Here is a 55,933-nt window from a genome sequence, read left to right as displayed (position 1 = left end):
TCACAATGTCCTGCTTGGCGATATGCGCGGAAACGAGCTCGGCCTGCGCGGCCTTGTACTCGTCGCTCATCTCGGTGGCATAGCCGCCGGTGCCTTCGCCTTCGATCCCCTTCACATTCTCCACGAAGATCGGCTTGGCCCCCAGCGACAGGATCTGCTCGCGGGTGGCGGCGCGCACATCGGTAGCGGAAACCTGCGCGCCCAGCCGCCGCGCGGTGGCGATCGCCTGCAGACCGGCAACGCCCACCCCCATCACGAACAGCTTCGCCGCACTCACCGTGCCGGCCGCCGTCATCATCATCGGAAAGGCACGATCATATTCGGCGGCAGCATCCAGCACCGCCTTATAGCCCGCCAGGTTGGATTGTGACGACAGGATGTCCATCGATTGGGCACGGGTAATACGCGGCATGAACTCCATCGCCAGCGCCTCCAGCCCCAGCGCAGCGTAGCGATCGAGTCGCGCCCGTTCGCCGAACGGATTCAGCCCCGCGACCAGCCACGCGCCGGCATTCACACCAGCAAGACTGTCGGGATCCGGCCCCTGCACCGCCAGCACGATATCGGCCCCGGCCAGCGCCTCGCTGCGGGAAACCAGCGTTGCCCCGGCGTCGCGATAGGCCGCATCTGCAAAGGATGCAGCAAGTCCCGCGCCCACCTCTACTGCTACATTGGCCTGTAAACCGATGAATTTCTTCACCGTTTCCGGCGTAGCCGCAACCCGCCGCTCTGCAAGCGCGGCCTCTTTCAATACGGCGATCTTCACGTCAATGTGCGATCAGGAAGACGACGAAGGCAGCGATTAGCAAAACGATGACCGTCCCCCATTTCATTAACGCAGTGAAGCCGTGGAAAGTATCGAGATGCGCTTGGACCTCGCCGACGTTTTCGCCCGTTTCCGCCATGGATCAGCTTCCTCTCCAAAGGTACGCGATGTCTTATACCGCTGAGTCGCCGACCCTCAACCCCGCGGGCCCAAGAACTGGTTCGCGGACGCTTAAGCCGAACTTTACCGATCGGCCCTAAAGATGCGGTTCGAAACGGGACATTTGGGACGGGAGTCTGCATGACGCGCAACGGACAGCGCCTTCTGTTGCTGATCGATTCGGAACCGGCGCAGCGACGTCTGGTGGCCGCGATCGCTTCGCGCCGCAGCTGGCGTACCTTGTTTGCCGATGACGCCGCCACCGCGTTGTCGACTCTGGCAACGCCGGACGGGCTGGCGGTCGATGCCGTCATCCTCGATCATTCGGGTTCCGATGCGGATGCGTCGGCGCTGATCGCCGATCTGCGGGCGCGCAGGCCCGCCATGCCGATTCTGGTGCTCGCGGCGAACGGTTCGGTCGCTGCGGCCGTGGCGGCGATGCGTGCCGGCGCCAGCGATTTCCTGGTCAAGCCGATCGCTTCCGAGCGCCTGCTCGCCGCGCTGGAAGTCGCACTCGGCGGCGGCAGCGCCGGCGAACTCCGTCCCCTCACCGAAAAGCTCACCGCCAATCTCGGTTTTGCCGGCATCGTCGGCGCCGCACCCCAGTTCCGCGCCGCGCTTGCCATTGCCGCCAAGGCCGCGCGCGCCCGCGTGCCAGTGCTGATCGAAGGCGAAAGCGGCGTTGGCAAACATGTCGTGGCGGAAGCGATCCACGATGCCTCGCCACGCGGCCGCAAGGATCTGATCTGTGTGACCTGCGGCGCGATCCCGGCCAATCTCGTCGAATCCGAACTGTTCGGGCATGAAGAAGGCGCGTTCACCGGCGCGTTCGAACGCAAGATCGGCCGCTTTGTCGATGCAGATGGCAGCACCATCTTCCTCGACGAGGTCAGCGAGATGCCGCTAGAAGCGCAGGTGAAGCTGCTGCGCGTTCTCCAGACCGGCGAGATCCAACCGCTCGGCGCCCGGCATCCCCGCGAGGTGGACGTACGTGTGGTCGCGGCCAGCAATGTGCCGCTCCTCGCCGAAGTGGAAGCGGGACGTTTCCGCGAAGACCTTTATTATCGCCTGAACGTTGTGCAGGTCACCATCCCGCCGTTGCGCGAACGCGCCGGCGACATTCCCGCGCTGGTCCGCCATCTGCTCGGGCGGATTGCCGAACAGCCGGGACTGCGGGCGCTTTCGATCACCGATGATGCGCTGCGCCTGCTCGGCAGCTATGATTGGCCCGGCAACGTCCGCCAGCTGCAGAATGCCCTCTTCCGGGCCGCCGTGCTATGCGACGAAGAAGGGCTGACGCACGAGAATTTCCCGCAGATCGCGCAATTGACGCTGGGCCGCGCCGCCACGCCAGGACCGACGGCCGCGGCGGCCAGCCCCGCCGGCATCAGCCTGTTCCATCCCGACGGCAATCTGCGTCCCCTCGACGAGATCGAAGCCGATGTGATCCGCCTCGCCATCGGCCATTATCGCGGCCGGATGACCGAGGTCGCCCGTCGCCTCGGCATCGGCCGCTCGACGCTGTACCGCAAGCTCGGCGAACTGGGGATCGATCAAAGCGCGGCGTGAGGCGCGGTGCGCGCGGCATCCTCCATGCCGCGCCACACTCGCAGCGCCTGCACGCTTTCGAACGCGTCGTGCACGCGCAGCAATTGCACGCCTAACGCCGCGCCCTTCAGCGCGAGCGCCAGCGATCCGCCCAGCCGCTGCTCGGCCGGCGCCTCGTTCGCCAGCGCGCCGACGATCCGCTTGCGGCTGGCACCCAGCAGGATCGGGCATCCAATCCCATGGAACAGCGCCAGCCCGTTCATCAGCGCCAGATTGTCCGCCAGCGACTTGCCGAAGCCGATGCCGGGGTCAATCACGATCTTCGCCCGGTCAACGCCGGCCGCAACCACGGCCTCTACGCGCGCCTCCAGCCAGTCGTAGACTTCGATCAGCGGATCGGCGTACCCGCCCTTCCCCTGGGCGCCGCGCTTCGGATCGGCGGCGTGCATCAGGACCACCGGACAGTCGGCGCGCGCCACCACCTCCAGCGCGCGATCATCATAGAGCAGCGCCGACACGTCGTTGACGAGATGCGCGCCGGCGGCGAGCGCGGCCTCCATCACCGCGGCCTTGCGGGTGTCGATCGAGATCGCCGCGCTGCTCGCCGCCAGCCGCGCAATCACCGGCACGACGCGGGCGATTTCGTCCCCTTCCCACACGGTTTCCGCACCCGGCCGGGTGGACTCCCCGCCGACATCGAGGATCGCTGCGCCGGCGATGCTCATCTCGACGCCGGACTGCGCGGCCGCCGCGGGATCGCCCATGTGCTTGCCGCCATCTGAGAAGCTGTCCGGCGTCATGTTGAGGATCGCCATCACCTGCGGCTGATCGAACCGCAGCGTGCGGGTGCCGAGGGTCAGCGGCACGCGGGAGGCGGTGATGCGCGCGGCGATGGGCGCAAGGCGGGGATCCGCCTCAGCCTCCGCAATCGAGACGACGCGCTGGCGGATGCGCGTGCAGCCTTCCACGACGATCAGTTCATAGGCGGAGAACCAGAGCAGCCCACCCGCCAGCCGCGCGACCGCGCCGTCGCCGCCGATGGGGGTGTCGACGAACTGGATCGGGCGGAGATAGAGGCGGGCGGCGGCGGGAAGATCGAGCATCCGGGACTGCTACCGGTTGAACGCCGACCAGGGAAGCGCGCACTCGCCGCCAGCGCACCCCTCTCCCCCCCGCAAGGGGGAGGAGAAAACCTCACGGCTGGGTCGCGAGCAGGTACGTCTGGCGCAGCGCGTCGATCGGCTTGAGGCCGCCCTGGTCCTCGTAATGCCAGAAGGTCCAGCCGTTGCAGCTCGGCGCGCCCTGCAGCGTCGCGCCCAGCTTGTGGATCGAGCCCGCCTGCCCGTCGCAGCTGAGCGAGCCGTCCGCGCCCACCGTCGCCCGCCAGCGCGCCTTGTGGTCGCTGAGCACGGTGCCGGGCGCCAGATAGCCATTCTCGACCAGCTGGCCGAACGCCACGCGCGGCGCGGCCTTGGGGGCCTGCATCGTCTGCAGCGCGCTTTCGTCGAGCGGGAGCGCCGCGGCGATGCGCTCCAGCGCCGCTTCCACGTACACGCCCTCGCGGTCGATGCCGATCCAGTGCCGGCCGAGGCGCTTGGCCACCGCACCCGTGGTGCCGGTGCCGAAGAAGGGATCGAGCACCACGTCGCCCGGCTTGGTGCAGGCGAGCAGCACACGATACAGCAGCGCCTCGGGCTTCTGCGTCGGGTGGACCTTGTGGCCGTTCTTCTTCAGCCGCTCCTGCCCGCTGCAGATCGGGAATTCCCAGTCGCTGCGCATCTGCAGTTCGTCGTTGAGCGTCTTCATCGAGCGATAGTTGAAAGTGTAGCGCGACTTCTCGCCCTTCGACGCCCAGATCAGCGTCTCGTGCGCGTTGGTGAACCGCGTGCCCTTGAAGTTGGGCATCGGGTTGGCCTTGCGCCAGATGATGTCGTTGAGGATCCAGAAGCCCAGGTCCTGGATCGCCGAGCCGACCTTGAAGATGTTGTGATAGCTGCCGATCACCCAGATCGTTCCGTCGTCCTTCAGGATGCGGCGCGCCTGCGCCAGCCATTCGCGGGTGAACTTGTCATAGGCCGCGAGGCTGTCGAACTTGTCCCATTCGTCGGTCACCGCGTCGACATGGCTGCCGTCGGGACGGTTGAGGTCCCCGCCCAGCTGCAGATTGTACGGCGGATCGGCGAAGATCATGTCGATCGACTTGTCGGGCAGCCCGCGCATCGCCTCGATGCAATCCTGGCGCAGGATCGTGTCCAGCGGCAGCACGGCCGGCGCCTGCTTCGCGACGCGCGCACCCGCCCGTTTGACCTTCTCCAACACGCCCATGAATCATTGCCCCTTCGCTCAAAAGGCATCCCTATTCGGGGCCGAGCGACTCCTCCGTCAAGAGGGGGGATCGCCGGGCGGTGACCTCCGGCAGGCGGTTGGGCCGGCGGAACATTTCGGCACCCGCCATATCTTGAGTCAAGAAGTTATCCACAGGCCCAAGCGCTGGTGGGTGTGGCCGAAAAGACTCAGTTTCCGCGCGTCGAAAATTTTCCACACCTGTGGATAAGCTGGAACGTTCCGCCAACGTCTCAACCGATTGCAATGGCCTCGCCGCCGCCCGAGACACTCGCTGCAAGTCGGGCACGCGCCTGGGGGAACAGCCCCATTTCGTACAGCGCCTGCGCCTCGCGGCCGAACCATTCGGCCTCGCCGCCGAATCGGACGCGCGCTGCCACGCATAGCGCGACGCGCACCTCGCACGAGCTGCCTATGGCGGTGATCGCGCCACGCATCGCCGTGCGGCTGGGCCGCGCCCCCAACATGTCGGAAGGCAGCCGCACCGCCAGCGCTCGCTCCCGCCACGGCGCGATCTCGCCCAGGTCGGCGAAGTCGCTCGCCAGCACGGGGTCACGGAGCGTTGCAAGGAAGGCCACATGCAGCGGGTGTGCGGGACTGGTCAGCCCCGCTTCGTCGTCGAAGCGGAAGCGGATTGCGCCCAGCCCGCGCGATTCCGCATAGCGGACCATCGCCGCCATTTCGTGGAAGCTCGCCGGCCCCACGATCGCCTCGCGGAACAGTTCGGCCAGCACGGGATCATAGCGTGTCGTCGGTTGGAACCCACCGGCCGAACCTCGCACGATGCTGCCCAGATACGCCATGCCCGCTCCTCCCGCTGCTATCCTTGCATTGTAGGACGGCGGGGGCAGGCAGGGCCGCACTAGGCAAAATTTGCCGGGCACAGCCTCGCTTGCCCACCCCCCGGGCCTTTCCTATGTGAACGCCTGGCGGGAAGGATGCCATCCCCATGCGGACCAACATAAAGATCGCACCTGAGCGCCTTGTCGCGCATGAGGGGCAGGTTTCGACGGTCCACCGTCCAGGAGTGCAATAACAATGTCCGACTTTGACTTCGACCTTTTCGTGATCGGCGCCGGCTCCGGCGGCACGCGCGCCTCGCGCATGTCGGCCGCCTATGGCGCCAAGGTCGCGGTGGCGGAGGAGTATCGCGTCGGTGGCACCTGCGTGATCCGCGGCTGCGTGCCGAAGAAGCTGCTGATCTTCGGCGCGCATTTCGCGGAGGACCTGAAGGACGCGCGCCGCTTCGGCTGGGACGTGCCCGATTGCCGGTTCGACTGGCCGACGCTGCGGGACAACGTGTTGGCGGACGTGGATCGGCTCAACGGCCTCTACACTCAGGGACTGGAGAATAACGGCGTCACCATCCTGCACGAACGCGCCACCGTCACCGGCCCGAACGAGGTTACGCTGGCAAGCGGCCGGGCGGTCACCGCCAAGACGATCCTGATCGCCACCGGCGCGCATCCGCATGTGCCAAGCTTCCCCGGCAGCGACTATGGCATCACCTCCAACGAAGTCTTCCACCTGGCAACGCTGCCCAAGCACGTACTGATCGCCGGCGGTGGCTATATCGCCAACGAGTTCGCCGGGATCTTCAACGAATTCGGGTCGAAGGTGACGCTGGTCAACCGCAGCGACGTGATCCTGCGCGGCTATGACGCACAGGTCCGCGACCGGCTGCTCCAGATCTCGATGACCAAGGGCATCGAATTCCGCTTCTTCGCCGAGTTCGAGAAGATCGAGAAGCAGGAAGACGGCAGCCTGCGCGTATCGATGACCAACCACGAGCCGATCGACGTCGATTGCGTACTGTTCGCCACCGGCCGCGTGCCCAACAGCAAGGGGCTTGGCCTGGAAGCGGTGGGCGTCGAATTGGACGACAAGGGCGCGGTGAAGGTGGATGCCGACAATCGCAGCTCGGTCGCCAGCATCTATGCGGTAGGCGACGTGACCAACCGCGTGCAGTTGACCCCGGTGGCGATCCGAGAGGGCCAGGCCTTTGCCGACACGATGTTCGGCGGCAAGCCGCATCAGGTGGATTACCACTGCATTCCAAGCGCGGTATTCAGCCACCCGCCGATCGCGTCGGTGGGCATGACCGAGGGTGAAGCGCGCAACACGCTCGGTTCGGTGAAGGTCTATACCTCGGACTTCCGGGCGATGAAGAACGTGCTCGCCGGGCGGCACGAGCGGGCGCTCTACAAGATGATCTGCGATGGCGTGACCGGCCGCGTGGTGGGCCTGCACATGATCGGGCCGGACGCGCCGGAGATCCTGCAGGCGGCCGCCGTAGCGGTGAAGGCGGGGCTTACCAAGGACGCGTTCGACGCCACCGTGGCGCTGCACCCGACCATGGCCGAGGAATTGGTACTGCTGAAATAGGCGTTTCGCCGACGGACTGGTTAAAGAGCCGTACATCCATATCCGGTAGGGGGGCGCATATCGCTTGCTGATCCGGAGACGCTGCCGTGAACGACATCCTGGTGCTGGACCATGTGCTGGGCGAAGCGCAGCGGCAGCGTGTCTGGGAATTCCTGGATCAGCCGGGCTGGAAGCATGGCGCCTATTCGTCGGATCGGCCGGATGCGCCGCGCTATTCGTATAAGCATTTCGCCGGCTATCAGCGCAGCGCGCAGGAAGACCGCGATCCCGATGCGATCGGCAACGAGCTGGCGATGATGGCGCCGGTGATCGCCGAGGTATGGCGCGAACTGCTGCGCAAGCCGCTGAAGCACCAGATGCTGTCGCGCTGCTATGCCAATTCGATGCCGGCGGGGGTCGGCGGCGGGGTGCATCAGGATTCCGACTGCCGCGAGCATCTGACCGCCATCTATTATCCGCAGGCGGAATGGTGCGCCGATCAGGGTGGCGAGACGCTGTTCTTCAGCCGTAACGTGGCAGAGGTGATCAAGGCGGTGGTGCCCAAGCCCGATCGGTTGGTGGTGTTCCCCGGCACGATCCCGCATGTTGCCCGGCCGATCTATGGGGCGGGCGACACGGCGCGGATCACGCTGATGTTCAAGACGCTGGGGCGGCGCAGCACCGGGATCGCCGAGCGCCGCCGCTGACGATCAGCTATCATGGGCGATCAGATCGTCGCCTGTGCTGCGTGGCACCTTGCCGGCACCCCGCGACAGCCAGATCGTCGTTGCCAGATCCCAGGTGACATTGCCGACGGTGCGCATGATGTCCGGCAACGTTTCCACTGCGACCAATAGGCCCAGCGGGGTGATCGGCGCGCCGATGGTCGCCGCGACCGGCGAAATCGCGCTGACATAGCTGACCGTGCCGGGCAGGCTGACCGATCCGAGCGAGGTCAGCGTGGCGACGACGGCGCCCAGCAGCAACGTCGCCGGATGCAGCGGCACGCCGAACCATTCGGCGATGTAGATCGCCACCGCGAAGTTCATCGCGGGCCCGGTCGAGCGGAAGATCGCCACGGCGAGCGGCAATGTGACGCCCGAGACCGCGACCGGCACGCCCACCTCTTCGGCACCCTCGATCATCACCGGCAGCGTCGCGAGCGAGGATTGGGTGCTCAGCGCCACCGCCTGGCTGGGCAGCGCCGCCCGGAACATGCGGGAGAAGCCGATTCGCCCGCCGAGCACGGCGGCGGGATAGGCGAGCAGGGTGATCACCAGCCCGACCGCCGAGACGATAAGGATATAGTGAAGCAGCGCGCCGAACGCGCCGGTGCCCGCCTTGGCGCCGACGACCAGCGCCAGCGCGAACACGCCGACGGGGCCGATCCACAGCACCCAGTCGATCACCACCAGCATCACGTCGCGCACCGCGACGAAGAAATTGGTGAGCAGCGCCCGCGATTCCGCCGCCACGCGGGTGATCGCGAAGGCGAAGACCAGCGCGAAGATGATCAGCGACAGGAAGGCGTTCTCCGCTGCCGCCTTGACGATGTTGGCGGGGATGATCGCCGCGAGGAACTCGCCCAGCGGGGGCACGGGGCCGATCTTCTCGGCGCCGGTCAGCGCGGCGCGCAGGCTGGCGGCGGAGTCCTGCGGCAGCGGCGCGATCTGGAGGAACAGCGGCGTCAGCAGCGCGGCGAGCAGCGCCGAGCAGAACAGCAGCGTCACGTAGAGCGCGATGGCCCGGCCGGCGAGCCGCCCCGCGGCAGCGGCCTCGGCGGTTGCGGTGACGCCGGTGATCAGCAGCGCGACGACCAGCGGCACGATCGTCATCTGCAGCGCGTTCAGCCAAGCCTGTCCAACGGGCTGTGCCCAGCCCGCCGCGGTAAGGCCCCATTGCGGCGAAAAGGCCGCCAGCGCTGCGCCGACCGCGAGCCCGGCCAGCAGGGAAAGAAGAATACGGGTAGGTTGCGACATGCTCGCCCTTTAAGGTTTTCGCCGCTATCACAGCACGCTCACAACGCGACAAGGGCGCGAGAACGAACCGCATGGCAAGAAAATATTTCGGCACCGACGGCATCCGCGGCGCGACCAACCTCTCCCCGATGACGGCGGCGATGGCGATGAAGGTGGGCATGGCCGCCGGCGCGCATTTCCGCCGGGGCGACCATCGCCACCGCGTGGTGATCGGCAAGGACACAAGGCTTTCCGGCTATATGCTGGAAAATGCCATGGTTGCCGGCTTCACCAGCGTCGGCATGGACGTGGTGCTGGTCGGCCCGATGCCGACACCCGCCGTGGCGATGCTCACCCATTCGATGCGCGCCGATCTCGGCGTGATGATCTCGGCCAGCCACAACCCCTATTTCGACAATGGCATCAAGCTGTTCGGCCCGGACGGCTACAAGCTCTCCGACGCCGATGAGGAAGCGATCGAGGCGCTGATCGACGGCGAGGTCGCGCTGGCGCCCTCCGCCGCGATCGGCCGGGCCCGCCGCGTCGAGGACGCGCGCGGCCGCTATATCCACTTCGCCAAATCCACCTTCCCCTCCGATCTGACGCTCGATGGCCTGAAAGTGGTGGTCGATTGCGCCAATGGCGCCGCCTATCAGGTCGCCCCCTCGGCACTGTGGGAACTGGGAGCGGAAGTCGTCTCGATCGGCGTTTCCCCCAACGGCAAGAACATCAATGACGGCGTCGGCTCGACCGCGCCGCAGGTGCTGTGCGAGACGGTGGTCGGCTCCGGCGCGGCGCTGGGCATCGCGCTCGACGGCGATGCCGACCGGCTGATCGTGGTCGATGAGACCGGCACGGTGATCGACGGCGACCAGCTGATGGCGCTGATCGCCACCGGCTGGGCGCGGCAGGGCAAGCTTGCCGGCGGCGGGCTGGTCGCGACCGTCATGTCCAATCTCGGGCTCGAGCGGCATCTCGCCGCGCAGGGGCTGGGGCTGGTGCGCACCAAGGTGGGTGATCGCTATGTGCTCGAGAAGATGCGCGGCTCCGGCTACAATGTCGGCGGCGAGCAGAGCGGACACATCATCCTCTCCGACTATGCGACCACCGGCGACGGGCTGGTCGCGGCGCTGCAGGTGCTGGCCGAGATCGTCCGGGCAGGGGCCCCGGCGAGCGAGGTGCTGCACCGCTTCGAGCCGCTACCGCAGCTTTTGAAGAACGTCCGCTTCGCTGGCGGCAGGCCGCTCGAGGACGAACGCGTCAAGGATGTGATCGCGGGCGCCGAGGCCGAGTTGAAGGGCCGAGGCAGGCTGGTGATTCGCGCGTCCGGCACCGAGCCGGTGATCCGCGTGATGGCGGAAGGCGACGACAAGGCGCAGGTGGAAGCGGTGGTCGATCGTGTGTGTGATGCGGTGCGCGTTGCGGCGGGGTGATCGGCCGGGCGTCGCCGAAGCGTAGCGTCATGGATCGCTCTCCCCACATCCTGGGCGCCGCGTCGAACCTGCTCGGCATCGCGCTGCTCATCATCACCGGCCTCAAGCTTACCAAGGTCGCCGATCAGACGATCGCGGACGAGGTGGCCATGGGCGCGTGCCTGTTCTTCGCCATCAGCTGCCTGCTCTCCTATCTCGCGATCCGTTCGCCCGAGGCGACGCGGACGGAAGACATCGCCGACAAGGCTTTTCTGTGCGGTCTGGCGGCGCTGCTGATCGCGGTGCTGATCGTTGCCTTCAACCCACCGCACTGAGCGGCGCTTGCCTCGCGCGGCAAGGAGACTAGAAGATTGCGCGATGCTGGAAATGCGGCCTGATTGCGAACGCTGCGGCGTCGACCTCCCCGCCGATACCGGCGGTGCGTTCATCTGCTCGTTCGAATGCACCTTCTGCGCCGAATGCGCCGACGACATGGACGAGCGCTGCCCCAATTGCGGCGGCGAGTTGCTCGATCGTCCTGCCCGCGTAGGCGACGCGCTGAAGCGACATCCGGCATCCACCGAGCGCAAGCACAAGGGATAGGGCCATGGGCGCACGCGTGCTGATCATCGCAGGCTCGGATTCCGGCGGCGGCGCCGGGATCCAGGCCGACATCAAGACCGTCACCATGCTCGGCGGCCATGCCATGACCGCGATCACGGCCATCACCGCGCAGAACACGGTGGGCGTGCAGGCGGTGCATCCGGTGCCGACCGACATGGTTCTCGCGCAGATCGACTCGGTCGTGCGCGACATCGGTGTCGATGCGGTGAAGATCGGCATGATCGGCTCCGCCCGCACCGCACTCGCGGTGGCCGAGCGGCTGGCCGAGCTGCCCGGCGTGCCGGTGGTGTTCGATCCGGTGATGATCTCGACCAGCGGCGCCCGCCTCGCCGACGAGGCGACCATCGCCGCGTTCGAACGGCTGATGGACCGCGCGACGGTGATCACGCCCAACCTGCCCGAGCTGGAAGCGCTGGGCCACGATCCGCAGGAGATCGTCGCGGCGCATCGCTGCGCGGTGCTGGTGAAGGGCGGGCACGGCACCGGCCCCGAGGTGGTCGACACGCTTTATTCGGCCGATCCCGAGGATCCGCCGCAGATCGAATGGCGCGATCCCAAGATCGATACCGAGAACGATCACGGCACCGGCTGCACGCTCGCCTCCGCCATCGCCTGCGGGCTCGCCTGCGAATGGGATCTGCCAGAGGCGGTGAGCCGTGCCCGCCGCTTCGTGCGGATCGCGATGCGCGAGGCCGAGGGGCTGGGCCGCGGCCATGGCCCGATGGCGCAACAGGCAGTGCGGCTCGATCTCAACATGAGCTTCTTCGAGCCGATGCTGAATCAGGTGACGGTGCCGGCCAAGGACTTGGCCGCCAGCGAGCGCTTCTACCGGCTGCTCGGGCTGCGGCAGGTGGTGCGCGCCTCGCCCCGCTATGCCCGGTTCGAGACGGAAGGCGGCGCGACCTTCTCGATCGCCACCGATGAGGCGTATACCGCCCCGGTCGTCTATTTCGAATGCGGCGACCTCGACGTGACGGTCGCCTATCTGCAGCAGCAGGGCTTCCGCTTCGAGCAGGAGCCCCGGGACGAGAAATGGGGCTGGCGCGAGGCACGGCTTCGCGATCCTGCCGGTAACGCCATCCGTCTCTATCAGGCTGGCGAGATGCGCCGCTTTCCGCCATGGCGGATCGAGGACGATGCCTGACCTTAGCTACGAAACCCGTTACTTGCAGCTCCATGCCGGCCCGGTCGCCGGGGTGGACGAGGCGGGGCGCGGCCCGCTCGCCGGACCGGTGGTTGCCGCAGCGGTGGTGCTGGATCCGGACTGCATTCCGGAGGGGATCAACGATTCGAAGGCGCTGACTGCCGCGAAGCGCGCCCGGCTGTGCGAGGAACTGCTGGCCTGTGCGAAGGTGGGGGTGGGCATCGCCAGCGTCGAGGAGATCGATCGGCTCAACATCCTCTGGGCGACGATGCTGGCGATGACGCGCGCGGTGGAGGCGCTCGGCTTCCCGCCCGCCTTCGTGCTGGTCGATGGCAATCGGTGCCCGAAATGGCACCATCGCAGCGAGGCGGTGGTCAGCGGCGACGCGCTGTGTCTGTCGATCGCGGCGGCCTCGATCGTCGCCAAGCATCGCCGCGATTGCATGATGGTGGAACTGGATGCGCAGTTCCCCGGCTATGGCTGGGCGTCGAATAAGGGCTATGGTGGCAAGGCGCACCAAGAGGCGCTGCGCCGGCTGGGTCCGACGCCGCACCACCGCCGCAGCTTCGCACCGGTGGCGCAGGCGCATCTCGATTTCGGGCCGATCGCGGCGGCGTGACGGCCTGAAGACCGTTGCACCTCCCGTCTAGCGCACGACGGCAGCCCTCCCGGGAATGGGGAGGACGCGCCGCACGCCATGGCCGTTACCGCTTGCGGACGAACTCCGCCCGCAGCACCAGGCCTTTGATCCCGTCGAACTTGCAGTCGATCTCCTGCGCGTCGCCGGTCAGGCGGATCGACTTGATCAGCGTGCCGCGCTTCAGCGTCTGGCCGGCGCCCTTCACGGTCAGGTCCTTGATCAGCGTTACCTGATCGCCGTCCTGGAGGAGGTTGCCGACCGAGTCGCGCACTTCCACGGTGTCCGCAGCGGCCGCCTTGGCCGCGGCCTCGGCGGCGGGGATCCACTCCCCGCTCGCCTCGTCATACACATATTCTTCGTCGCTCATGCGCCAAATGCCCTTTGAATCAGGTCGTTGGTGGAGGGATCGAATTCGAGCCCGCCCTTGTCGGCCGCCTTGGCCATTTCCTTGCCCAGTTCGACGCCGAACTGGTCGAACGGGTTGATGCCGAGCAGCACCGCGTTCACGAACACCCGGTGCTCGTAAAAGGCGATCAGCGCGCCCAGCGTGCGCGGATCGACAGCGTCGAGCAGCAGCGTCGCGCTCGGCCGGTCGCCCGGATAGCTGCGCGCGGGGTCTTCATGCCCCTTGCCGGCCATCAGCGCCGCACCCTGCGCGAACATGTTGAGCAGCAGCTGGCGATGATGCCCCTCGGCAAGTGCATCGCCCGCCTCGATCACACCGACGAACTCGAGCGGCACCAGGTGCGTGCCCTGGTGGAGCAGCTGGAACACCGCATGCTGCGCATCGGTGCCCACCCCGCCCCAGGTGATCGCAGCAGTCGGATAGGTCACCGCTTCGCCCTCGGCGGTGACGCGCTTGCCGTTCGATTCCATCTCCAGCTGCTGGAGATAGCTCGGCAGCAGCTTCAGCCGCTCGTCATAGGCGAAGGTCGCGCGGGTCTCGCAGCCGCGCGCCTGGGTGTAATAGAGGTCCGCGAAGGCCGCGAGCGCGGGCGCGTTCTGCGCCAGATCGGTCAGGCGGAAGTGGCGGTCCATCTCGGCCGCGCCTTCCAGCAGTTCCTCGAATGCGTCCCAGCCCAGCGCCAGCGCCGCCGGGAAGCCGATCGACGACCAGAGCGAATAGCGCCCGCCGACGCTCTCGAAGAACGGCAGCACGCGCGTTTCGTCGACACCCCATTCCACCGCCTTTTCGGGCGAGGCGGTCAGCGCGACAACCTGGCCATAGGGATCCTCGACCCCGCCCTCGGCCATCCAGGCGAGCGCGCTCTGGGCGTTGAGCATCGTCTCGGTGGTGGTGAAGGTCTTGCTCGCGATCACCAGCAGCGTCGCCTGGGGATCGAACGCATCCATCGCGTCTTCCAGCGCCACGCCGTCGACATTGGAGACGATCGCCACGTCATAGCGGTCCATGTCGCGGCCCAGCGCGTCGACCAGCAGGTCCGGCCCCAGCGCCGAGCCGCCGATACCGATATGGAGGATGTGGCGGATCGGGCCCAGCGCCTCGGCCTCGATCGCGTCGATCAGCGCGCGCATCCGCTCGTGCTGGCTGCGGGCGCGGGCGACGCTCTCGGGCGCGCCTTCATAGCGCTCGGCGGTATGCTCGGCGGCGCGGCCTTCGGTCACGTTGACCACCTCGCCTGCGAACAGCGCGTCGCGCTTGGCGGCGAAATCCATCTGCTGCGCCAGCGCGGCGAAGGCGGACACCGCCTCGGCGGTCAGGTGTGTCTTGGACCAGTCGAAATGGATGCCGGCGACATCGACGCTCAGCCGCGACAGCCGCTCGGCGTCGGCGGCGAACAGGTCGGTCAGTTTCGCAGCGGGCAGGGATTGGATCGGCGTCCAGTCGGGCAAGGCCATGTTCATCTCCTTGGTGGCAGGCGTCCCCCTATCGTCCCGCACCGGCGCGTTCCAGCCTCATTCCACCGCTTGACCTCCCCGCCGTGCCCTAGCAGAGCAGTGCCCATGGAAACGCCCGCCTCCACCGAACCCGGCGCCACGCGCCCCGAAACTGCGCAAGCGCCTGCCGCGAAACCGGAAAAGCCGAAGTCGGAATGGCGCGACCTAGCCACCTTCCTGCTGAAGCTCGCGCTGATCGTGTTCATCGTGCGCAGCTTCATCTTCTCGCCGTTCAGCATTCCGAGCGAATCCATGCTGCCGCGGCTGCTGATCGGCGACTATCTGTTCATCACCAAATGGAACTACGGCTATTCCAAGCACTCGCTGCCGTGGAGCCTGCCGCTGATCCCGGGCCGCATCTTCCCCGGCACGCCGGCGCGCGGCGACGTGGTGGTGTTCAAGGCCCCCAACCATAATGGCGAGGACTGGATCAAGCGCGTCATCGGCCTGCCCGGCGACACGATCGAGATGGTGAACGGCCAGGTGATCCTGAACGGCAAGCCGGTGCCGAAGCAGCGCATCGCCGATTTCGTGTTGCCGATCTCGCCCAACTATCCGGTCGCCAGCGCGGAAACCCAGGGTCGCGGCTGCGCGCCCTCGATGGTGCGGCAACAGCCCGATGGCACGCTCGTCTGCCGGATGCCGCGCTTCCGCGAAACCCTGCCGAACGGCAAGACCTATAACGTGCTCGATCTGGCAATGCTGGACCAGGACAACACCCAGGTCTTCACCGTGCCCGCCGGCCATGTCTTCCTGATGGGCGACAATCGCGACAATTCCACCGACAGCCGCTTCCCCCAGCCGCCCTATGGCAACGGCATCGGCTTCGTGCCGATCGAGAATATCGAAGGCAAGGCGGTGGTGAACTTCTGGTCCACCGATGGCAGCGCCAACTGGTTCCTGCCCTGGACCTGGGTAACCGCCGCGCGCTGGAACCGGATCGGAGAAGGCTTCTGAGTACGAACGGATTGGGCGGCTGGGTCGAGCGGACCTTCGGTCGCCCGGCACAAGAGCTCGCCGCGTTCGAACGTGCACTTACCCATGGCAGCCAGGCCGCCGGCAATTATCAGCGGCTGGAGTTTCTCGGCGATCGGGTGCTGGGCCTGATCGTCGCCGAATGGCTGTTCGAACGCTTCCCGGAAGAACCCGAAGGCGCGCTTTCGCGCCGGCTGAACGCGCTCGTCACCGGCCCGGTCTGCGCCGATGTCGCGCGCGAACTGGGCGTCGTGCCGTTCCTCCGCCTGGGCAAGCAGGCCCGCGACGACGGTGCCGCGGACAGCGATAATGTGCTGGGCGATGTGATGGAGGCGCTGATCGGCGCGTTCTACCGCGAAGCCGGCCTCGATGCGGTGCGCAAATTCGTCCGCGCCGCCTGGGGCGAACGGATCGACGCCCATGCCAAGGCCCCCAAGCATCCCAAGTCGGCGCTGCAGGAATGGGCCGCCGCCCGCAACCGCCGCCCGCCCGAATATGAAGTGGTCGATCGCTCGGGGCCGAACCATGCCCCGCGCTTTACGGTGAAGGTGTCGGTCGGCAAGCTCGCCGAAGCCTCGGCCGAAGGCAGCAACAAGCAGGAAGCCGAAACCGCCGCCGCCGCCGCGCTGCTGGCGAAGCTGGGCGGTTCCTAGGCTTTTCTTAGCCCCTCCCCTTCACCCGATGCGGGGTTGGGATCGGGCAGTGTCTCACCGAGACCGACCGCGGTTCTGCGATCCCTGCGCCCCCTCGCCCCCATCCCCATTCCCCTCTACAATCGGACCCCATGACCGAACCCACTTCCCAATCCTGCGGCGTCGTCGCGATCGTCGGCGCACCCAATGCCGGCAAGTCCACGCTCGTGAATGCGCTGGTCGGCCAAAAGGTCGCCATCGTCAGCCCCAAGGCGCAGACGACGCGTGCCCGGCTGATGGGCATCGCCATCGAAGGCGACGCGCAGTTGCTCCTCGTCGATACGCCAGGCATCTTCACCCCCGAACGCCGGCTGGATCGCGCGATGGTCGCCGCCGCCTGGGAAGGCGCGGAGGGCGCGGATCTGATCGCACTGGTCGTCGATGCCAAGGGCGGGATAGGCCCCAAGGTCCATGCGATCATCAACAGCCTGCGCAACCGTCCCGAGCGCAAGGTGCTGATCCTCAACAAGGTCGACATTGCTGACAAGCCGCGCCTGCTCGGCCATGCCGCCAAGCTTAACGAGGCGCTGGCGTTCGACGAGACCTATTTCGTCTCCGCACACACCGGCGACGGACTGCCCGAACTGAAGGCTGCGCTGGCCGGCGCGATGCCCGCCGGCCCCTGGCACTTCCCGGAAGACCAGGTCTCCGACGCCACCGAGCGGATGATCGCGGCCGAAGTGACGCGCGAACAGCTCTATCTCCAGCTCCATGCCGAACTGCCCTATGCCAGCGCGGTCGAGACAGAGAAGTATAGCGAGCGCCAGGACGGATCGGTCGAGATCCACCAGCAGATCCTCGTGGCCCGCGATACCCAGCGCGCGATCGTGCTCGGCAAGGGCGGTGCCCGCATCAAGGAAATCGGCGCCCGCGCCCGTGCGGAGCTGTCGCGGATCATGGGCGTGCCGGTGCACCTTTACTTGCACGTGAAGGTGAACCCGAAATGGGAAGAGGATCGCAGCCTCTATCGCGAGATCGGGCTCGACTGGGTCGATTGATCGGCGTTCCGTCGCGGGCCTGCTTCGTGTACGCACGCCCGCGATGTTCCGCCGTCCCCTGCTCGCTTCGCTGATCCTCGGCTTCGCCTCCGCCACCGGCTTCGCGCCGTTGCAATGGTGGCCGCTGACATTGTTGTGCTTCGCCGGCCTGTTCGCGCTGGTCTATCGCGCGCCCGGCCTGCGCGGGGCACTGCTGCGGGGGTGGCTGTTCGGGCTCGGCCATTTCACGCTGGGCGACAACTGGATCCAGCACGCCTTCGACTTTCAGGACAAGATGCCCCCTGCGCTCGGCTATCTCGCCGTTGTGCTGCTGGCAGTCTATCTGGCCGTCTACCCTGCCTTGGCGATGGCGGCGGCCTGGGCGTTCGCGCGCAAGGTAAAGGCGCGGTCCGGCTGGATCGAGCCCGATCTAGGCTATGTCCTTGCCGGTGCCGCCGCCTGGATCGTCACCGAATGGCTGCGTGGCGTGCTGTTCACCGGCTATCCGTGGAACCCGCTCGGCGTGGTCTGGGTGCCGGTGCCGGGGGTGCGCAATCTCGCCACGCTGATCGGCACCTATGCGCTGTCCGGCGTCACCCTTGCGCTGGCGGGCACGCTCTATCTGGCGACCCAGCGCCAGTATCGCGCGCTGGCCGTCGCCGCCATCGCGCTCCTGGCCCTGAACCTCGGCTGGTCCGATCGCTGCGATCGCATTCCCTGCATCAGCACCGCAAGCGGCACGGAAGTGGTGATCGTCCAGCCGAATATCGGCCAGGACGCGGTCGGCCGCCCCGATTATGCCGAATATCTGCTCACCCGCATGATCGATCTCAGCGGCAAGCCCGGTCCGCTGCCGCGTCTCGTCGTCTGGCCGGAGGGCATGGTCGATTACTTTGTCGAGGAGGGCTATCCTCCGCCATGGTATCGTCAGGATCCCCGCCTCGTCCGCGCGCGGATCGCGGCGGTGCTCGGCCCCTATGACCGCGCCCTGATCGGCGGCACCGCTGCCCGTTTCGATCGCAACGACTCCATTCAGAGCATCGGCAATTCGGTCTGGGCACTCGATCCGGACGGGATGCTCGGCGGCCGCTACGACAAGGCGCACCTGGTGCCGTACGGCGAATATCTGCCGATGCGCACGCTGCTGGCGCCGCTCGGCCTCGCGCGTCTGGTGATGGGGGACATCGATTATGTGCCCGGCCCCGGCCCCCGCGCGCTCGCCCTGTCCGGCTTCGGCAATGCCGGTATCCAGATCTGCTACGAGATCATCTTCTCCGGCCAGGTGGTGGACGAGGCGCACCGGCCGGACTTCCTGTTCAATCCGTCGAACGACGCCTGGTTCGGCCGCTGGGGACCGCCCCAGCATCTGGCGCAGGCCCGGCTGCGCGCGATCGAGGAAGGCCTGCCGATCCTGCGTTCCACGCCCACCGGCATCTCTGCCCTGATCGACGGGCATGGCCGGCTGCTCGGCACGATCCCACCGGGTCAGGCTGGTGCGATCCGCTTGCCGCTCCCCCGCCCATTGCCGCCTACGCTGTTCTCCCGCGTCGGCAACTGGATGGTGCTGATCGTCGCGGCGCTTGCAGGATTGTTCGCGATTGCCAATCGGCGATGGGCTCGTTAGGGAGTTGATATAAGGAAAGCTTTATATGGGCATGGCAACGGCCCGGCTGCCCTTCCCTAAACGAGGAATTTTCATGCGTTCCAACTATCTCTTCACGTCCGAGTCCGTCTCCGAAGGCCATCCCGACAAGGTCGCCGACCAGATTTCCGACTCGATCGTCGACCTGTTCCTGTCGAAGGATCCCGAAGCGCGTATCGCCTGCGAGACGCTGACCACCACCCAGCTGGTCGTCCTGGCCGGCGAAATCCGCTGCAAGGGCGTGTACGAGAACGGCGCCTGGGCCCCGGGCGCGCAGGAAGAGATCGAGAAGACCGTCCGCGAGACGGTGAAGCGCATCGGCTATGAGCAGTCGGGCTTCCACTGGCAGACCTTCCGCTTCGAGAACAACCTGCACGGCCAGTCGGCGCACATCGCGCAGGGCGTGGACGCGAGCGGCAACAAGGACGAAGGCGCCGGCGACCAGGGCATCATGTTCGGCTTCGCCTGCGACGAGACCCCGGACCTGATGCCGGCGACGCTCGACTACAGCCACAAGATCCTCGAGCGCATGGCCGCCGACCGCCATTCGGGCGCGGCGCCGTTCCTCGAGCCGGACGCCAAGAGCCAGGTCACGCTGCGCTTCGAGAACGGCAAGCCGGTCGCCGCCACCGCCATCGTCGTCTCGACCCAGCACGCCCCGGGCTATGACCAGGGCGAGAAGGAAGCCGAGCTCCACGCCTATGTGAAGAAGGTCGTTGCCGACCTGCTCCCGGCCGAGCTGCTTTCGGACGCGACCGAATATCACATCAACCCGACCGGCTCGTTCGAAATCGGCGGTCCGGACGGTGATGCGGGCCTCACCGGCCGCAAGATCATCGTCGACACCTATGGCGGCGCTTCGCCCCATGGCGGCGGCGCGTTCAGCGGCAAGGATCCGACCAAGGTCGACCGTTCGGCGGCGTACATCACCCGCTATCTGGCGAAGAACATCGTCGCGGCCGGCCTCGCCAAGCGCTGCACGATCCAGCTCGCCTATGCGATCGGCGTGTCCAAGCCGCTGTCGCTCTATGTCGACACGCACGGCACCGGCACCGTCGGCGACGACAAGATCGAGCAGGCGATCCAGGGCATCGAGAAGCTGGGCGGCCTCACCCCGCGCGGCATCCGCACCCACCTGGGCCTCAACAAGCCGATCTACCAGCCGACCGCGGCCTATGGTCACTTCGGCCGCAAGCCCGAGGGCGATTTCTTCCCCTGGGAGCGTACCGACCTGGTCGAGGACCTGAAGGCCGCGCTCGCCGCCTGATCGGTTCTCCCAAACCACGGAAACAGCCCCGCCGGCCCCTGCCGCGCGGGGCTTTTTCGTACCGGCTGCACCGCGGCTCCGTACCATCCCCTATAAGACTTCTCAGAGCCGCACATGGTTAACGCGGTCTAACAGGGAGCATTGGATGGTTCTCGACCAGGAGGACTTGCAGCCGGCAAGCCGGCGTGGCCTGCACATCGCCTTCCGCCCGATCTACGACATCGCCGTCGGTCGCGTCTTCGCCTATGAAGCGATGCTGCGCAGCACCGACGGAGAAGACGGCGACGATATTTTCGAGCAGCTGCCCCGCGCCCATCATGCCGAACTGGATCGTCGCGTCGCGATCGCGTCGGTCCATCTCGCGATGACGGCCGGGCTGGACGAGAACAATGCGCGGCTGCTGATCCCGATCCACGCCGCCAAGGCCGCCGCGCCGGGCGCCTCGCTCGCCGCCGCCGCCGAAGCCGGCCGCCGCGCCGGGCTGCCCGCCGAGCGCCTGATCTTCGCCGTCCATGGCTATGGAGAGATTCCCGGCCAGCATCTTGCCGATCTGGTGGAAGGACATCGCCGCGCCGGCAGCCTGACCGCCTTTGTCGGCCTGGGCCACGATCCGGTGGGGTTCAGCCCGTGCGTCCGCTATCGCCCGGAAATGGTGCGCCTCGATCGCGAACTGGTGACCGGCATCGACAATAGCTGGTCGCGCCGACTGATGCTGGAAGAACTCACGCCAAAGCTGCGCGACCATGGGATGCGCGTGATCGCCGACGGCGTGGAAAGCGATTCCGCCCTGCGCCGCCTGCGCAGCTGGGGCATCTTCCACGTCCAGGGCGACCTGGTCGCCCCGCCCGTCGCTGGGATGCTGCCGCCATCGCGCATCACCCGCCCCACCGCGAACGCGTGACGGGGACGCTTCCTGCCCTCGGCCGGCAGGAAGCGTCCCCGCCTCAGCGCGTCGGCACCGGCTCGGCGCCGCTATAGTCATAGAAGCCGCGCTTGGTCTTGCGGCCATACCAGCCGGCCTCGACATATTTCACCAGTAGCGGGGCCGGGCGGAACTTGGGATCGCCGGTGCCTTCGAACAGCACGCGGGTGATCTCCAGGCAGGTATCGAGCCCGATAAAGTCCGCCAGGGTGAACGGCCCCATCGGATGGTTGAGCCCCAGCTGGCAGGCCGCATCGATATCGGGGATCGTTGCCACGCCCTCGCCGAGCGCGAAGCACGCCTCGTTGAGCATCGGCATCAGCACGCGGTTGACGATGAAGCCCGGCGCGTCATTGGCATGGACGATCCGCTTGCCCAGCGACTGGCCAAACGCTTCCACCGCGGCGACCGTGGCATCGCTGGTGGCAAGACCGCGGATCAGCTCGATCAGGCCCATCACCGGCACCGGATTGAAGAAGTGTACGCCCATGAAGCGCGCCGCATCCGGCGCCGCCTGGGCAAGACGGGTGATCGGGATCGACGAAGTGTTGCTGGCGAGGATCGCCTCTCCGCCCAGCGCCTTGCCGACCGTCTCGAAGATCTGGCGCTTGATCGCCTCCCGCTCGGTCGCCGCCTCGATCACCAGGTCGCAGGGGGCCATCGCGGCAAGCTCGCCGACCGGGGTGATCCGGCCGAGCGCGGCCTCGGCATCGGCGGCGGTGATCTTTTCCTTCTCCACCGCCCGATGCAGCTGCTTGCCGATCCCCGCCTTGCCGGCTTCGGCGCGGGCCTGGTCGACATCGGACAGCAGCACGGCATAGCCCGCCTGCGCCGCAACCTGGGCGATCCCCGCCCCCATCTGACCCGCACCGATCACGCCTACCGTCTTCATGCCCGTCTCCTGCAATTCTGTTGCCGTCCTACTACGCAAGCCGGCGCCGCTCGGCTAGCATCTGCGACATGCTGTTGCTTGCCTTCTCCGCCGCCGCGCTGGCCCAGGTCACCCCCGGCCCGATCCGGACCTTCGGCGACTGGGCGGTCGCCTGCGACAATGTCCGGCGCTGCGAGATGACCTCGCTCCAGCCGGAAGATGGCGATACCGAAACCAATGGTGCAGAGCTTTCGCTGGTGCGCGAACCCGGTCCGGCAGGGGCGCTGACGATTGCGTTGTGGCCGGGTAGCGACGGCAAGGGCACGTTGACGCTTGCCGTCGACGGCAAGCGCATCGCCGGCGGCAGCATCCGGGAGGACGTGGTGCGGTTCAGCGGCGCCGAAGCCCAAGGGATCGCAACCGCGATCGCCAACGGTCGGCGCGCGCAGCTTTCCGCAGGCGGCAAGAGCGCCAGCCTATCGCTGGCCGGCGTGTCGGCGGCGTTGCGCTTCGTGGATGCGCAGCAGGGCCGCGCCGGCGGGGTCACCGCGCTGGTTGCGCGCGGCACCAGGCCGGCGAGCGCTGTACCACCCGCGCCGCCGCTGCCCGTCGTGGCCGCCGCGCCCTTGTCCCACGGCGAGGCATCGCTGCCACCGGGCCTGCTCGCCCGGCTCAACAAGGCGAGTGGCTGCGACGAGGAGTACTCCGCCGATTTCCCCCAGCCCGCACCCGAAACCGGCGCGCTGGGCGGCGGTGCGACGCTGGTGCTGGTCGCCTGCGGTTCCGGCGCGTACAACCTGTCGAGCGCCGCCTTTATCGTGCGCGGCGACAAGGCACGCCCTGCGGCGTTCGATACGGCCAAGCCCGGTGCGAACGCGGCTGCCGACGCCCTCATCAACGCCAGCTGGGATGCCGGCACCGGCACGCTATCCAGCTATGGCAAGGGCCGCGGGCTGGGCGACTGCGGCGTTTCCGCAACCTATGTCTGGGACGGCACCCGCTTCCGCGCGACCGAGATCGACCGGATGGACGAATGCCGCGGCTCCACCAACTGGCTCACCGTCTGGCGCGCCGACATCCGGCGCTGAGCCGGATCATTCCTCGCCCTCGGGCGCATCTCGCGCGTCGCGGCGGCGGCGATCGGCATCGCTGCCCGGCACCGGAATCCGCACGTTGCGCGGGATCGCGTCGCGCGCCTCACCCTCCGGCACCAGTTCGCGGACGCGGCCGAGATCGAGCTGCAATCCCTCCTCGTCGACGCGCACGCCTGCGCCGTTGAGCACGTCTTCCAGCTCGATGCCGTTCTCGTCGGTCGCATTGTCCGGCTCGACCGGCACCGGCGGCAAGGTCAGGCCCAGCGCGCGGACCATGAAGTCGCGCCAGATATGCGCAGGCAGACCGCCGCCGGCCGCTCCCGCCACCGGGCTATTGTCGTCATTGCCGATCCATACGCCGACGACGAGGTCGCCCGCCCAGCCGACGAACAGCGCGTCGCGGCCATCCTGGGTCGTGCCGGTCTTGCCGAACGCCGGCACCGGCAGCGCCGCCGCCCGGCCGGTACCCGATTGCACCACCGTTTCCAGCATCGAGCGCAGGTCGCCCAGCAGCCGCTCGTCGAACCGGCTCGGCCCGCCCAGGCGCCGCGCCAGCCAGTCGTCGGCCGATTCGTCGGCGTCGAGCCCGCGCGGCCGGACCGGATAGCTGCCATTGGCGACCGCCGCATAGGCCGCGGTCAGTTCGAGCAGCGACCCCGTGGAGGTGCCCAGCGCGATCGACGCATCATTGCCCAGCGGCGTGGAAATCCCCAGGTCGCGCGCGGCCTGGCTCACCCGGCCGACGCCGAGCTTCTGGATCAGCCGCGCCGCGACGACGTTGCTCGATTTGGCCAGCGCCTGGCGTAACGTGATCCGCCCCGCATAGCGGCCGTCGCTGTTCGAAGGCTTCCAGTCGCCGATCTGCACCGGCGTGTCCTCGACGATGGTATCCGGCGTCATGCCCGAACGCAGTGCCGCCAGATAGACGAACAGCTTGAACGCCGATCCCGGCTGGCGCCGCGCCTGGGTCGCGCGGTTGAACGGGCTGGCGGCATAGTTGCGCCCGCCCACCATCGCGACGATGCGGCCGTCCGTCCGCATCGCCACCAGCGCCACCTGCGCCTTGCCGAGGCCCGAAGCCTTGATCACCCGCTCCGCCGCTGCCTGCAGCCGAGTGTCGAGCGTGGTCGTAACCGTCTGTTCGGTAGCGACGCCGCCGGCACGATCGCGCGCCTCGGGCAGCACCCAGTCAGCGAAATAGGTGCCGTTCGGCAGCGTCTCGTCGCTATCCTGAACGTGCAGCACCGCCGGCCGCACCCGCCGTGCCTCGGCCTCGGTGATGAAGCCGGCTTCGCGCATCGCGCCGATCACCAGCCGCTGGCGCTCGCGCGCCCCGTCCAGATTGCCGGTCGGCGCCAGCCGGCTCGGCGCCTTGACGAGACCGGCGAGCAGCGTCGCCTGGCTCAACGTCAGTCGCTCGGGCGTCGTGGAAAAATAATGCTGGGCGGCGGCGCGCAGGCCATAGACGTTATCGCCGAAATAGACGTTCGACAGATAGCGCGAGAGTATCTCGTCCTTGGTCAGCCAGCCTTCCAGCCAGAAGGCGATCAGCACCTCCTGCGCCTTGCGCCCGAAGGTGCGGCGTGAATTGAGAAAGGCGTTCTTGGCAAGCTGCTGGGTGATCGTGCTGCCGCCCTGCGAACCGCCGTCGGAACTGAGGTTGTGGTAGAAGGCGCGCGCAATGCCGCGCGGATCGACGCCCCAATGGCTGTAGAAGCGCCGGTCCTCGATCGCGATGAACGCCTGGGCGACGTGCGGCGGCAGCTTGCTGACATCCACCGGCTTGCCGATTACCGCCCCCCGCCGCGCGATCGGCGTGCCATCGGCGGCGAGCAGGGTGATCGAAGGCGGCGCCGGCGGCCGCAGCGATTTTGAAAGCGGCGCGGTGATCGCCAGCCAGGCCACCGCGGCGATGAACAGCAGGATCAGGACGGCAAGGCCCCGGACGATCCACCGCACCCAGCGGATGCGTCTACGGCCGGACGCGGCGGGCGGCAGATCGTCGCCACCGTCGAAGCCGCCGCCGGCGCCATGGCCCGGCCGGAACGACGCGGCCGGCGCGGCGCTGTCGCTGCTGCCCATGCCGGGCCGCCAGATCGGCTCGCGCTTGTCGCGCCGGCCTTCGGGCCGCCAGCCTTGCGGCTGCACCACATCATCGTCGGGGCCATCGCGCCGCAACGGGAATCGACTGTCAGGAGAAACGGGCTCGCGCGCCATCCATCCGCTTTAGCCGATACCCTGTGTTATCGCAATAACACACATCGCATTTGGCGGGCAGGCGTCCTCAAAGGTTTTGCACGCGATGGCGCGAAGGCAAGAAAGAAGAAGGAAACGCGTTTCGCGCAGAGGCGCGGAGAGCGCAGAGGGAAATGGCCTGCGAAACAGGCGGCATTTCCCCGATGCCGGCTCTTTTCCTGCGCTTCGCGTTTACACGCCCCTCTGCGTCCTCCGCGCCTCTGCGCGACAAAACGTCTTCGCGTCTTCGCGCCTTCGCGTGAAAGAAAAAAACCGGTCCCGCCGCGCTCAGGCCTCCAGCTCGATGTCCCAATAGAGCCAGTCGCGCCAGGTTTCGTGGAGATGGTTGGGGGGGAAGCGCCGGCCATGTTCCTGCAGCTGCCAGCTCGTCGGCCGGATCGGCTGGATGTGGAGCGGCATGCCGGCCTGATGGGGCGTGCGACCGCCCTTTTTCAGGTTGCAGGGCGCGCAGGCGGTGGCGACATTTTCCCAGGTGGTGCGGCCGCCCTGGGCGCGGGGAATGACGTGGTCGAAGGTGAGATCCCGGTGCGATCCGCAATATTGGCAGGCGAACTTGTCGCGAAGGAACAGATTGAACCGGGTGAAGGCGGGGAATTGCGAAGGCTTCACATATTGTTTGAGCGCGATGACCGAAGGCAACTTCAGCCTCGCGCTGGGACTTCGAACCTCCCGTTCGTAATAGGAGACGACGTCCACACGCTCGAGAAAGATCGCTTTTATCGCCGTCTGCCAGGGCCACACGCTCAGGGGATAGTAACTCAGTGGCGTGTAATCGGCGTTCAGCACGAGCGCCGGGCACCCATCGGGATGGCGTATAAGATCGGGATGGTACATGCGGTCCCTCACCCTCGATTTCGGTGCCTCGCCTCTTGCGCAGAAGCGTGACGCCCGCATGACAGCATATGCCGCGACTCGCGGTCAAGAGCCGGATTCATGGATATCCACACTCGTTTCGCTCCCAGCCCCACCGGTCGCCTCCATCTCGGCCATGCGTTCTCGGCGCTCCAGGCGCATGATTTCGCGAGAGCGCATGGCGGCCGCTTCACGCTGCGTATCGAGGATATCGACGGCACCCGTTCGCGGCCCGAGCATGTGGCGGCGATCCTGACCGATCTCGACTGGCTGGGGCTTCGCTGGGATGAACCGCCGGTCTTCCAGTCGCAGCGCCTGCCCCGTTACCAGGCCGCGCTCGATCGGCTGCGGGCCCTGGGCCTGCTCTATCCCTGTTTCTGCACCCGCGCCGATATCGCCGCGAGTCTCTCGGCCCCGCACGGTCCCGATGGCCCGCTCTATCCCGGCACCTGCCGCAGCCTCGTCGCGCCCGACCTCGCCCGGCCGCATAGCTGGCGGCTCGACATGGCGGCAGCGGCAGCGCGCACCGGCCCGCTGACCTGGCACGACGCCCATGCCGGCACCATCGCCGCCGATCCGCTGGCCCATGGCGACGTGATCCTCGCTCGCAAGGATGCACCCGCCAGCTATCACCTCGCCGTCACGGTCGACGATGCGGCGCAGGGCATCACCCATGTCGTGCGGGGCGCGGACCTGTTCGCCGCCACCCATGTCCACCGCCTGCTCCAGGCGCTGCTCGGCCTGCCGACGCCCGACTATCGCCACCACGCGCTGCTCACCGGCCCGGACGGCACCCGCCTGGCCAAGCGGCACGGCGCGCCGACGCTCGAATCGTTGCGGCTGGTGGGGGAGGATGGCCGCGCACTCGCCGACAAACTGCGCAAAGGGGAAGTACCGGTTGGCTTCGCCGCAATACAGGCGTAGGTTCCCGCTATGGTGTTCCTGGCGATCCTGTTCATTGCAGCAGTCCTGACGACGCTGTTCTTCCTTATCAAAGGGCTGGTCACCATGGCCGGCACGACCAGTCAGGATCTGGAAGGCACCGGCCCCAGCGAACGCGCGATCCGATCGAACAAGCTGATGCAGAAGCGCATCCTGTTCCAGGCGGTGGCGATCGGCCTCGCCGCACTGATCCTGCTGATCGCCTCCGCCAAAAGCTGAGCGTTTAGCCCAGGAATTCTGCCAGCCGCCGGGCGAATATCTCGGGCTGGTCGAGCATGATGAAATGCCCGCTGTCGCCGACACCCTGGATCGTCACCTTCGGCGCACCCGCATATTGCGCGCGATACATGCCCAGCACCGACGCCTCCCCGCCCCGCGCATCGGTCCACGGCACCAGCACGGTGATGGGTGCTGCGATCTTCGCCAGTTCGGGCCGCAGATCGGTGGTCATATCCTCATACAGCGCCTGACCGCTCACCCGCATGTCCGCCTTGGCCGACCAGCCGGCAAGCGTCGCGCGGGAGGCAGGCTTCAGTGCATTTTGCTGCGCGATCATCTGTCCCACCGCATCCGGGAACGGCTTGCCATAGAGGCTGGCCATCTGGTTGCGCATCATCTCTGCCTGGGGCTTGAGCATCTCGGCCGTCGCGGCCGGTGCGAAGATCGCGCCGATGAACGGCAGCGCATCGACGATCAGCGCCTTTTGCACGTCCTCCGGATGGGCCCGCGCCAGCATCAGCGAGACCAGCCCGCCCATCGAATGCCCGACTAGCGGCACCGCGCCCAGCTTGGCGCCCGTGATCAGCGTGTGGAGATCGTCGACGATGCCGTCGAGGATGCCGGGCTGGAGGTTGCCGCGCGGATCGTCGCCGCCAAAGCCGTTCACCTGCACCAGATAGACGCGGTGGTTCTTGGCAAGCGCCGGCACCACCCCGTCCCAGGTCGCGCGCGGGCTGGACAGGCCGGGGATCAGGATCACCGAACTGCCCTGCCCGACGACCTGCACCGAGATATGCGCCATCTGCACCATCGTATCTGCAGCGGCAGCGACGGGCGCCGGCGCGCCATGGCTGTGCGACGACATATTGGCGGCGGCGAGCGCCACGGCCATGGCCAGCCACCGGCCGGTGGAAACGCGCGACGCGGCAAAGCAAAGGGCGTGCATCATTGGTCCTGCTCCTTGGCGGGGTTGAGGAAGATGTCTTCGATGGCGAGACCGAACAGATCGGCGATCTTGAAGGCGAGCGGCAGCGAGGGATCGTAGCGCCCGGTCTCGATGGCGTTGACGCTCTGGCGCGACACCTCCAGCCGTTCGGCAAGATCCTGCTGGCTCCACGCGCGCTCGGCGCGGAGCACGCGGAGGCGGTTGTTCATGCCTCGCCTCCCGCCCGATCGCGCCAGGCCATCGCGCACTGGGCAAGCCCCCAACTGGCGCACCACAGCGGGAACGCCCAAAACACATCGATCTGGCCGATCGCCTGATAGATCTGGAGGAACCCCAGCACCGTCGCCACTGCCAGCACCACCCCGATGCCGAACAGCATCGCGATGACGAGGCGCTGGCGCACATACTCGTCGCTCTCTTCCCTGACATACAGGCCTATCACCAGCAGGATGCCGAGGATCGGCAGCGCAGGCAGGATCGAGAGCGCCACAAGGGCGGCGCCGGCGGGGTGGAGTTTTGCGACGATGAGGCTCGTCGCCATCACCAGCACGACATAGGCAATCATCGTCGGCACGAAGCGCTTGATGTAGCGCCGGGCAGCCGGAGTACGAGAGAGCATGTAAAGCCTCCTTGCTAATCAGACAAGTAAGCTTTACGTCAACCACGCTTTACATGTCAAGGGTGGTGGACATTATGTACTTTACAAAGCATCCCTGATGCGGGTATATAATCCGCATGACGAACCTCACCGCTCCCCACTTCACAGACGAGAACGCGGCGCGCGAGCATCTTGAAGCGCTACGCTGGCCGCAAGGTCCCGTCTGCCCTCACTGCGGTTCGTTGGAAGCGAAGCGGCTCCCTGCCCAACGCGGAAAACCGTCCAAGGCGCATCCCGAAGGCAAGCTTCGCGCTGGCGTGCTTCAGTGCAACGGGTGCCGTGGGCAGTTCACCGTGACCGTTGGTACGGTGTTCGCTGACAGCAAGGTTCCGCTCAACAAGTGGCTTCTCGCAACGCACCTCATGGTCGCGAGTAAGAAGGGCATTTCTGCCCACCAGCTACACCGCATGCTTGGCGTGACCTACAAGACCGCGTGGTTCATGGCTCACCGCATCCGTGAAGCGATGGTTCTCGATGACAACGGCCCGATGGGCGGCAATGGTGGCACTGTCGAGGTTGACGAGACCTTTATCGGTCGCGTTCCTGGCGAAAGCCGTATGGCGATCCACAACATGAACAAGATCGTGTCGCTGGTCGATCGCGTCACCGGCCGCGCCACCTCGGTCGTGTTCACCGGCAATTTCAGCCTCAAGAGCATCGCGCCGATTCTTGAGCAGCACGTTGCCAAGGACAGCCGCATCGTAACGGATGAAGCGCGCCATTATCGCGGCCTTGGCGTGCGCTTCGACGGCGGCCACCAGTCAGTGGCGCACGCTCGCGGTGAGTACGTACGCCAGGGCACCGACATTCACACCAACACCATCGAAGGCTTCTTCGGCATTTTCAAACGCGGTATGAAGGGCGTGTATCAGCACTGCGGGTCGCAGCACCTGCAGCGCTATCTTCGCGAGTTTGATTTCCGTTACTCGCATCGCGCTGCGCTCGGTGTGAACGATGACGAGCGCTGCGAGATCGCTTTGCGCGGCATCGCGGGGAAACGCCTGACCTATCGGCGGACTTCTAGCCTCGCAGCCTAAGCATCCGGCGCTAGGCCGTAAGCGCGCCTTCAAGGGCGGGGCTTGCGGCACTCGATGGATGCTGCCTCCAGAGTGATTCCCCGCGAGTAGCGCTTTACCTAGGCAGGTTCGTAGGGCACGCCTAGGCGGATCGACATTGCATGCTGGGAAACGCCCAAATGGCTAGCCATTTGGGCTGTAGTCATTCCTTCAGCACGCAAGCGCTCAACTGCCGCTGCAGGCATTAAAAGCGAAGCCGCAAATCGGTTAGCTTCGGTTTCCTGCTTTGGTCCAATTTTCGGGTTGAATAACTTGTCACCCTGCGTGGTGCGGTAAGCACGATTGTCGTTAACGCCTTCGCCCAAAAGCGCTCGGTGATGAACATAATGGCCGAGTTCATGAGCTATCGTGAATCGCTGACGCGTTTCGGGGTGAAGGGCATTGACTTGTATCTCGTACTTGTCAGGCGTGACTTTCACCAGTGCTCCAGACATATCATCATCCAGCAACATCGGCTTGACTGCGATCCCGAGCTTTCGGGCAAGTGCGGCCGGGTCCACTGGCGCGTTCCTCTGCGCTTCAGCGATAACGGAATAGAGGGTCGTCATGGCTGTGGATCATCCTGTGCATCTGCAATACCATTACCCTGAGCTTCAGTCACGGAGTTCTGGGCTAGCTCCCGATACTGCGCCACCAATATAGGTAGCATCTCCTCCATTTTTAGGATGGCTTCCGCCTCCAGGCGTCCCTCTAGCTCCGCCATGCGCTCATTGACAGCGGCGGTTGCGACCTCCTTTGCCCTTGTTCGAAGGTGGACAAACAGGGGAATGGCTCCCAAGCCAAGAAGCAGAGCGATCACGGCGAGGAGCGCAGATATAAAATCCAGCCTCCCAATCTGAGCGGCAACAGCGACGGCGTCGCTTGTTTGAACCAGAGCGTTTGCGTTCAAGGCTGTTTCGTCCGACCATCGTTGCTGATCGGCCGCCCTCGCCGCCGAGGCTCGCTTGGCTCCGTAAGCGGTTCATGCCGTCTTGGCGGGGTGCTTAGCATCCTGCGGAGTACGTCATCTTCCTCAGTGGAGGGCATGGGGCACTCCTGCAATCTTAGCGACGCGACCAATAGCCCCAGCTTCATCACCTCTGAAATGTAGCACCCCTGACAAACGGTTTGTAGCTTGCTGGCGAACCTTCGCCGTTATCGACTTCTCGCGCTCAAGCAGCGCAAGGATCTGCACGTCTAGATGCTCCTCGTGCTCCGCCCGCATCTGCACGTACAGAGCCTCAAGAATGCGCGCGTCGCTGGTTCCGAGGAACACTGCAACTGGCGGTTTCTCGCCGTGCCTCACCACAAAGTCGGGCACGAAGTCCGACAGGTCTGGCGAGATCGGGGCGCCTTCCAGGATGACGGCGCGGTCGCCAATCTGCTCAGTTAGCATACGCTGAACGTCTAGGCGGAAAGTGCTCGCAACGCGATCCTCCGACAGAAGCAAAAGATCGTTTACGCGCAGCATGAAGGAAATGAAGCGTAGCGAGGCGCTCGGCAGCTCGTTCTCAGCTATACGCGACAGACGAAACTCGCGGTCATCCTCATCCAAGGTGACGCCATACTCTGCCTGAAGGTCGGCGAAAGCCTCCGCCCGCGATTTATTGGACAGATCGAGCCCGCTTGCTTCCAAATTCGGGAATACCAAGCCGCTATCTTGAATTTCGAATAGTCCGCTCGCCTCGCGCTTTACATAGAAGCCGATACGATCACCATCGGGGAAGGCAAAGCCAGTGCTGACCGCGACGCCAAACGGCAGCTCGCGGACTGTGATGTCATCGCAGAAGGCGCGACAAAGCTGTTCCTTCACAGCAAGCGTCCTTGTTCCTGGCCGCCGCCTGCGTCCGCTACCCTAAAGGCTTTATAGGCGCGATTCACGGCCTCCATGTGTCCCATCTCATACGGTCGGGCTCGACTGTACGCTCCTTTTGGCGGAATTCGAATCCCCCCATTTCGCTGCCGCGTGGCACCTGTCGCAAACTGACTCAGGTCGGCGCATTTTGTGTGCCAGTGCCAGCTTCCGTGATCGTAGTGGTGCTCTAGGCAGGCAACAACGGCGAGTTCGTCGGGCGCACTGTCGATCGCGAGGAAGGCGATGAAGTTAGCCTTCTCCAGATGGTACGCGATCAAGATGCGCCCAGTGATAGGGCCGCACTCGTAGTGGTCCAGCTTCCACCACCACTGATTACCAAGGATGAAGCTCCGCTTCCTCGCCAACGGGAAGGCTGTCTTCGGCATCTTGTTTTTACTATCGACCGCGCCGCACTTCCACGGCCCCGCTTTAGTGATGAGCTTTGGGGCTTTCAGGAAGGCTCGAATTTCCACTTGGCGAACCTAGCGGATTGGGCGAGGGCGTCAACCCAGCTTTGTTATGTATATAATGTCCAGGGTGGTTGACATGCACAATTTCGCCCGAGTGCCGGGGAGGATCAGCCGGAAAGCCGCGCCACCATGTCCTCGGCGAGCTGGCTGAGCGTATCGTCGCGGGCGCCCATCACCACGATGCGGTCGCCCGGGCGGGCCTGCGCCACCAGATGCGCCGCCGCCGCCCCGCGGCCGGGGATGTGGATCGCCTGCGCGCCGGTCGCCGCGACATCGGTGACGATGTCGGCGCTGGTCACCTCGCGCGACACCGTGCCGCCCTGGTAGACCGGGTCCGGCAGCACGAGAAGATCCTCTGCGCCCAGCTTCGTCGCGAACATCGCGACCAGTTCGCGCCGCATCACCTTGAGCGGGCCATAGCCATGCGGCTGGAACAGCAGCAGCAACCGCCCCGGAAAGGTGTGGAGCGTATCGAGGGTCGCGGCGATCTTGTCGGGGTTGTGCCCGAAATCGTCGATCACCGACACGCCGCCGGCCGTGCCGACCAGCTCGAACCGCCGCCGCAGCCCGGTAAAGCCCTCGACCGCCTTGCACGCATCCTCCAGCGACACCCCCGCCGCGGTCGCCGCGCCGATCGCCGCCAGCGCATTCGCGACATTGTGCCGTCCCGGCACCTGCAACCGCACGCGGCGGACCGTCTCGCCCATGACAAGGTCGAAGCTGATCGCGAAGGCTTCCGGCGCCAGGTTCCGCGCCGTCAGATCCGCCTCGCCTTCGACCGCAAAGGTCAGCGTGCGTCCGCGGTCGAGCCCCGCCGCCAGCGCGGCGCTTTCGGCATCGCCGACATTGACCACCGTCGTCGCCGCCTTGCCCGCGAACGCGCCGAACAGCAGCCGCAATTCCTCCAGCGACTTGTGGTCGAGGCTGACATTGTTGAGCACCGCGATCCGCGGCCAGTAATTGGCGATCGAGCCGTCGCTCTCGTCCACCTCGCTGACAAAGGCGTCGCCCGCCCCCACCAGCGCACTCGCGAACGGCGCATCCGGCCCCGCGAAATTCTTCATCACCGCGCCGTTCATCACCGTGGGATCGCGCCCGCAGGCGTGGAGGATCCAGCCGATCATCCCGGTCACCGTCGACTTGCCGCTGGTCCCCGCCACGCCGATCGGCAGCGGGGAAGCGTTGAACAGGCTCGCCAGCAGCTCGGCGCGCGACATCCGTGCGCAGCCGAGCTCGGCGGCGCGCACCATGTCCGGCACGCTGGGCTCGATCGCGGCGGAGGCGACCACCACCTGCTCGGCCGACTGCACGCCGCTGCCGTCCTGCGGGAACAGCTCGACGCCGCGCGACCGTAGCCAGTCGAACTTGGACGCCAGCCGCCCGCCGTCGAGGCTGCGGTCCGAACCCGAGACCCGGGCGCCCCGGCCGGCGAGGATCATCGCCAGCGGCATCATCCCCGAACCGCCGATCCCTACGAAGAAGCTTGCTTTGCCATGCTGCATGGGCACGCTATCGGCAATTCGAGGAGACCATACAAGCATATGCGGATCGGAGTCGTAGCACCTGCGCGGCCAGTCACCCGGGAATCGTCTGCCCGCATGGCGGCGTTCATGGCGCTTACCTACCCGGAGCACGAGGTGGTGTTCCACCCGCAATGCTATCTGTCGGCGGGCCATTTCGCCGGGACCGATGCCGAGCGCGCGGCGGCGTTCCTGGAGTTTGCCAACGATCCGGCGATCGACGCGATCTGGTTCGCGCGCGGCGGCTATGGCTCGAACCGCATCCTCGACGCGGTGATGCCGCATCTGGGCGACGCGGCGCGGCGCAAGACATACATGGGCTTCTCCGACATGGGCTTCCTGCTGGGAGCGCTCTACGCCCGCGGCATCGGCCATCCGGTCCATGCCTCGATGGCGAGCAGCATCGGCAGGAACGATGCCGGGGTGGATACCGGCTGGGCGCTGGGCTGGCTGATCGAGCGCGACCGCCGCGGGCTCGATCCTGCCCTTGCCGATGGCCGCCCCGCTGCCGCCTTCAACCTCGCGATCCTGACGTCGCTGATCGGCAGCAAATATCTGCCCGATCTCACCGACCATGTGCTGATGATCGAGGAGGTGGACGAGCCGCTCTACCGGATCGACCGGATGCTGTTCAACATGGCCCATGCCGAGCAGTTGAAGGGCATCGCCGGCATCCGCCTGGGTGCGGTGACCGCGATCGCCGAGAACGATCCGCCCTTCGGCGAGACGGTGGACGAGATGATCCTGCGCTGGTGCAAGGAGATGGGCGTCCCCTATCTCGGCCGCTGCGCGATCGGGCATGTTGCGACCAACCGCGTCGTGCCGTTCGGCGTCGCCTGAATCGTCAGCCGGCGTCCGCCAGCAACGCCTGGGCAAGCTGCCGGTCGAAGCCGGGGACGACGTGGTCGATGAACGCGCGCAGAGTGGGCGTCATGCTCTTCTTGGACGGGTAGCACAGGCTGATCCCGAACTCCTCCGTCCGCCAATCGGGCCATAGCTGCACCAGCTCACCCCGCGCGAGTTCGCTCTGGCTGATGATAAGGGGCATCAGCGCAATGCCCAACCCCGCACGCGCCGCTTCCAGGATCACCGATCCGTCGTCGCTGGCCAGCCGAGGCAGCAACTGTACGTCGTGGCGCTTGCCCGAGGAATGAATCAGCGTCCACCGCGCTTCGCGGCGCTGCACGCCGAAGGTCAAGGTCGGCAGGTTGGAAAGTTCCAGCACGCCCTTGCCGGCAACCTGTGCGGCCATCTCGGGGGTGGCGACCATCCCGCTGTTCAGCCGCGCGAACTGCCGGATCACCAGCGACCCCGCCGTCGGCAGATCGGCCGCGCTGCGCAGCGTCACGTCGAACGATTCGCGCACCATGTCGACATTCTCGCTGGTGACGTGCAGCTCCAGCCGAACGCCCGGATAGCGGGCCAGGAAGCCGGGCAGCAGGTCGTGCTCCAGCGCCCGCGCGAAGCCGGGCGGGCAGCACACTCGCAACAGCCCGACGACTTCGCTCCGCATCCGCTGCGCGATCAGCCGCGTCGCGTCGATACGGTCGGCGATCACGTCGCATTGTTCGAAGATCTCGCGCCCCGCCTCGGTCATCCGCAGGCTGCGGGTGGAGCGTTCGAGCAGGCGCATCTGCAGGTCCGCCTCCAGCCGCGCCACCTGGCGGCTCAGCTTGGCCTTTTGGGACCCGATTGCCCGCGCGGCGGCGGTGAAACCGCCATGGCGCACCACCTGCGCGAACGCGGCCAGATCATCGAGATGCATGGAACGTAGATACTATCGATGGCACCGGGTGTAACCCCTTGTTTCCAAAACCAGTCATGCCCGGCCGGTACAAGGCCGGCCGGGCATACCGCAGCGCGATCGGCGCGCGCGCGGAACGCAGGCGGTGACTGAAGGGGGGCGATTTTCAGTCACGGGGCCCGCGGAACTCAGAAGCGATAGGCGACGCCCAGCAGCACCTGGTGCCGGTCGAACTTGCCATCGCCCTTGCTGAAATCGCTGTAGCGATATTCGAGTCGGGTGGAGATCTTGTCGGTCACCATCTGCTCGACACCGCCGCCGACCAGCCAGCCGTCACGGCCTTCCGATCCGGACAAGGTCGTTGTGCCGTTCACGATCCGGGTACCGACCCGCGCATTGGCATAGCCGCCGCGCACATAGAGCAAGGTCGCCGGGGTCACGAGATACCCCGCCCGCGCACTCAGGTCGATCGAACGCTTGGGATCGATCGTCACACCGTTGCGGCTGAAGCCGCCGTCGATCGGCAGGTTGAGTTCGGCCTGGGCGCCGATCACGATATTCTGCGCGACCTGCTTGTCATAGCCGAGGAAGCCACCTGCAACGCCGGTGTCGTGATGCCGGTTGATCGGCGCGATGCCCAGATCGGTGCTGGGGTTGCGGACGTTGGTCTGTTCCCAGCCGCCCTGCACGCCGACCGAGGGCCCGTCGAACGGCGTGGACGCGGACTGCGCATGAACGGCACCAGCGATCGAAAGCGCGGCGACGGCGGCAACCCCACGGATGAATTTCTGCATTGGTACGCTCCTTGAACACATCGTCCGAGCAGGAGCCTGCGCCCGGCCAAACGCTGCGCCCGGGCGCACACGCTACCCTCAGCCTTGCGTCGACGGGCAACCGGGCCCCGCTTCGGTGCCCGCCATGTGGGCCGGTTTCGAGCAAACCATTAGATACGAAAACTGTGAATCACTGTTGCCAAAACAGTACCAATCCCCCCTTGCGGGGCGGGGTGGGGGGCTTATGCGGTGGCAAGGTCCGCCACTGCGTCCACACTCTCTGCTCCGCATTGCATCGAGGGCGCCCATCCTTCTACCTTGCTGCCAGCGAAAGCCGGCATCTCCCGCAGATGTGCTGTTCTGTTTTCGTCCAGCCACAGGAGGACCCAGCTTTCGCTAGCGCGACATCTGGTCGAGCGGATTGCAAGACCCGGCGAGTCTACAGCAACGCAACTTGGTACGCGACCATCGCTCGCTTGGCCCCGAATTCATCACGCACGTCCTTTGCAACGCACCGCAGAAACCATCCCGTTTACACGGATTTGGTAAGGTCGAATTTTTTCTCGGTAGCCACCCGCAAGTCCGAATTGCGAGCAAGCATCGCGTAAAAGTCATTCGGCACGCTTTCACATGAAGCCTTGTCTTTGCCTTTCGGGATTTTTTTATCCAACCCCTTACCAATCAGCCACAGTGCCTTATCCAGCACACGTCGCGTATAGGGGTACGTCATACCAAGCAGGCGCGCCTGATCCGCAATATCTGCCGTAATCGTTGGCAACCATCGTGCATGGAGATTCTCAAAGTCACGCAGGAAAGCGACGGCATCTGATTCGTTTTTGATATTCTTACGATGCCTTTTAATTTTGATTATATGGTTCATAGCTACGACAGCATGACGATCCCACATTGTAGCATGTTCAGGCTGATAATACCAAAGAGCTTTCATGCAGAAGGAATATAGATTATTTCCCTCTCTTCCATTATACTCCGCAATAATATTTCGAACCTCGGATATCGCTCGAACCCATACCCTGGCGATCTCTTCAACATGATCAGCACCGTCGCCGATATCGACGGATTTATATTCCCGAAATAAGCATATAGCGAGCGCGTCGTGTTTTTGAGAACGCATCCCGTTACGATCGATATTTATTGCACCCTGATTAACACTATATTCCTTGGCAAATTCATACAATTCCGCACCAGTCCAAGCTCTTACCCTTAGGCATTCAACAAGCTCTTTATCAGTAGGCCGCTTACGCGGACGAGCATCTTGCGACGGATTGTTCCGCCACTGGTCGATTGCGGAAGCAACACCCCACCAGATAGCCCCCTCCATGCTTGACGCGACATTCTTTATTTTAAGCTCGCACCAGTCCACAGCGTACACTCCATCCATTCTGAAAAACTCAGAATATTCTGGAGTTATTTACAAATATTGATGAATTTTGGCGTTGCGCAGCCGCCCTCATCCCTCCAGCACCCGCCCCACTCGCACCAGCACGCCATCGGGATCCGACGCCGCGAACTCGTATACGCCCCAGGGCTTGGCGTGGGGCGTGCCGGGTTCGATGATCGCATCGCGCACCCGGTCCGCCACCGCATCGACATCCTCGACATAGAGGTACAGCCCGAAGGGATTGTCCGGCGCCTGGGGGACGTTCGCCTCCTGCCGCAGGTGCAGATGCCAGCCCTTGCCGTCGCCGAGGATGCGATAATGGCCATAGTCACCTTCCACGGCGAGCCCAAGCCGGGCGTAGAAGGCGGTGCTGGCCTCCAGATCGCGGCAGGGCAGGATGGCAACCATGCGGTGGTCGGTGGTCATCGACATCTCCTGGGGGGCAGTGATGGCAGGATGCTGCCATAGCCCCTTGCCGGTGAACAGCTTTTCTGTGCTGCGCCATGCCCTCTTGCCGGACGTGCCTGCGCTCCCAATCTTAGCGGCCACCGGTCTCCGGCCGACGCTCTTTGACCCTGTCGGCACCCTCGTCGCGACGCGCAGGATTCACGCGCGCAGAGCGTGAACTTCGTCAACTTCGTGTAAACTTGCGGTGTGCGCCGAATTTCGCTGCAACCGTGAACTTCGTGAACTTAACGCGCCAACCTCACCGCGTCAGCTGGGCCACATAATCCGCATGGCTGGGCATGGTCTCCGCCGCCCGCGCCATGGCGTCCGCCAGCTTGGCGAGATGTGCCCGCCCGTCGATGCCGCGCGCCGCCAGCAGTGCATCGCGCCCCACCGGCCAGTTCCCCTGCCCGATATGCACCGCCAGCCAGGACGGCGCGGCGAACAGGTCGAACTCGCGGGCGACCAGCCGGCCATAGCGGCGGAAATGGTCGATCTTCCATTGCAGCGTGTCCGGCACCGCCATCGTCGCGCAATAGCGCCACAGGGGAGAATCCGCCCGCTCGGTCAGCTTGTAGTGCAGGATCAGGAAGTCGCGAATCCGCTCGAACTCGGCGATCGAGATGCGGTTGAACTCGTCGACCAGCAACGGGTCCATGTCGCGCGACGGGAACAGCGCCAGCAACTTGGAGATGCCGGCCTGGATCAGGTGCAGGCTGGTCGATTCGAGCGGCTCCAGGAACCCGCTCGACAGCCCGATGGCGACGACATTGTGGCTCCAGAAGCGCCGGCGGTGGCCGGTGGTGAAGCGCAAGGTACGAGGCTCGGCCAGCGGTGCGCCGTCCAGGTTCGCCAGCAGGATCGCCCTGGCCTCGTCCTCCCCCATGAAGGCGCTGCAATGGACGTGGCCGTTGCCGGTGCGGTGCTGCAGCGGAATGCGCCATTGCCATCCCGCCGCCCGCGCTGTCGACCGGGTATAGGGCGTGAAGGCGCCGGGCTCGCACGGTACCGCAACGGCGCGGTCGCAGGGCAGCCAGTGGCGCCAGTCGACAAAGCCCGTGCCCAGCACCTCCTCGATCAGCAGCCCGCGAAAGCCCGAGCAGTCGACGAATAGGTCGGCGGGGATGCTACGGCCATCCGCCAGCAGCACCGCCGCAAGATTGCCGTTCTCGCCGTCGCGATCGGCGCCGGCGATCCGCGCATCGATCCGCACCACGCCCCGCGCCTCGGCATAGTCGCGCAGCAATGCCGCATAGAGGCCGGCGTCGAAATGATAGGCATAGTCGAAGGTGGAACCCACGCTGCGCGGATCGGCCAGCGGCGGGGCGAACTTGCCCCGCTTGGCGGCGGCCCATGCCATCGAAAGGTCGTCGAGCGCCGGTGCGTCGCCCTTGTCGCGCGCATCGAGCCAATATTGGTGTAGCGGCACCAGGTCGAAATCGCGCCCGAATGGGCCGAAGGGATGGAAATAGCGGGCACCGATCCGCCCCCAGTCGACGAATTCGATGCCCAGCTTGAACGAACCGCGGGTGCGGCGGACGAACTCGGCTTCGTCGATGCCCAAGGTGCGGTTGAACAGGCGGATCGGCGGGATCGTCGCCTCGCCTACCCCCACCGTGCCGATGTCGCTCGATTCGATCAGGGTGATCGCGGTGCCGACGCCCAGCGCATTGGCGAGCGCGGCGGCCGTCATCCAACCGGCCGATCCGCCGCCGGCGATGCAGATGGAACGGATGCGGCGATCGTCGCTCATCCTGCCTTTCTATCCGATCCCGGCGCGGCGGCGTAGGGGGGACCGCCGCGCCGGCTCCGGGGAGGAGCAGTGATAGCAAGAGGACGCGATGCTGCCCTCTCGCTCTAGAACCGATAGCCGGCCGAGATCGATACGGTCCGCCCCACGCCGACACGGTTGGTCGCGGCATAGGGCACCCCGTACAGCTGTCCGAGCGACTGCAGCTCGGCGACGCTGCCCTGATCCAGCCGCCCGGCCTGATCCCAGGCGTTGAACAGGTTGTTGGCGTTGAGCGACACTTCCAGCCGGTCGATGGGGCGCACCCGCACGAACGCGCTGACGATGTTCGAGCCCTTCTGCTTCAGGCGGTTATCGTCCTGCGGATAGCTGTCGGTCTGGCCGATCAGCGTGAAGCCCACCGCGGCAAGCCCGAAATCATAGGTAGGGGCGATGGTGTACATCAGGTCCGGCGTCGCCCGCGGCGTTTTGCCGGCATTGCCGCTGATCAGGTCCTCGGCAATGCGCGAGTGGGTATAGACAAGGTTCGCCATCAGCGAGAAGCCGCCATTGGTATATTGCGATTCCAGCTCGACGCCCCAGGTCTTGTACTTCTGGAACGTCTGGCGCTGGGTGGTCAGATCGAAATTATACTCGGTGGCCTGGCTGCGGAAGCCGGTGACGAACAGCCCGTAATTGCCGCCGGCCAGCCGCCCGCGCTGCTTGATGCCCAGTTCCTGTTGCGTCACCGGGTTGACGACCACGGCACGGCCCAGGGTCGTCAGCTGGCCGGCGGGGGTGAAGGCTCCGGCAAAGTCGGAAACCACGCGATCGGCATTGGCGCGATGGCCGCGCGAAACCCGCACAAAGGCGCTGGTGCTGGGCGTGAAGCGGTAATTTCCGCCGAACGACCAGCTCGTATAGTCGACCTTGTAATCGATCGGCTGCGCACCTGCGAAGTTGGTCAGGTACACATTCTGCTCCGCCACGCTCAGCGTGCCGTCGCGATTGATGTCGCGGCTGGTACGCGCGCCGGTGGGGTAGAAGGTGCCGCCGCCCTTGATGTTGTCGAACCGCACACTGCCGTCGAGATCGAGTGCGTCATCGGCATAGTTGAGCGACAGGTACGGCGCATCGGTAGTATAGTTCAGGTCGTACTGCCGGTTGTTGCCGCCCCACTGGTTGTTGTAGCCGGTAAGGCCGGCATCGGTCAGCCGCGTGCCGCCGGCACTGACCAGATCGATCAGCGCGCCGTTCGGCACCGCCTCGGTAAGGCTGCCGTTCCAATGCCAGTTCATCGCAATATCCTGGCGCGAATGGTACCAGCCGGCCCGCGCCGTCACCTGGCCGTTGCCCAGGCCGAACTTGCCGGTCACACCCAGGTCGTTGGCCCAATGATCCATGCCGGTCATGTCGGTGTAGAGATTGGGGTTCTGGTTGACGACCACCGATCCGGCCACCGTCTGCCCGGCCCTGGGGCCGTTGGCATATACGGCGCGCGCCGCGGTGAAGGTCGTGCCCCCTGCCGCGATCGTATAGGCACCCGCCCCGCTCGTCAGCGCGGCGACGTTGGTCAGGCTGCCGAAGAACGGCGCGGAAAACTTGCCGCTGTTCCAGCTGTAGGCGAACTTGTTGTCGATCTCGAACGCGCCGCTTCCCCAGTGCAACTGCGCACCAATACTGCGCGACTTGACGTGGATACCCTCGGCATTGTCGCCCTGCTTGGTCGATCCGTCCGGATTCACCGTCGTGAAGGTGCGGTTGAGGTTCGAGAAATTGGTGTCCGACCGCGCATCGAAACCGGGCAGCGCCCGATAGCCGGTGATCTTGTTGCCCTCCACCAGCACCTGCATCGGCGAGGCGGTATAGGTCGGCGCGCGATCGTCCAGCGCCTTGAACGAAAGCCGCACATAGCCGCGATCGGCATCGAAGCTCTGGGTGACGTTGCCCTTGATCTGGTACCCCTGCAGCGCGTGGAAGGGCAGGTCGCGGGGGCCATCGCCGGTGCGGTAGAAACCGCCGATATTGGCCTTCAGCGTGGAATTGATCGGGCCACCCACGTTGAAGTCCAGCCGGCTTTCCTTATAGCCTAGCCCCGTGGTCGCGCGGATTTCGCCGCCCGCGGTATCGCCCGTCTTGGACACATAGTTGATCACCGCGCCCGGCGCCTGGCTGGCGAAGGTGGAGGCGGAACCACCGCGGATCGCCTGCACGCGATCGACGGTCAGGTCGTAGCGAGTCCAATAGTCGTTATTGCCGAAGGCGATGTCGCCGAACTCGACGACCGGCAGGCCATCTTCCTGCAACTGGACATATTTCGAACCGCCCGACGCCAGCGGCAGACCGCGCACCGTGATGTTCGAATTGCCGCCGGGGCCGGCGGTGGATTCGGCGCGAATGCCGGGGATCAGGCGGAAAACCTCGGCTTCGGAACGGGGCGCAAGATTCTGGACCGATTCAGCGGAAATATCGGTAACCGAAACCGAACTCTGCATCTTGCTGCGGCTGGTCGGAACCGCCGTCACGACGATCTCGTCTAGGAAGCCACCTTGTGCCTGCGCATCCTGCTCCGCCGGAGCGGGAGCAGCTTCCTGCGCAAGGGCGGTGCCGGAGCCCAGCACCAGCGCAATGGCGTGCAGCGAAACCAGCGAACGCGAACGAAAGCGTGCCATCAGCATCTCTCCCTAAGATATGGCGGACCCTCTGTCGGGACCCCTTGCGCCATTGCGTATTCCATATTGCAATCGATTGCAACGACTCAATGCAATCGATTGCTAAGCAGAATGCTTGCTCATTTTCGTGGTTCGCGCCACTAAGGTATTTCCGTGACCAACGCTGAACCGCCCTCTCGCCCCGTCAGAACCCTCGCGGATCTTGCGCGGGTCGCAGGGGTGTCCGCGGGCACGGTCTCACGTGCCCTGGCGGACAAGTCGCTGGTCAATCCGGAGACGCGGCAGCGCATCCAGGCGCTTGCAGCCGAACACGGCTTCCGCCCCAACCAGATGGCACGTCGACTGCGCACCCAGAAGACGGGTGTGATCGGCGTCGTGGTGCCGCTGGGCCATGAGCGCCGCCAGCATCTCTCCGATCCGTTCTTCATGACGATGCTCGGGCATCTTGCCGATGCACTGACCGAGAACGGCTATGACGTGATGCTCTCGCGCATCATCCCCGATGCTGCCGACTGGCTGGAACGGATCGTCGATTCCGGGATGCTCGACGGGGTGCTGCTGATCGGCCAGTCGGACCAGATGGAGGCGATCGAGCGCGTCGCGCGCCGCTATCGCCCGCTGGTCGCCTGGGGCAGCAGCGCGCCCGGCCAGGTCCATTGCGCGATCGGCACCGAAAATGTCGCCGGCGGGCAACTGGCGGGCGAGCATCTGATCGCGCGCGGGGTCCGGCGGATCGCCTTTCTCGGCGAGTTGCGCGCGCCGGAGATCCGCCAGCGATATGACGGGGTCTGCGCTGCCGCGGCAGCCGCGGGCGTACCGCCGCCGCTGCAGCTCGATACCCATCTCGCCTCCGACATGGTGGAGCAGGAAATCGCCCGGCACATGGCGCGGCACCTTGATCGCATCGATGGGATCGCCGCCGGCTCGGACGTGATTGCGATGGCGACGCTGCGGGTGCTGGCGGATCACGGCATGGCCGTGCCCAGCGACGTGCCAGTGGTCGGCTATGACGATCTGCCGCTGGCGCTGCAGACGGTGCCGCGCCTCACCACGGTAAAGCAAGACATCGCCCGCGGCGCCAAAGCGATGGTCGATGCGCTGTTCGCCCGCATCGCCGGCGAAGACAGCCCGTCAGTGGTGATGGCCCCGGAACTGGTCGTGCGCGATTCGGCGTAACTATTGCCGGATCGTCACCCGGTCCCCTGCGAAATCGAGGCTGAAGAACGGCGCGGGGGCGCCACCGAAATAGCGCCGACGGCCTTCGGCATCGGCCAGAGCTACGGCCCCATCGGCATCGATACCGGCATAATCGATGAAGCTCAGCACATCCCCTTCACCGGTAACCCACCAGCAATAGGCCTGGGTGGGGCGCTCGGGCGGATTGGCGGCGACGAGGCCGGTGCCGTTCACCGGCCGCCACGCTCCCTGCATCGAATCCGCCACCATCGCATACAGCCCGGTAGGCGCCACGATCCCTTCGGCGAAACGGCGCGCCTGAGTGCTCCAGAACAGATAATAGGCGCCGTCACGGTACAGGATATGCGGTCGCTCCAACTCACTATTCACCCCGATCGACGAGAGAATCGGCGATTCCAGCCGCCATGGGCCGTCGTCGCGCCGGGCAATGCCGATCACCCCGCTGACCGGCGTATCCACCCAACCGGCATTGGCGGTGAAGAGCACATAGTCCGTGCCGTCTGCCGGATCGCGGAAATAGCCTGGATCGCGGAACCCCTTGATGCCCTGCGGCGCCGCCACCGCCTCATCGGCCACGGCATAGACCGCACCGTCCGCCGCCACGATCTCCTCTGGCGTGGTCCAGCCGTCCAGCCGTGGCGTCTCGCCATCGAGCTGGAAACGCCCCGTCGATACGAACAGCCGCTGCTCAAACGTCGTCGCCTCCCCCCGGCGACCGGCCGCGGTGAAATAATGGGTGAGCGTCACGCCGTCGTCCTCGAGCACAGCCGAGCCGGACCATTCGCGCGAACCGGGCGTGAAGCCCTCGGGAAAGGCCTGGCCGTGATCGCGCCAGCCATCGTCGCCATGGCTGGTCAGCCAGATACGGGCGAGATCGTGCCGGCCTTCCGGATCATCGAGCCGGGGGGCGGCGAGGAAAAACCACCAGCTCCGGCCGGCGCGCAGCACTGTCCGGCCATCGGGATGCGCGATCTGCCACATGTCCCAAACGTCATGGCCAGGCACCAGCGGGACGCCGCCCTGCGCCAGCACCGGCAGCGCGGCGTCCCGCTGGGCGGGAATGCCGGCGACGGCTTGCCCGGTCCAATGCGCGCAGGGTTCGGGAGCGGGAGCGAGATGATGCACGGATGTCCTCTTGTAGCGAGCGGCGGTCAGGCAGGGCGGGCGTCAACAACGGCGGCGGGTGCACGATCGCGAATGCTCCACACGGCCACCGCCGCGCAAAACATCAGCACTCCGCAAAGGCTTAGAACATTACGGGCATCGCCCCCCAGCAGCGGGCCGTAGACAATCGGCAGGGTGACCGTGAACAACAGCATCGGGATCACGATCATCATGTTGAAAATCCCCATATACACACCGGTGCGTTGGGGCGGGATCGATCCGGCCAGGATGACATAGGGATTGCCCATCATGCTCGCCCAGCCCAGGCCGAGGCCGATCGCCGGCGCGAACAGCCATCCCTTGCCGGTGACGTGCGGCAACCACAACATGCCGATGCCGGCGCACACCAGGCACAGTGCATGCAGCCGCGCCGCGCCGATGCGCCGCGCGATCGGCACCATCGCGAAAGCGGCGACGAACCCGACGGCATTATAGAAAGCGGCGATCTCGCCATTGGTCAGCACCGCCTCTCGGAAGCCGGAGGATGCGGAATCGCCCGTTGCATAGACCGATCGCGCGATGGCCAGGATCACATAGGTCCAGTACGCCATCATCGCATACCACTGGAACAAGCTCATCAGCGCCAGCTTGCGCATCGCCAGCGGCATCTCGCGGATCGCATCCCAGATTTCGCGCAGCGTTGCCGCCACAGATTTGGGCTGCGCGGCGATGTGGGCGCGCTCGGCGGGTGTGAGTGGCAATTCGGGTACGCGCAGCACCGACCAGAGGATCGTTCCGAACGACAGCACCGCCCCCACCATGAAGGCAACGCGCGCGGTGTAGGGGATGTTGTGCGAATCCACCCAGTCCCGGCTCATGCCTGCCCAGACGAGCAGCGACGGCGTCAGGAAGGCCAGCATCTGCGCCAGGCCGGTGAACGCGCTCTGCGTCAGGAAGCCCAGCCCGTGCTGCTTGGGATCGAGCCGATCGGATACATAGGCGCGATACGGCTCCATCGTTATGTTGTTACCGGCATCAAGGATCCACAGCATCGAAACCGCCATCAGGATCGAACTGCTGAGCGGCATGAAGAACAGGCCGAGCGCACACAGCACCGCGCCGGTGAGGAAATAGGGAGTGCGCCGGCCCCAACGGCTGTCCGTCCGGTCGCTCATCGCGCCGATGATCGGCTGGACGAGTAGCCCGGTCATCGGCCCGGCAAGCTGAAGCAGCGGCAGCGAAGCCTCCGAAGCGCCGAGATAGGAATAGATCGGCGCCATATTTCCCTGCTGCAACCCGAAGCTGAATTGCAGCCCCAGGAAGCCCAGATTCATCTCGAGGATGCGCCACAAGGGCAGATGCGGCTTCGCGCTATGGTTCGTCATCGCCCTCTCCCGCCGGCCCTTCGCCTGGTTCTTGTCACCACTTATGGAACGATTCACCGCGCTGGGCAACAATCGATTGCACCCGGTACACAAGCATAGCGAAGGTGCCCAACACACGGAGAATCTGCCTCTTTGCAGAATACTTGCCTATATCGCCCCCGCGCGGGCATAAGCCGCGCTCCATTCCACACCCATGAAAGGGGTTCTTCCCGTGTCCGAGATGTTCCGCATTACGCTGCCCGACGGTTCCGTCCGCGAGGTAGCCCCGGGGACTACCCCGGCGGACATCGCCGCGGCGATCGGCCCCGGCCTCGCCAAGGCGGCGCTCGCCGCGCGCGTCGATGGCGAGCTGCGCGACATCGGCCGTCCGTTCGAGGGCGACGCAAGCCTCGCCCTCGTCACCGCCAAGGACGAGGCCGACGCGCTCGAACTCGCGCGCCACGACTATGCGCACATCCTCGCCGAAGCGGTGCAGCACCTGTTCCCCGGCACGCAGATCACCTTCGGCCCGTCGACCGACGACGGCTTCTACTATGACTTCGCCCCCAAGGACCGCCCCTTCACCGAGGAGGACCTGCCGGCGATCGAGGAGGAGATGCGCCGCATCATCGCGCGCGACGAGCCGCTGATCCGCGAAGTCTGGTCGCGCGCCGACCTGATCGCGCGCTGGACCGCGCAAGGGGAAACCTTCAAGGCCGAATGGGCCAAGGAACTCCCCGAGGGCGAGGAGCTGACCGTCTATCGCGCCGGCAAGGGCGAGGACGCCTGGCTCGACATGTGCCGCGGCCCCCACCTCGCCTCCACCGGCAAGGTGGCGGCGGACGCGTTCAAGCTGACCCGCGTGTCGGGCGCCTATTGGCGCGGCGACCAGAAGAACGCGATGCTCAGCCGCATCTACGGTACCGGCTGGCTGAACAAGAAGCAGCTCCAGGAGCATCTGACGCGCCTGGAGGAAGCCGCCAAGCGCGACCACCGCAAGCTCGGCGCGGAGATGGACCTGTTCCACCTCCAGCAGGAAGCGCACGGCTCGGTGTTCTGGCACCCCAACGGCTATGTCATCTACCGCGTGCTCGAGGATTATATGCGCCGCGCGGTCAACGGCGCGGGCAGCAAGGAAGTGAAGACCCCGCAGGTGATGGATGCGCGCCAGTGGGAGCAGTCCGGCCACTGGGGCAAGTATCGCCAGAACATGTTCGTCATCCCCGACGAGACGCCGAACATCGAGGACGAGGGCCCGATGGTGTCGGACGACGTCCAGTGGATGGCGCTAAAGCCGATGAACTGCCCGGCGCACGTGCTGATCTTCAAGCAGGGCATCAAGTCGTATCGCGACCTGCCGATGCGGCTGGTCGAGAATGGCTGCTGCCACCGCAACGAGCCGCACGGCGCGCTGCACGGGCTGATGCGCGTCCGCCAGTTCACCCAGGACGACGGCCATATCTTCTGCCGCGAGGACCAGATCGTCGACGAGGTGAAGGCGTTCTGCGCGCTCGCCGACCGGGTCTACAAGCATTTCGGCTTCACCTATGCGATCAAGCTCGCGCTGCGCCCGGAGAAGCGCTTCGGGACCGAGGAGATGTGGGACCAGGCCGAGAACGAGCTGCGCGACGCGGTGGTCGCCGCCGGCCTCGCCACGCCCGAATATGGCTGGGAGGAACTGCCCGGCGAAGGCGCCTTCTATGCGCCCAAGCTGGAATGGCACCTCACCGATGCGATCGGCCGTACCTGGCAGGTCGGCACCATCCAGTCGGACCGGGTGCTGCCCGAGCGGCTCGATGCGTCGTACGTCGGCGAGGATGGCGAGCGCCACCGCCCGGTGATGCTCCACCGCGCGATCTTCGGCTCGTACGAGCGGTTCATCGGCATCCTGATCGAGCATTTCGCCGGCAAGCTGCCGACCTGGCTCGCCCCGGTGCAGGCGGTGGTCGCGACGATCGTGTCCGACGCCGACGACTATGCGCGCGAAGTGGTGGCGAAGCTCCAGGCCGCGGGCATCCGCGTCGAGAGCGATCTGCGCAACGAGAAGATCAACTACAAGGTGCGCGAGCACTCGCTGGCCAAGGTGCCCAACCTGCTGGTCGTCGGCAAGCGCGAGGCGGAGGAGAGCACCGTCGCGCTCCGCGTGCTCGGCAGCCAGGGCCAGACCATGCTGACGCTGGACGAGGCGATCGCGCGGCTGAAAGCCGAGGCGCTGGCGCCGGATCTCGCCACCGTCGATTGAGCATAGCGCGAGCGGGCGGCACCCCCGTGCCGCCCGCTGTCACGTCAGAACCGATATTTCAGCCCGACCTGTAGGATCGGGTAGACCTGATAGTCGTTGGCTTTGTCCTGCAAGTCGTTCCGCTGCTTGACCAGTTCCTTGCGATAGGTCGTCCCCGCCACGGTCTGGTCGGTGGCCAGCGATCCGTTCGACGTGAAATCGCGGATGCGCACCGCACCCTGGAACAGCGCACCCGCCTCGATGTTGAAGCTCAGCCCCTTGCGCAGGCTGCCGCCATAACCGAGCGTCAGCTGCGGCGCGAATTCGCGCACATCGGCCCGCCCGGTGATGGTACCGATCTGTTGTGGCGTGAAGATCATCCCGCCGATCTGCGTCGGTCGGTTCGGGGTCGCCCGCAACCGCCCGGCATTGCCATTGTAGCGTGCGCCACCCGAAATTCGAAAGCCGCCGCCAAAGGGATAGAGGTCGACGATCACGCCGCCCGAGGCGAGCTTGGCATGGCCGCGATAATCGATGCCATCGGCGCTAAAATCATGGTCCAGGCTCAGGAAACCACCATTGGCGCGCACGCCGATGGTCTGGTTGGCACGGTATCCGATTTCCGGCCCCACCCCGAGCGTGCCGGCCGTCACCCCGAAGCTGACGCGTCCGCTCTCCGCCGGCGCATGGTCCTGCGCCAATGCCGGCCCCGCCACCAAAGCAGCGCAGAGCGCCGCAACCCCTATTCTTTTCATGGTTCGTTCCCCAAGCCAATGCCGAATGGCCGCCGCTGCGGCACACCCGCACATTATAGCCGCAGCGCTAGCGTATATACCGGATTTACCACGCCTTTTTTCTTGAACGAACGCAAAGGCACCTGGACCGGCCATTTTAAGGCGCACATATGACAAAGCTGCGAAATGGCTACGGCGGGACCTTCTCTCTTGCTGCGGAATTGTCTATATAGCGCGCTGATTAACTACAGGAGCAAGTCGTATACGTCCTCCCATGACCCGGCGCCCGATGGCGCCCGCTATGCCGCTCAACGGTCCGCGGTTTAACGAATTCATCCAATCGCCGAAGGTTCGCGTCATCGACGAGAACGGCGAAAATCTTGGCGTGATGTACACGCGTGAGGCGATGGCGCAGGCTGCCGAGGTCGGTCTCGACCTTGTCGAAGTGTCGCCCAACGCCGATCCGCCTGTCGCCAAGTTCCTCGATGTGGGCAAGTTCAAGTACGAGGCGCAAAAGAAGGCAAACCTCGCACGCAAGACCCAGAAGACGCAGGAGATCAAAGAGATCAAGATGCGTCCAAATATCGACGATCATGATTACGACGTGAAGATGCGCAACATCCTCAAGTTCATTGGGGAAGGTGACAAGGTGAAGGTCACGCTGCGCTTCCGCGGTCGTGAGCTTTCCCATGGCCAGCTCGGCATGCAACTGCTTCAGCGCGTCCAGCAGGATGCAGCGGAAGTTGCGAAGGTGGAGAGCTATCCGCGCATGGAAGGCCGTCAGATGCTGATGGTGCTTTCGCCCAAGTGATGCGCTGGCGGCGGCGCGCAGTTGCGGCCGCCGCCGCGTTCCTGCCGCTCCCGGCGCAGGCGCAGACCGCCGCGCTGCCGCCCGTTGCTGCCGCGACGGCCGAGTCGATTGCCCTGCCCAGGGGCGCGCGACTCGTATGGGCGGACGAGTTCGACGCCGGCCGCCTGCCCGATCCCAGGCGCTGGGCCTATGATACCGCCCGCAACCGCGAAGGCTGGTACAACCAGGAACTGCAATATTATGCCGCCAACCGGCCCGAGAATGCGCGGATCGAAAACGGCCGGCTGATCCTTGAGGCGCGCCGCGAGCGGCTTTCCAGCCAGCCCGATTATGGCGGCCAGGACTATAGCTCCGCCCGTCTGCTCACCCGCGGCCTTGCCAGCTGGACCTATGGCTTCATCGAAGTCCGCGCCAAGCTCGCCTGCGGCAAGGGCATGTGGCCGGCGATCTGGCTGCTCGGCACCGACGGCAAGGCCGGCTGGCCGCGCCTGGGCGAGATCGACGTGATGGAACTGGTCGGCTGGGATCCGCAGACGATCCACGGCACGATCCATACCGGCGCGTACAACCACGCCCAACACACCCAGAAGGGCGCGACGACGCACGTAGCCGATGCCTGTACCGCCTTCCACACCTATCAGCTCGACTGGAACCAGGACCGCATCCTGATCGGCGTCGATGGTCGCGCCTATATGCGCTTCGACAACGACCATCGGGGCGATCCCGCCACCTGGCCGTTCGACAAGCCGCAATATCTGCTGCTCAACATCGCCGTCGGCGGCTGGGGCGGCACGCACGGGATCGATCCCGCCGCCTTCCCGTCGCGGATGGAGGTCGAGTATGTCCGCGTCTGGCAGTTGCCGGCGCAGACAAAGCCGGGGCGGTAACCTGCCCGCCCCGGCCTTCGATCAATCCTCGGCGGCGATCCGAACGCGCAGGCCGTCCAGCGCGTCGGTGAACGGAATCTGGCACGAAAGCCGCGAGGTCGCGTCGCGATCGCCGGCACTGTCGAGCAGATCGTCTTCGTCCATGCTCATCTTCGGCAGTTTGTCCGCAAATTCCGGATCGACATGCACATGGCAAGTGGCGCAGCTGCAGCACCCACCACACAACGCCAGCAACTCGTCGAAGCCATTGTCGCGAATCACTTCCATCAGGCTCAGGCCGGCATCGCCGGTCACCGTCCGCTCGGTTCCATTACGCGTCACGACCGTAAGCTGGGGCATCTGCATCTCCTTGGTTCGTGGCGTCCATGCCGACGAACCGGGGCCAATTCAAGGAGCCACTGCATGGGCCTGAGCGCCGAACAGCTGAAGGGGTCGATTGACGCATTGGCGGCCCGCGAACCCGCCTTCGCCGCCGCACTCGAACGCGCCGGCTATCCCGAACCCCGCATCCGCGATCGCGGCTATGCCACGCTGCTGCGTACCATTGTCGGCCAGCAAGTCAGCGTCGCCGCCGCCAGCTCCATTTGGGCCAAGCTGGAAGCAGCGCTGGGCGCCGTGGAGGACCCGAACGCGCTGGCGCTGGCCAGCGACGAGGCACTGCGCGGTGCCGGCCTCTCGCGCCAGAAGATCGGCTATGCCCGCAGCCTCGCCGAAGAGGTCACCTCCGGCGGCCTGGATCTGCACGCGCTGCCGCTGGACGACGAGGAAGCCATCGCCGCGCTCACCCGGATCAAGGGCATCGGCCGGTGGTCGGCGGAGATCTACCTGCTGTTCGCCGAAGGGCGGCCGGATATCTGGCCGGCCGGCGATCTGGCAGTGCAGATCGAGATCGGCCGCATCCTAGGCCACCCCGAACGCCCGAGCGAGAAGCAGACGCGCACCTGGTCCGAAGCCTGGCGGCCCCACCGCGGCGCCGCGGCGATCTTCGCCTGGCACCATTATGGCATGGTGAAGAGCGCGATTTAGGTAAAGAACCCATGTAGTGGACGATCGGTCGCTCTACATGCCACCCATAGCATTACCTACGATGGTCGTTGCGATGAGCGAAGCCAAGGAACCTGGGCGGACGCTTGGCTGGCAATAGCGATCAGCAGCGCGGCAGCAATGCGGAAGGTCACGGGCGATGTCGTCCTCTGGCGCGATGCTGATCCGTTCGGCTTATGGCCGTTACGGGGCCGGGCAGCCCGCAAGGGCCCACGCTATCGGTATGGTGTGCGTTCTGCACGACTGGCTGGAATATCCCGGCATCGCAGGCGCCCTCCACCCCGTCAGACGAGCCCATCGCCCTCGACGATCAGCGCGACGCCGATCGGATTGCGGCGCGCTTCCGGCAGGGTAACGGTCAGGGCTTCCCGTTCGATACGCATGGCGAGCGGCGCCGACTGGCCGGGCAACGTCACGCGGCCGACGGTTCCCCGCTTGCCCAACGCCGGCAGCCGGGCCACGCCGTCTTCGGGCCAGCCCAGGACGAAGGCGTGCACCGCCGTGCCCTTGCGGACATATCGGATGTCCTGGGCGGTGTACGGAGACGTTGGCGCGCCCTCGTTGAAGTCGCCGCTCTTGGCGCGGGTCGGCCCCTCGCCGAACAGGTGCCACGGCCGCGTGCCATAGATGGCCGCGCCATAGTCCTTCATCCAGGCGGCGATCCCCTCGACCACCGCCTCCTCCTTTTCGTCGATGGTGCCGTCCCCGCGCATCGGCACCGACAGCATCAGATTGCCGTTCTTGGCGATCACGTCGCACAGGGTGTGCAGCACCTTGGCAGGCGTCTTGTAGCCGTCGCGCGCATATAGGTCGCGGTCGTAATGCCAGTTGCCCAGGCAGGTATCCGTCTGAAACGGATAGGGCTGGATGTCGTCGTGCACGCCGCGTTCGACATCGTCGACGATGCCGGCACGGCGATTGGCCGGCGTTCCCTTCGCGGTAACGACGGCATCGTTGCGACCGCCATGCCAAGCCATGGACTGGTTGTAGAAATGCGCAGTGATATCCAGCCCGGCCTGACCCAGCGGCAGATCGAAATTGTCGAAATAGACCATGTCGGGACGATAGCGGTCGATCAGTTCCTTGCAGCGCAGAAACCAGTTCTGCGTGAACCACGGGTTGGCGGCAGGCGGCGATTCGGTCCACACCCGATCATGCGCCTCGTGCCAGGCATTGGCAGCCTTGATCGTCGTGAAACCCGCCGGCATCTTCATGGTCGCACCGGTATAGAGATGCTGGGGATCCAGCCCGTCCCACCATTTGCCACGTCCGGCCGCCTTGGTCAGCCAGGCCGCATCGTAGCGGCGCCCGGCCAGCGGCCCTTCCGGATCATAGCCATAGGCCGGCTGCAACCAATGCCAGGCATGGGCGGAATGGTTGGATACGCCAAAGCGCATCCCCCGCTCGCGCGCCAGCTTGCTCCAGCGGCCGATGATATCCTGCCGCGGGCCGATGCGGGTCGCATTCCAGGCGTGGTGACTGGACGCATAGGTATCGAAATTGTCGTGATGGTTGGCCAGCGCCATGAAGTATTTGGCGCCGGCGCGCTGATACAGGTCGATCAGTCGTCCCGGATCCCAGCGCGCCGCGGTCCAGCGCGGGTACATCTCCATGAATCCGATTTTTGACGGATGCCCATAGGTATCGACATGGTGCCGATAGGCGCGCGATCCCTGCAGATACATCTCGCGCGCATACCAGTCGCCGGCCTCCGGCACGCACTGGGCCGACCAGTGCGCCCAGATTCCGAACTTGGCATCGCGGAACCAGTCGGGCGCCTGATAGCCTTGGGTCAGTGATTGCCAGTTTGGCTGGAAGGGCGCCGCGGAGACGGCCGCCCGCGCACCGCTTGCGACAGCGCCGAGACCAAGCCCGGCCGCAGAAAGCATCGATCGGCGATCCAGGCGCATTCCACTCTCCCTCTCCTGCAGGTTTTTCCTGCCAGAGAAGGATCATGGGCGACACCGGTCGAATTGCGCAAGCGCTTTTCAGCTTTCACTAATGAGAAGGCTGAGCGGAGGGCAAATCCGCGTCGAAACGCTTGGGGCGATGCGGTCGCGCGTCACCGTCCCCACAACAGCGCCCGGCTGCATCCGGCTCGGGCGTGATGCGGCCTCAAGCCCCGGCGCTATCCTCGTCGGTCGCAGCCGCTTCGCCGCCGCTTTGGAACCAGGCTTCTACGGGGCCGGTTAGCTTGATCGTTAACGGATTGCCCTTGCGATCGGTCTTCTTGCCGAGCGCGACGCGTACCCAGCCTTCGGAAATGCAATATTCCTCGACATCGCGGCGCTCGACGCCCTTGAACTTGATGCCGACGCCGCGTTCCAGCAGCTCGCGGGTGAAATAGGGGCTGTTCGGGTTGACCGACAGACGATCGGGAGGAGTATCGCTCATGGCCGGCTCATGCCGTCATTCGCCGGCCGGTTCAAGATAGCGGTGGATGGCGGAGACCACCACCGATCCCTCGCCGACGCCGGAGGCAACGCGCTTCACCGATCCCGAACGCACATCGCCGACCGCGAACACACCGGGCGCGGAGGAGCAGAAGAACGTCTCGCCGCTCCCCGTCCGCACGAAACCGGCGGAATCGAGATCGACACAGCCTTCCAGCCAGCCGGTATTGGGCTCGGCGCCGATCATCACGAACAGCGCGCCTGCCGCGCGGCGTTCCCGTGCGCCGGTGCGGCGCTCGGTCCATTCCAAGCCGCTGAGCGCACGCTCGCCTTCCAGCGCCGTGACCTCGGTGAAGGGATGCAGCGTGATCCGATCCGACGCCTCGATCCGATCGATCAGATAGCGCGACATGGTCGCCGCCAGTCCGGCACCGCGCACCAGCACATGAACATGCGCGGCATGGCGGGCAAGGAACACCGCCGCCTGCCCTGCTGAATTACCGCCGCCGACAACGACCACTTCCGCACCCGCGCACAGCCCGGCTTCCATCGCAGTCGCAGCATAGTAGATGCCATTGCCTTCCAGCGCGGCATAGCGCGGCAGATCGAGCTTGCGGTAGCGCGCGCCGGTCGCCACCACCACTGCGCGGGCCTGCAATGTCGCACCGTCATCGAGATGCAGCCGCAGCGGCCGCTCCTCGCATTCGATCCGCACCACCGCGCGTGAGACGAGCAGCCGCGCGCCGAACTTCTGCGCCTGCACCTGCGCGCGGCCTGCCAGCGCCTGGCCGGAAATCCCGGTCGGGAAGCCAAGATAATTCTCGATCTTCGAGCTGGTCCCCGCCTGCCCGCCGGGAGCCACTGCCTCGATCACGATCGTCTCCAGTCCTTCGGACGCGGCATAGACCGCCGCCGCCAGCCCGGCCGGTCCGGCGCCGACCACCGCAACGTCGTACACCTTGTCGGGCGCGAGTGCCGTCGCCAGGCCCAACGCATCGGCCAGCGCGGCATTGGCCGGGTTGCGCAGCACCTGCCCTTCCAACACCACCACCGGCAGATCGGCGGCGGTCAGCGCAAAGCATTCGAGGAAACCCGCCGCATCGGGATCGCTGTCGGTATCGATCCGTCGGTGCGGGATCGCGTTGCGGGTGAGGAAGGTCTCGATCCGCCCCATGTCCGCGCCGTGCCCCGGCCCGGCCAGCGCCACGCCGGCATCACTGTGGCGCAGCAGCCCCACGCGGCGCAGAATGAAGGCCCGCATCACGATCTCGCCGATATCGGGCTCGGCCGCCATCATCCGGCGGAAGGATGCGCGGTCGATCCGCACCACTCGCGTGCCGGGCA

At 65.9% G+C, this 55,933-nt stretch carries 56 protein-coding genes (2 of these 56 running past the window's edge); 24 read left to right on the top strand and 32 right to left on the bottom strand.

Going from position 1 to position 55,933, the window contains the following annotated elements:
* Positions 1 to 766 carry the 5' portion of an NAD(P) transhydrogenase subunit alpha gene (locus tag DD559_RS06200; protein ID WP_116468418.1) on the bottom strand. Its footprint begins 356 nt before the window's first position, so 766 of the gene's 1,122 nt are visible here — the first part of the coding sequence; its start codon is at positions 764 to 766; its stop codon lies beyond the left edge, outside the window.
* 1 nt (position 767) lies between these two features.
* The gene (locus DD559_RS06195) at positions 768 to 905 is read right to left on the bottom strand and encodes an aa3-type cytochrome c oxidase subunit IV (protein WP_116468417.1); all 138 of its coding nucleotides are present in this window, start codon (positions 903 to 905) and stop codon (positions 768 to 770) included.
* Positions 906 to 1,066: 161 nt separating this feature from the next.
* Between DD559_RS06195 and DD559_RS06190 the strand changes: the two genes are divergently transcribed.
* On the top strand, positions 1,067 to 2,494 hold the full coding sequence (locus DD559_RS06190) for a sigma-54-dependent transcriptional regulator (RefSeq protein ID WP_116468416.1): 1,428 nt from the start codon (positions 1,067 to 1,069) through the stop codon (positions 2,492 to 2,494).
* Here the strand turns inward: DD559_RS06190 and folP are convergent.
* The 3 genes from folP to DD559_RS06175 form a co-directional block, all read right to left on the bottom strand.
* Positions 2,479 to 3,576 (bottom strand): dihydropteroate synthase, encoded by a 1,098-nt coding sequence (folP, locus tag DD559_RS06185; protein WP_116468415.1) that lies wholly within the window; start codon positions 3,574 to 3,576, stop codon positions 2,479 to 2,481. The genes DD559_RS06190 and folP overlap by 16 nt on opposite strands.
* Positions 3,577 to 3,667: 91 nt before the next feature.
* Positions 3,668 to 4,798 (bottom strand): site-specific DNA-methyltransferase, encoded by a 1,131-nt coding sequence (locus DD559_RS06180; RefSeq protein ID WP_116468414.1) that lies wholly within the window; start codon positions 4,796 to 4,798, stop codon positions 3,668 to 3,670.
* A 251-nt stretch (positions 4,799 to 5,049) separates the two neighbouring features.
* Positions 5,050 to 5,619 (bottom strand): hypothetical protein, encoded by a 570-nt coding sequence (locus DD559_RS06175; RefSeq protein WP_116468413.1) that lies wholly within the window; start codon positions 5,617 to 5,619, stop codon positions 5,050 to 5,052.
* A 235-nt stretch (positions 5,620 to 5,854) separates the two neighbouring features.
* Between DD559_RS06175 and gorA the strand changes: the two genes are divergently transcribed.
* Complete coding sequence (gorA, locus tag DD559_RS06170; protein WP_116468412.1) at positions 5,855 to 7,201, top strand: glutathione-disulfide reductase; 1,347 nt, start codon at positions 5,855 to 5,857, stop codon at positions 7,199 to 7,201.
* A gap of 86 nt (positions 7,202 to 7,287) precedes the next feature.
* Positions 7,288 to 7,887 carry a 2OG-Fe(II) oxygenase gene (locus DD559_RS06165; RefSeq protein WP_116468411.1) on the top strand — a complete coding sequence of 200 codons (600 nt, stop codon included), beginning with the start codon at positions 7,288 to 7,290 and terminating at the stop codon, positions 7,885 to 7,887.
* A 3-nt stretch (positions 7,888 to 7,890) separates the two neighbouring features.
* Here the strand turns inward: DD559_RS06165 and DD559_RS06160 are convergent, their stop codons facing one another.
* Complete coding sequence (locus tag DD559_RS06160) at positions 7,891 to 9,159, bottom strand: dicarboxylate/amino acid:cation symporter (RefSeq protein ID WP_116468410.1); 1,269 nt, start codon at positions 9,157 to 9,159, stop codon at positions 7,891 to 7,893.
* Between the two features lie 71 nt (positions 9,160 to 9,230).
* Here DD559_RS06160 and glmM point away from each other — a divergent pair, with 71 nt between their 5' ends.
* Genes glmM through rnhB form a run of 5 tightly spaced genes read left to right on the top strand, consistent with a single transcriptional unit; the run spans position 9,231 to position 12,937 of the window.
* Positions 9,231 to 10,571, top strand: a complete 1,341-nt coding sequence (gene glmM / locus DD559_RS06155; RefSeq protein WP_116468409.1) for a phosphoglucosamine mutase — start codon at positions 9,231 to 9,233, stop codon at positions 10,569 to 10,571.
* A 29-nt stretch (positions 10,572 to 10,600) separates the two neighbouring features.
* Positions 10,601 to 10,885, top strand: coding sequence for a hypothetical protein (locus DD559_RS06150; protein WP_116468408.1), 285 nt, complete (start codon positions 10,601 to 10,603; stop codon positions 10,883 to 10,885).
* 43 nt (positions 10,886 to 10,928) lie between these two features.
* Positions 10,929 to 11,153 carry a DUF1272 domain-containing protein gene (locus DD559_RS06145; protein ID WP_116468407.1) on the top strand — a complete coding sequence of 75 codons (225 nt, stop codon included), beginning with the start codon at positions 10,929 to 10,931 and terminating at the stop codon, positions 11,151 to 11,153.
* Positions 11,154 to 11,157: 4 nt separating this feature from the next.
* Positions 11,158 to 12,318, top strand: coding sequence for a bifunctional hydroxymethylpyrimidine kinase/phosphomethylpyrimidine kinase (gene thiD, locus DD559_RS06140; protein WP_116468406.1), 1,161 nt, complete (start codon positions 11,158 to 11,160; stop codon positions 12,316 to 12,318).
* A complete protein-coding gene (gene rnhB / locus DD559_RS06135) occupies positions 12,311 to 12,937 on the top strand; it encodes a ribonuclease HII (RefSeq protein ID WP_116468405.1) in 627 nt (208 codons plus the stop codon). Before thiD ends, rnhB begins: the two co-directional genes overlap by 8 nt.
* A gap of 85 nt (positions 12,938 to 13,022) precedes the next feature.
* On the opposite strand, the gene DD559_RS06130 is transcribed toward rnhB, so the two are convergent.
* Together DD559_RS06130 and pgi are read right to left on the bottom strand one after the other, a co-directional pair.
* Entirely contained in the window at positions 13,023 to 13,325 is a 303-nt protein-coding gene (locus tag DD559_RS06130) for an alkylphosphonate utilization protein (protein WP_116468404.1), read from the bottom strand.
* A complete protein-coding gene (pgi, locus tag DD559_RS06125) occupies positions 13,322 to 14,818 on the bottom strand; it encodes a glucose-6-phosphate isomerase (protein ID WP_116470749.1) in 1,497 nt (498 codons plus the stop codon). Before pgi ends, DD559_RS06130 begins: the two co-directional genes overlap by 4 nt.
* A 105-nt stretch (positions 14,819 to 14,923) precedes the next feature.
* On the opposite strand from pgi, the gene lepB reads away from it, so the two are divergent.
* From lepB to DD559_RS06095, 6 genes are all read left to right on the top strand, one after another.
* Entirely contained in the window at positions 14,924 to 15,814 is an 891-nt protein-coding gene (gene lepB, locus DD559_RS06120) for a signal peptidase I (protein ID WP_116468403.1), read from the top strand.
* Positions 15,815 to 15,825: 11 nt separating this feature from the next.
* A complete protein-coding gene (gene rnc / locus DD559_RS06115) occupies positions 15,826 to 16,485 on the top strand; it encodes a ribonuclease III (RefSeq protein WP_116468402.1) in 660 nt (219 codons plus the stop codon).
* A 131-nt stretch (positions 16,486 to 16,616) separates the two neighbouring features.
* On the top strand, positions 16,617 to 17,522 hold the full coding sequence (gene era, locus DD559_RS06110) for a GTPase Era (protein ID WP_116468401.1): 906 nt from the start codon (positions 16,617 to 16,619) through the stop codon (positions 17,520 to 17,522).
* Between the two features lie 43 nt (positions 17,523 to 17,565).
* Positions 17,566 to 19,125, top strand: coding sequence for an apolipoprotein N-acyltransferase (gene lnt, locus DD559_RS06105; RefSeq protein ID WP_116468400.1), 1,560 nt, complete (start codon positions 17,566 to 17,568; stop codon positions 19,123 to 19,125).
* A 73-nt stretch (positions 19,126 to 19,198) separates the two neighbouring features.
* Entirely contained in the window at positions 19,199 to 20,410 is a 1,212-nt protein-coding gene (gene metK / locus DD559_RS06100; RefSeq protein WP_116468399.1) for a methionine adenosyltransferase, read from the top strand.
* Between the two features lie 145 nt (positions 20,411 to 20,555).
* Entirely contained in the window at positions 20,556 to 21,311 is a 756-nt protein-coding gene (locus DD559_RS06095; RefSeq protein ID WP_116468398.1) for an EAL domain-containing protein, read from the top strand.
* A 43-nt stretch (positions 21,312 to 21,354) separates the two neighbouring features.
* On the opposite strand, the gene DD559_RS06090 is transcribed toward DD559_RS06095, so the two are convergent.
* Positions 21,355 to 22,224, bottom strand: coding sequence for a 3-hydroxyacyl-CoA dehydrogenase NAD-binding domain-containing protein (locus DD559_RS06090; protein ID WP_116468397.1), 870 nt, complete (start codon positions 22,222 to 22,224; stop codon positions 21,355 to 21,357).
* Positions 22,225 to 22,292: 68 nt separating this feature from the next.
* On the opposite strand from DD559_RS06090, the gene DD559_RS06085 reads away from it, so the two are divergent.
* Entirely contained in the window at positions 22,293 to 23,291 is a 999-nt protein-coding gene (locus DD559_RS06085; protein WP_116468396.1) for a DUF1176 domain-containing protein, read from the top strand.
* 6 nt (positions 23,292 to 23,297) lie between these two features.
* Here DD559_RS06085 and DD559_RS06080 read toward each other — a convergent pair whose 3' ends face one another.
* Complete coding sequence (locus DD559_RS06080; RefSeq protein ID WP_240610142.1) at positions 23,298 to 25,514, bottom strand: transglycosylase domain-containing protein; 2,217 nt, start codon at positions 25,512 to 25,514, stop codon at positions 23,298 to 23,300.
* Positions 25,515 to 25,820: 306 nt separating this feature from the next.
* The gene (locus tag DD559_RS06075) at positions 25,821 to 26,387 is read right to left on the bottom strand and encodes an HNH endonuclease (RefSeq protein ID WP_116468394.1); all 567 of its coding nucleotides are present in this window, start codon (positions 26,385 to 26,387) and stop codon (positions 25,821 to 25,823) included.
* A 99-nt stretch (positions 26,388 to 26,486) separates the two neighbouring features.
* Here DD559_RS06075 and gluQRS point away from each other — a divergent pair, with 99 nt between their 5' ends.
* Positions 26,487 to 27,329 (top strand): tRNA glutamyl-Q(34) synthetase GluQRS, encoded by an 843-nt coding sequence (gene gluQRS, locus DD559_RS06070; RefSeq protein ID WP_116468393.1) that lies wholly within the window; start codon positions 26,487 to 26,489, stop codon positions 27,327 to 27,329.
* 9 nt (positions 27,330 to 27,338) lie between these two features.
* Positions 27,339 to 27,566, top strand: coding sequence for an HIG1 domain-containing protein (locus tag DD559_RS06065; protein ID WP_116468392.1), 228 nt, complete (start codon positions 27,339 to 27,341; stop codon positions 27,564 to 27,566).
* 4 nt (positions 27,567 to 27,570) lie between these two features.
* On the opposite strand, the gene DD559_RS06060 is transcribed toward DD559_RS06065, so the two are convergent.
* The 3 genes from DD559_RS06060 to DD559_RS06050 are packed head-to-tail and all read right to left on the bottom strand — an operon-like array spanning position 27,571 to position 29,131.
* Positions 27,571 to 28,515, bottom strand: coding sequence for an alpha/beta fold hydrolase (locus tag DD559_RS06060; protein WP_240610141.1), 945 nt, complete (start codon positions 28,513 to 28,515; stop codon positions 27,571 to 27,573).
* Positions 28,512 to 28,721, bottom strand: a complete 210-nt coding sequence (locus DD559_RS06055; RefSeq protein ID WP_064311647.1) for a helix-turn-helix transcriptional regulator — start codon at positions 28,719 to 28,721, stop codon at positions 28,512 to 28,514. Before DD559_RS06055 ends, DD559_RS06060 begins: the two co-directional genes overlap by 4 nt.
* Complete coding sequence (locus DD559_RS06050) at positions 28,718 to 29,131, bottom strand: hypothetical protein (RefSeq protein WP_116468391.1); 414 nt, start codon at positions 29,129 to 29,131, stop codon at positions 28,718 to 28,720. Before DD559_RS06050 ends, DD559_RS06055 begins: the two co-directional genes overlap by 4 nt.
* A gap of 116 nt (positions 29,132 to 29,247) precedes the next feature.
* Here DD559_RS06050 and DD559_RS06045 point away from each other — a divergent pair, with 116 nt between their 5' ends.
* Positions 29,248 to 30,207, top strand: a complete 960-nt coding sequence (locus DD559_RS06045; RefSeq protein ID WP_116468390.1) for an IS1595 family transposase — start codon at positions 29,248 to 29,250, stop codon at positions 30,205 to 30,207.
* Positions 30,208 to 30,305: 98 nt separating this feature from the next.
* Here the strand turns inward: DD559_RS06045 and DD559_RS06040 are convergent, their stop codons facing one another.
* The 5 genes from DD559_RS06040 to DD559_RS06020 all read right to left on the bottom strand — a co-directional run bounded on the left by DD559_RS06040 (position 30,306) and on the right by DD559_RS06020 (position 34,052).
* Entirely contained in the window at positions 30,306 to 30,794 is a 489-nt protein-coding gene (locus tag DD559_RS06040) for an ImmA/IrrE family metallo-endopeptidase (protein WP_116468389.1), read from the bottom strand.
* Positions 30,791 to 31,135, bottom strand: a complete 345-nt coding sequence (locus tag DD559_RS06035) for a hypothetical protein (protein WP_116468388.1) — start codon at positions 31,133 to 31,135, stop codon at positions 30,791 to 30,793. Before DD559_RS06035 ends, DD559_RS06040 begins: the two co-directional genes overlap by 4 nt.
* 123 nt (positions 31,136 to 31,258) lie before the next feature.
* Positions 31,259 to 32,038, bottom strand: coding sequence for a DUF1828 domain-containing protein (locus DD559_RS06030; RefSeq protein WP_116468387.1), 780 nt, complete (start codon positions 32,036 to 32,038; stop codon positions 31,259 to 31,261).
* A complete protein-coding gene (locus DD559_RS06025; RefSeq protein ID WP_116468386.1) occupies positions 32,035 to 32,553 on the bottom strand; it encodes a hypothetical protein in 519 nt (172 codons plus the stop codon). The genes DD559_RS06030 and DD559_RS06025 overlap by 4 nt, the downstream gene beginning before the upstream one ends.
* A 104-nt stretch (positions 32,554 to 32,657) precedes the next feature.
* Positions 32,658 to 34,052 carry a UDP-N-acetylmuramate--L-alanine ligase gene (locus DD559_RS06020; RefSeq protein ID WP_116468385.1) on the bottom strand — a complete coding sequence of 465 codons (1,395 nt, stop codon included), beginning with the start codon at positions 34,050 to 34,052 and terminating at the stop codon, positions 32,658 to 32,660.
* Positions 34,053 to 34,091: 39 nt separating this feature from the next.
* On the opposite strand from DD559_RS06020, the gene DD559_RS06015 reads away from it, so the two are divergent.
* On the top strand, positions 34,092 to 34,910 hold the full coding sequence (locus DD559_RS06015) for an LD-carboxypeptidase (RefSeq protein ID WP_116468384.1): 819 nt from the start codon (positions 34,092 to 34,094) through the stop codon (positions 34,908 to 34,910).
* Positions 34,911 to 34,914: 4 nt separating this feature from the next.
* On the opposite strand, the gene DD559_RS06010 is transcribed toward DD559_RS06015, so the two are convergent.
* From DD559_RS06010 to DD559_RS05985, 6 genes are all read right to left on the bottom strand, one after another.
* Complete coding sequence (locus DD559_RS06010; protein ID WP_116468383.1) at positions 34,915 to 35,835, bottom strand: LysR substrate-binding domain-containing protein; 921 nt, start codon at positions 35,833 to 35,835, stop codon at positions 34,915 to 34,917.
* A gap of 167 nt (positions 35,836 to 36,002) precedes the next feature.
* Complete coding sequence (locus tag DD559_RS06005) at positions 36,003 to 36,608, bottom strand: outer membrane protein (protein WP_240610140.1); 606 nt, start codon at positions 36,606 to 36,608, stop codon at positions 36,003 to 36,005.
* Between the two features lie 511 nt (positions 36,609 to 37,119).
* Positions 37,120 to 37,968 carry a hypothetical protein gene (locus DD559_RS19590; protein WP_133243784.1) on the bottom strand — a complete coding sequence of 283 codons (849 nt, stop codon included), beginning with the start codon at positions 37,966 to 37,968 and terminating at the stop codon, positions 37,120 to 37,122.
* Between the two features lie 87 nt (positions 37,969 to 38,055).
* On the bottom strand, positions 38,056 to 38,412 hold the full coding sequence (locus tag DD559_RS05995; RefSeq protein WP_116470747.1) for a VOC family protein: 357 nt from the start codon (positions 38,410 to 38,412) through the stop codon (positions 38,056 to 38,058).
* 280 nt (positions 38,413 to 38,692) lie between these two features.
* A complete protein-coding gene (locus DD559_RS05990) occupies positions 38,693 to 40,186 on the bottom strand; it encodes a tryptophan halogenase family protein (RefSeq protein WP_116468380.1) in 1,494 nt (497 codons plus the stop codon).
* Positions 40,187 to 40,290: 104 nt separating this feature from the next.
* Positions 40,291 to 42,834, bottom strand: coding sequence for a TonB-dependent receptor (locus DD559_RS05985; protein ID WP_116470746.1), 2,544 nt, complete (start codon positions 42,832 to 42,834; stop codon positions 40,291 to 40,293).
* Between the two features lie 153 nt (positions 42,835 to 42,987).
* On the opposite strand from DD559_RS05985, the gene DD559_RS05980 reads away from it, so the two are divergent.
* A complete protein-coding gene (locus tag DD559_RS05980) occupies positions 42,988 to 44,010 on the top strand; it encodes a LacI family DNA-binding transcriptional regulator (protein WP_206364456.1) in 1,023 nt (340 codons plus the stop codon).
* Here DD559_RS05980 and DD559_RS05975 read toward each other — a convergent pair whose 3' ends face one another.
* Positions 44,011 to 45,156 (bottom strand): glycoside hydrolase family 68 protein, encoded by a 1,146-nt coding sequence (locus tag DD559_RS05975; protein WP_116468378.1) that lies wholly within the window; start codon positions 45,154 to 45,156, stop codon positions 44,011 to 44,013.
* Positions 45,157 to 45,182: 26 nt separating this feature from the next.
* On the bottom strand, positions 45,183 to 46,520 hold the full coding sequence (locus tag DD559_RS05970) for an MFS transporter (protein ID WP_165831007.1): 1,338 nt from the start codon (positions 46,518 to 46,520) through the stop codon (positions 45,183 to 45,185).
* A 220-nt stretch (positions 46,521 to 46,740) separates the two neighbouring features.
* On the opposite strand from DD559_RS05970, the gene thrS reads away from it, so the two are divergent.
* Positions 46,741 to 48,741, top strand: a complete 2,001-nt coding sequence (gene thrS, locus DD559_RS05965) for a threonine--tRNA ligase (protein ID WP_206364558.1) — start codon at positions 46,741 to 46,743, stop codon at positions 48,739 to 48,741.
* A gap of 44 nt (positions 48,742 to 48,785) precedes the next feature.
* Here the strand turns inward: thrS and DD559_RS05960 are convergent, their stop codons facing one another.
* On the bottom strand, positions 48,786 to 49,475 hold the full coding sequence (locus DD559_RS05960; protein WP_116468376.1) for a hypothetical protein: 690 nt from the start codon (positions 49,473 to 49,475) through the stop codon (positions 48,786 to 48,788).
* A gap of 253 nt (positions 49,476 to 49,728) precedes the next feature.
* On the opposite strand from DD559_RS05960, the gene infC reads away from it, so the two are divergent.
* Both infC and DD559_RS05950 read left to right on the top strand, forming a co-directional pair.
* Entirely contained in the window at positions 49,729 to 50,265 is a 537-nt protein-coding gene (gene infC / locus DD559_RS05955; protein ID WP_116468375.1) for a translation initiation factor IF-3, read from the top strand.
* Positions 50,265 to 51,152, top strand: coding sequence for a glycoside hydrolase family 16 protein (locus DD559_RS05950; protein WP_116468374.1), 888 nt, complete (start codon positions 50,265 to 50,267; stop codon positions 51,150 to 51,152). The genes infC and DD559_RS05950 overlap by 1 nt, the downstream gene beginning before the upstream one ends.
* Positions 51,153 to 51,173: 21 nt before the next feature.
* On the opposite strand, the gene DD559_RS05945 is transcribed toward DD559_RS05950, so the two are convergent.
* Complete coding sequence (locus DD559_RS05945; protein ID WP_116470744.1) at positions 51,174 to 51,491, bottom strand: 2Fe-2S iron-sulfur cluster-binding protein; 318 nt, start codon at positions 51,489 to 51,491, stop codon at positions 51,174 to 51,176.
* A 63-nt stretch (positions 51,492 to 51,554) separates the two neighbouring features.
* On the opposite strand from DD559_RS05945, the gene DD559_RS05940 reads away from it, so the two are divergent.
* Positions 51,555 to 52,178: a DNA-3-methyladenine glycosylase family protein gene (locus tag DD559_RS05940; RefSeq protein ID WP_116468373.1), complete on the top strand. Its 624-nt coding sequence runs from the start codon at positions 51,555 to 51,557 to the stop codon at positions 52,176 to 52,178.
* Positions 52,179 to 52,480: 302 nt separating this feature from the next.
* Here DD559_RS05940 and DD559_RS05935 read toward each other — a convergent pair whose 3' ends face one another.
* The 3 genes from DD559_RS05935 to DD559_RS05925 all read right to left on the bottom strand — a co-directional run.
* The gene (locus tag DD559_RS05935) at positions 52,481 to 54,106 is read right to left on the bottom strand and encodes an alpha-L-fucosidase (RefSeq protein ID WP_116468372.1); all 1,626 of its coding nucleotides are present in this window, start codon (positions 54,104 to 54,106) and stop codon (positions 52,481 to 52,483) included.
* A 205-nt stretch (positions 54,107 to 54,311) separates the two neighbouring features.
* On the bottom strand, positions 54,312 to 54,590 hold the full coding sequence (locus tag DD559_RS05930; protein WP_116468371.1) for a DUF3297 family protein: 279 nt from the start codon (positions 54,588 to 54,590) through the stop codon (positions 54,312 to 54,314).
* Between the two features lie 15 nt (positions 54,591 to 54,605).
* Positions 54,606 to 55,933, bottom strand: the 3' portion of a protein-coding gene (locus DD559_RS05925; RefSeq protein WP_116468370.1) for an FAD-dependent oxidoreductase. It continues 313 nt past the right edge of the window; the window shows 1,328 of its 1,641 coding nt (coding positions 314-1,641); the start codon falls outside the window, past its right edge; the stop codon is at positions 54,606 to 54,608.

This window comes from Sphingomonas pokkalii (assembly GCF_003096275.1).
Taxonomy (GTDB): domain Bacteria; phylum Pseudomonadota; class Alphaproteobacteria; order Sphingomonadales; family Sphingomonadaceae; genus Sphingomonas; species Sphingomonas pokkalii.
The sequence above is the reverse complement of the archived record's forward strand: the minus strand, read 5'-3'. Positions and strand labels throughout refer to the sequence as shown.

Bases quoted from the DNA above. Each gene is read 5' to 3' on its own strand.
- DD559_RS06195 (WP_116468417.1), bottom strand. From the start codon at position 905: ATGGCGGAAACGGGCGAAAACGTCGGCGAGGTCCAAGCGCATCTCGAT.
- DD559_RS06190 (WP_116468416.1), top strand. From the start codon at position 1,067: ATGACGCGCAACGGACAGCGCCTTCTGTTGCTGATCGATTCGGAACCG.
- folP (WP_116468415.1), bottom strand. From the start codon at position 3,576: ATGCTCGATCTTCCCGCCGCCGCCCGCCTCTATCTCCGCCCGATCCAG.
- DD559_RS06180 (WP_116468414.1), bottom strand. From the start codon at position 4,798: ATGGGCGTGTTGGAGAAGGTCAAACGGGCGGGTGCGCGCGTCGCGAAG.
- DD559_RS06175 (WP_116468413.1), bottom strand. From the start codon at position 5,619: ATGGCGTATCTGGGCAGCATCGTGCGAGGTTCGGCCGGTGGGTTCCAA.
- gorA (WP_116468412.1), top strand. From the start codon at position 5,855: ATGTCCGACTTTGACTTCGACCTTTTCGTGATCGGCGCCGGCTCCGGC.
- DD559_RS06160 (WP_116468410.1), bottom strand. From the start codon at position 9,159: ATGTCGCAACCTACCCGTATTCTTCTTTCCCTGCTGGCCGGGCTCGCG.
- glmM (WP_116468409.1), top strand. From the start codon at position 9,231: ATGGCAAGAAAATATTTCGGCACCGACGGCATCCGCGGCGCGACCAAC.
- DD559_RS06150 (WP_116468408.1), top strand. From the start codon at position 10,601: ATGGATCGCTCTCCCCACATCCTGGGCGCCGCGTCGAACCTGCTCGGC.
- DD559_RS06145 (WP_116468407.1), top strand. From the start codon at position 10,929: ATGCTGGAAATGCGGCCTGATTGCGAACGCTGCGGCGTCGACCTCCCC.
- thiD (WP_116468406.1), top strand. From the start codon at position 11,158: ATGGGCGCACGCGTGCTGATCATCGCAGGCTCGGATTCCGGCGGCGGC.
- rnhB (WP_116468405.1), top strand. From the start codon at position 12,311: ATGCCTGACCTTAGCTACGAAACCCGTTACTTGCAGCTCCATGCCGGC.
- DD559_RS06130 (WP_116468404.1), bottom strand. From the start codon at position 13,325: ATGAGCGACGAAGAATATGTGTATGACGAGGCGAGCGGGGAGTGGATC.
- pgi (WP_116470749.1), bottom strand. From the start codon at position 14,818: ATGGCCTTGCCCGACTGGACGCCGATCCAATCCCTGCCCGCTGCGAAA.
- lepB (WP_116468403.1), top strand. From the start codon at position 14,924: ATGGAAACGCCCGCCTCCACCGAACCCGGCGCCACGCGCCCCGAAACT.
- era (WP_116468401.1), top strand. From the start codon at position 16,617: ATGACCGAACCCACTTCCCAATCCTGCGGCGTCGTCGCGATCGTCGGC.
- lnt (WP_116468400.1), top strand. From the start codon at position 17,566: ATGTTCCGCCGTCCCCTGCTCGCTTCGCTGATCCTCGGCTTCGCCTCC.
- metK (WP_116468399.1), top strand. From the start codon at position 19,199: ATGCGTTCCAACTATCTCTTCACGTCCGAGTCCGTCTCCGAAGGCCAT.
- DD559_RS06095 (WP_116468398.1), top strand. From the start codon at position 20,556: ATGGTTCTCGACCAGGAGGACTTGCAGCCGGCAAGCCGGCGTGGCCTG.
- DD559_RS06090 (WP_116468397.1), bottom strand. From the start codon at position 22,224: ATGAAGACGGTAGGCGTGATCGGTGCGGGTCAGATGGGGGCGGGGATC.
- DD559_RS06085 (WP_116468396.1), top strand. From the start codon at position 22,293: ATGCTGTTGCTTGCCTTCTCCGCCGCCGCGCTGGCCCAGGTCACCCCC.
- DD559_RS06080 (WP_240610142.1), bottom strand. From the start codon at position 25,514: ATGGCGCGCGAGCCCGTTTCTCCTGACAGTCGATTCCCGTTGCGGCGC.
- DD559_RS06075 (WP_116468394.1), bottom strand. From the start codon at position 26,387: ATGTACCATCCCGATCTTATACGCCATCCCGATGGGTGCCCGGCGCTC.
- gluQRS (WP_116468393.1), top strand. From the start codon at position 26,487: ATGGATATCCACACTCGTTTCGCTCCCAGCCCCACCGGTCGCCTCCAT.
- DD559_RS06065 (WP_116468392.1), top strand. From the start codon at position 27,339: ATGGTGTTCCTGGCGATCCTGTTCATTGCAGCAGTCCTGACGACGCTG.
- DD559_RS06060 (WP_240610141.1), bottom strand. From the start codon at position 28,515: ATGATGCACGCCCTTTGCTTTGCCGCGTCGCGCGTTTCCACCGGCCGG.
- DD559_RS06055 (WP_064311647.1), bottom strand. From the start codon at position 28,721: ATGAACAACCGCCTCCGCGTGCTCCGCGCCGAGCGCGCGTGGAGCCAG.
- DD559_RS06050 (WP_116468391.1), bottom strand. From the start codon at position 29,131: ATGCTCTCTCGTACTCCGGCTGCCCGGCGCTACATCAAGCGCTTCGTG.
- DD559_RS06045 (WP_116468390.1), top strand. From the start codon at position 29,248: ATGACGAACCTCACCGCTCCCCACTTCACAGACGAGAACGCGGCGCGC.
- DD559_RS06040 (WP_116468389.1), bottom strand. From the start codon at position 30,794: ATGACGACCCTCTATTCCGTTATCGCTGAAGCGCAGAGGAACGCGCCA.
- DD559_RS06020 (WP_116468385.1), bottom strand. From the start codon at position 34,052: ATGCAGCATGGCAAAGCAAGCTTCTTCGTAGGGATCGGCGGTTCGGGG.
- DD559_RS06015 (WP_116468384.1), top strand. From the start codon at position 34,092: ATGCGGATCGGAGTCGTAGCACCTGCGCGGCCAGTCACCCGGGAATCG.
- DD559_RS06010 (WP_116468383.1), bottom strand. From the start codon at position 35,835: ATGCATCTCGATGATCTGGCCGCGTTCGCGCAGGTGGTGCGCCATGGC.
- DD559_RS06005 (WP_240610140.1), bottom strand. From the start codon at position 36,608: ATGCAGAAATTCATCCGTGGGGTTGCCGCCGTCGCCGCGCTTTCGATC.
- DD559_RS05995 (WP_116470747.1), bottom strand. From the start codon at position 38,412: ATGACCACCGACCACCGCATGGTTGCCATCCTGCCCTGCCGCGATCTG.
- DD559_RS05990 (WP_116468380.1), bottom strand. From the start codon at position 40,186: ATGAGCGACGATCGCCGCATCCGTTCCATCTGCATCGCCGGCGGCGGA.
- DD559_RS05985 (WP_116470746.1), bottom strand. From the start codon at position 42,834: ATGGCACGCTTTCGTTCGCGTTCGCTGGTTTCGCTGCACGCCATTGCG.
- DD559_RS05970 (WP_165831007.1), bottom strand. From the start codon at position 46,520: ATGACGAACCATAGCGCGAAGCCGCATCTGCCCTTGTGGCGCATCCTC.
- thrS (WP_206364558.1), top strand. From the start codon at position 46,741: ATGTTCCGCATTACGCTGCCCGACGGTTCCGTCCGCGAGGTAGCCCCG.
- DD559_RS05960 (WP_116468376.1), bottom strand. From the start codon at position 49,475: ATGAAAAGAATAGGGGTTGCGGCGCTCTGCGCTGCTTTGGTGGCGGGG.
- infC (WP_116468375.1), top strand. From the start codon at position 49,729: ATGACCCGGCGCCCGATGGCGCCCGCTATGCCGCTCAACGGTCCGCGG.
- DD559_RS05950 (WP_116468374.1), top strand. From the start codon at position 50,265: ATGCGCTGGCGGCGGCGCGCAGTTGCGGCCGCCGCCGCGTTCCTGCCG.
- DD559_RS05945 (WP_116470744.1), bottom strand. From the start codon at position 51,491: ATGCCCCAGCTTACGGTCGTGACGCGTAATGGAACCGAGCGGACGGTG.
- DD559_RS05940 (WP_116468373.1), top strand. From the start codon at position 51,555: ATGGGCCTGAGCGCCGAACAGCTGAAGGGGTCGATTGACGCATTGGCG.
- DD559_RS05935 (WP_116468372.1), bottom strand. From the start codon at position 54,106: ATGCGCCTGGATCGCCGATCGATGCTTTCTGCGGCCGGGCTTGGTCTC.
- DD559_RS05930 (WP_116468371.1), bottom strand. From the start codon at position 54,590: ATGAGCGATACTCCTCCCGATCGTCTGTCGGTCAACCCGAACAGCCCC.